Raw genomic sequence first — 55,644 nt, 5'->3', positions numbered from 1 at the left:
CTCGGGCGTGATCATTGGCGAGAAGTTCATCATGGTGAGCGACGCCACGGCCACGCCCGCCATGGCGCAGGACCTGATCAGGCAGATCCGCACCGTCTCCGACAAACCCATCAAGTACGTGCTGCTGACCCATTACCACGCGGTGCGCGTGCTGGGCGCGGCCGCCTACCAGGCCGAGGGCGCGACCGAGGTCATCGCCAGCCGCGGCACCTATGAACTCATCGTCGAGCGCGGCGCCGAAGACATGCAGAGCGAGATGGAGCGCTTTCCGCGCCTGTTCCGCGGCGCCGACACCGTGCCCGGCCTGACCTGGCCCACCCTGGTCATCGGTGACGGCCAGCCCGGCCGCCAGGGCAGCCTGGAGGTGGACCTGGGTGGCGTGAAGGTGCAGATCTGGCACCCGGGCCCGGGCCATACGCGCGGCGACACCATCGCCTGGGTGGAAGAAGAAAAGGTGTTGTTCAGCGGGGACCTGGTGGAGTACGAAGCCGGCGTGTACACCGGCGACGCACAACTGGAGGAGTGGCCCGCCACGCTGGAAGCGCTGCGCGCGCTCAAGGCCGAGTACATCGTGCCGGGTCGCGGCGAAGCCATGAAGGGCAACGCCGACGTGAACAAGGCGCTGGACTATACGAAGCGCTGGGTCACGACGCTGTTCCAGGCCGGCAAGGAAGCCGCCGCCAGCAACATGGACCTCAAGGCCGCCATGGCCCATACCCGCAAGAGCATGGACCCGGTCTTCGGCCACGTGTTCATCTACGAACACTGCCTGCCGTTCGACGTCAGCCGCGCCTACGACGAAGCCAAAGGCATCAAGAACCCGCGTATCTGGACCGCCGAGCGGGACAAGGAAATGTGGGCAGCCCTGCAGGGCTGAGCGGCCCCGCATCGACCAGCCGCCTTCGGGCGGCTTTTTCACGCGCGCGCTACGATCGCGCCCAACATGCCCACCGCTGCCGCCACCTTGCACCCCACCGCCACCGACTGGGGCATCGTCGCGGTCTTCGCCCTTGTCTACCTGGGCATGTTCCTCGGCGGCCTGCCGCGGCTGAAGCTGGACCGCTCGGGCGTGGCGCTGCTGGGCGCCATCGCGGTGATCGGCTTGAGCGGCCTGCCGGTGGAAGACGCCGCGCGATCGATCGACCTGCCCACCATCGTGCTGCTGTTCGCCTTCATGCTGGTATCGGCGCAGATGCGCCTGGGGGGCTTCTATGCCGCGGTGACGCGCCGCGTGGGCGCCATGCCTCTGCCGCGCAGCGGCTTGCTGGCCGCGCTGATCTTCGTGGCCGGCGCACTCTCGGCGGTGTTCTCCAACGACATCGTGTGTCTCGCCATGACACCGGTGGTCGCGCGGCTGTGCCTGCAGCGGGGCCTGAACCCGTTGCCCTTCCTGATCGGCCTGGCCTGTGCCGCCAACATCGGTTCGGCCGCGACGCTGATCGGCAACCCGCAGAACATGCTGATCGGCTCGGTGCTGCAGCTGCCGTTCGGTGGCTATGTGCGGCAAGCGCTGCCGCCGGTGCTGATCGGGCTGGTGTTGTTGTGGGGGTGGCTGGCGTTCGGGCCGGGGGCGAAGGCGGGGGCGGGGAGCCCTCACCCCCACCTTCTCCCGGAGGGAGAGGGTGTGAATGCAGAGCCCGCGTTCGATGCCTGGCAGACCACCAAGGGGCTGATGGTGGCCGGTGCGCTGCTGCTGATCTTCCTGTTCACCGACTGGCCGCGCGACGTGGCCGCGCTGGTGGGCGCGGGCGTGCTGCTGCTCAGTCGCCGCCTGCACTCGGCGCATGTCATCGGCCTGGTGGACTGGCCCTTGCTCATCCTCTTCATGGGCCTGTTCGTGGTGAACCACGCGTTCGAGACCACCGGGCTGGCCGCGCAGGCGGTGGTCTGGCTGGGCACGCAAGGTGTGCACCTCACCGATCCGGGGCCGCTGCTGGTGGCGGGTGCGGTGTTGTCCAATCTGGTGTCCAACGTGCCGGCCGTCATGCTGCTGCTGCCACACCTGGCGGGCAGCGGTGAACAGGCCGGCGTGATGCTCGCGCTGGCCACCACCTTCGCCGGCAACCTGCTGCTGGTGGGCTCGATCGCCAACCTGATCGTGGCCGACCTGGCGCGCCGGCAGGGCATCGAGATCGACTGGAAACGGCATGCGGTCACCGGTATTCCGGTGACCTTGCTCACGCTGGTGGTGGTCTGGGGCTGGATGCGCTTCGTGGCGTGACGCTCAGTGGATCGACGAGAGGAACTGCTGCAGTTCCGGTGTCTCGGGTGAACCGAACAGCTTCGCCGGCGGCCCCATCTCGTGCACGCGGCCCTGGTGCATGAAGATCACGCGGTCGCTGACCTTGCGCGCGAAGCCCATCTCGTGCGTGACCATCAGCAGCGTCATGCCCTCGTCGGCCAGCGACTCCACCACGCGCAACACCTCGCCCACCAGCTCGGGATCGAGCGCGGAGGTGATCTCGTCGCACAGCAGCACGCTGGGTTGCATGGCCAGCGCGCGCGCGATGGCCACGCGCTGCTGCTGGCCACCCGAGAGCTGATCCGGGAAGGCGTCGAACTTCTCGCCCAGGCCCACGCGCTGGAGCAACTGGCGAGCGCGCTCGGCGCCTTCGGCCGGCGCGGTCTTCTTCACCAGGCCGGGCGCGAGCATCACGTTGCGGCCCACGCTCAGGTGCGGAAAGAGGTTGAAGTTCTGGAAGATCATGCCCACGTGCTGGCGCAGCTCGCGCATGGCGGCGGCGTCCTTGTGCAGCAGCGGCTTGTCGTCCACGGTGAGCGAGCCGGCCTGGAATTCCTCCAGCCCGTTGATGCACCGCAGCAGCGTGCTCTTGCCCGAGCCGCTCTTGCCGATGATGGCGATCACCTCGCCGGCCTTCACCTGCAGGTCGATGCCCTTGAGCACCTCGTTGCTGCCATAGGACTTGCGCAGCTGCCGGATGTCGACGATGGTGCGCACGGCGGTGGTGGCGGGCGCGTCAGCGGTTTCCATTGAGTTTCCTCTCGAGTGTTCGGGCGTACAGGCTGACGGGGAAGCACAGCGCGAAGTACATCAGGGCCACGCAGCTGTAGACCAGGAAGGGCGCGAAGGTGGCGTTGGTGATCATGGTGCCGGCCTTGGTGAGTTCGACGAAGCCGATCACCGAAGCCAGCGCCGTGCCTTTGACCACCTGCACCAGGAATCCCACGGTCGGTGCGATGGCGATGCGCGTGGCCTGCGGCAGGATCACGTAGCGCAGCTGTTCGACGAAGCTCAGCGCCAGGCTCTGCGAGGCTTCCCACTGGCCCCTGGGCACCGCGGCCACGCAGCCGCGCCAGATCTCGACGAGGAAGGCGCTGGTGTAGAGCGTGAGCGCGACCGAGGCGGCCGTCCAGGCCGAGGTCTCGAAGCCGAACAGCGCCAGGCCGAAGTAGGCCAGGAAGAGTTGCATCAGCAGCGGTGTGCCCTGGAACAGCTGCACGTAGCCGCTCACGAAGGTTTCCGCGCCGGGCCACTTCGCGGTGCGCGCGACCAGCAGCGCCATGCCCACGATGCCGCCGCCGACGAAGGCGATCAGCGACAGCGCCACCGTCCAGCGCGCGGCCAGCAGCAGGTTGCGCACGATGTCCCAGAGACTGAAATCAACCACGGCGGCCTCCGAACAGGTAGCGCGGGCCGAGCCAGTTCAAAAGGCCGCGCACGCCGATGGACAGCAGCAGGTAGATGCCCGTGGCCACGATGAAGGCTTCGAAAGCGCGGAAGTTGCGGCTCTGGATCAGGTTGGCCGCGTAGCTCAGTTCCTGCGTGGAGATCTGCCCGCACACCGCCGAGCCGAGCATGACGATGATGATCTGGCTGGTGAGCGCGGGCCAGACCTTCCTGAACGCGGGTGGCAGCACCACGTGCAGGAAGGTCTGCATGCGCGAGAGCGCCAGGCTGGCCGCGGCCTCCAACTGCCCCCTGGGCGTGGCTTCGATGCCGGCGCGGATGATCTCGGCCGCATACGCGCCCAGGTTGATCACCATGGCGATGACGGACGCGATCTCGGGCGTGAGCTTCACGCCCGCGGCCGGCAGGCCGAAGAACACGAAGAACAGCTGCACGATGAAGGGTGTGTTGCGGATCAGCTCCACATAGGTCGCGGCCAGCCAGCGCAGCGCCAGCGGGCCGTTGCTGCGTGCCCACGCGCAGGCCGTGCCCAGCAGCAGGCCGATCACCGCCGAGATGGCGGTCAGGCCCAGCGTCCAGAGCACGCCCCGGGCCAGCAGCGGCCACTGCGCGAGCACGGCCGGGAAGTCGAGTTCGATGCCCATGGTGTGTTCCTCAGACTCGCGCAGCAGCCCAGCGTGGGAGCAATGGGCCAGCCGCCGGGCCGCTCCCAAGGCAGGCCCAGCCTCCTTGGGGGGCAGCGACCCGCGCAGCGGTGGAGCGTGGGGGCGCCATCATTCCGGCAGCGTGCCGGCCGGACGACCCAGCCATTTTTTGGCCATGGCATCGATGTCGCCCGACTTCTTGGCCGCCGCGATGATTTCGTTGACCTTCAGGCGCAGCGCATCCTCGCCCTTGGCCACGCCGATGAAGTTCGGGCTGTCTTTCAGCAGCAGCTTGTACTCGGCGCCCAGTGCGGGGTTGCGCTTGATCATGTTGTCGGCCACCGAGACGCCGGTGGCGATGAACTGCGTCTGCCCCGAGACGAAGGCCGAGACGGTGGCATTGTTGTCCTCGAAGCGCTTGATGTCGGTGCTGGCAGGCGCGACCTTGGTGAGCTCCTGGTCCTCGATGGCACCGCGCGTCACCGCCACCGACTTGCCGCCCAGGCCGCTGAAGTCGGCCAGTGCGCTGCCCTTGGGGCCGTAGACCGCCTGGAAGAACGGCGAGTACGCGGCGGTGAAGTCGATCACCTTCTCGCGCTCGGCGTTCTTGCCCAGCGTGGAAATCACCAGGTCGGCCTTCTTCGTCTGCAGGTAGGGAATGCGGTTGGCGCTGGTCACGGCCACCAGTTCGACCTTCACGCCAAGCTTGCTGGCAATGTAGTTGGCCGTGTCCACGTCCAGGCCCTGGGGCTTGAGGTCGATGCCGACGAAGCCGTAGGGCGGAAAGTCGGTGGGCACGGCGATCTTGATGAGCTTGTTCTTCATCACGTTATCCAGCGCCGACTGGGCGTGGGCATGGCCCAGGCCCAGTGCGGCCACGAGGGCCGCGGTGTAGGCGAGGAAGGCGCGTTTCGAGGGGGTCATAGCAGGGCTCCTAGGTAGGTTTCACGGGTGGGGGTGGACGGGGGCTTCTTGCCGCCGCGCTTTCTGGCGGACGCGGCAGCGGTGGAGGGGGCACTGGCCTCGCGCACCGGCGCGAGCGCCTCGCGCAGGTCGGCCAGCGGGTCGCTGGGCGTGCCCAGGCGAAGCGCGGCCTGCACCTGGCCGATGTGCGCGGCCATCAGGCGCTCTGCGGTGGCGGTGTCGCCCCGCTCCAGCGCGGCGACGATGTCGGCGTGGTCCTGGCAGGACTGCACCGCGTCGTGGTTGCTCTGGTACAGCATGGCGATGAGCGTGGTGCGGGCGGTGAAGTCGCGCAGGGTGTCGGCCAGCAGCTGGTTGCCCAGGCATTCGGCCAGGCAGACATGGAAGTCGCCCAGCAGGTAGCTCCGCTGGCCGACGTCATCACCCTTGAGCGCGGCCTGCTCCTGCCGCAGGTGCTGGCGCAGGCGCCTGATGGCCGTCTTGTCGATGTGCGGTGTGCCGCGGATGAGCCCGGTTTCGATCACGCGCCGGGCCTCGAAGGCCTCGCGCGCCTCGGCGTGCGAAGGCTGCACCACATACCAGCCGCGGCGCGAGCTCACGGTGACGATGCCGCGCGCGGCCAGGCGCACGAGCGCCTCGCGCACCAGCGTGCGGCTGCAGTCGAACAGCATCGACAGGCTTTGTTCACCCAGCCGCGTGCCCGGTGCCAGACGCTGGGCGAGCACGGCTTCGATGATGCGTCGGGCGATGTCGGTGGAACTGACCATGTGGGACCTTTGCCGACCCTTCATGCGAATTCCGTGCCATGTCCATACAAGTCTTGTATGCAAGACAGATGCACCAGGCTCGTGCGCGGCCGGTGTCCATCAGCCTTGCCCGCACCAAAGCGCGCCATGCGTGGCGCTGAGCGGGCGGTTTTGGTGCCAGCCGGCGGGCTGGCAGGGCTCAGCGCTGCGCGCTCAGCGTACGCAGGTCGTTCTCGTAGCCCTGGAGCGCGCCCACCACGCTGGCGCGCTGTTCGGCCGTGCTGCTGTTGTGCAGGGCGGCGAACTGGGTGCAGCCCTGCTGCACGAGCGCCTGGCTGTAGGCTTCGTAGCCGGGCGTGGGCGACTGGCGCAGCCGCGCCAGGTGTTCGCGCACGAACTGCTCGGCCTTCTGCGGCTCGGCCTGCGCGTTGCGCACGGTCTGCAGCAGGTCGGCCTGGCGCCGCAGCCGTTCGGCCTGCGTGCGTTGCGGGTCGAAGGGGGAGGCTTGCAGCTGTGCGCGCAACAGCGCGCGCTGTTCGGGGCTCAGGGGGCCGTAGAACGATTCGCTGCGGCTGACGGCCTTCTCCAGGCGTCTCTCGAGGCGTTGTGCGGGGCTCCCGCGCAGAAAGTCCCGTTCAAATTCTTCGTTGGTCCTGGCCTGCCGCTGCTGGAGGTTGTCGAGTTGCGTCGGGCTGAGTTGCAGGGCCAGACGGGCCAGGGGTTCCACCGCCTCGGCGGCGGCGCGGTCCAGGCGCGCGCGCACCTGCTCGAACTCGGCGCAGATCTGGGCCGGTGTGACCCTGTCGGGTGCCATGAACTGCCACTGGCGCAGCAGACCGGCGTAGGCGGGCAGTTCCTGGCTGCGGTGCCACTGGAAGAAGCTGTCCAGGTCCAGACGTGTCTGCACCGACTGCGCGTCGTTCAGACCCACGTGGCGATCGATCCACCAGTAGCTCAGCGTGGGCGCCTGGTTGTAGGCCAGGCGTGTGGCCGTGCAGGCCGCAAGCACGAAAGCCAGTACCAGCACCGCGCCCGCACGCCGCACCCGGGGCGCGATAATCCGCCGCTGGGGCTGGCCGGCAAGAACGCTGCGCAACCCGTCTCTGAAAGAGGTGTTCATGTCGTTCCCTGTGGATGTGGTGGTGATGGCGGCCGGCAAAGGCACGCGCATGAAGAGCCAACGGCCCAAAGTGTTGCACCGTTTGGGCGGTCGCGCACTGGCCCAGCACGTCATCGACTGCGCGGCGCGGTTATCGGCGCGTTCGGTGGTGGTGATCACGGGGCATGGCGCCGAACAGGTCGAGGCCGGCCTGAGCACACCAGTGGGAGCGGGCGACCACGTGGCCCCGCAGTTGCGCTTCGTGCGCCAGGAACCTCAACTGGGCACCGGCCATGCGGTACAGCAGGCGGTGCCGGTGCTGGCCGACGACGGCATCGTGCTGATTCTCAATGGCGACGTGCCCCTGATCGGACAGGCCACGCTGGAGGCCTTGCTGCAGGCCTGCGACGGGAAGCACCTCGCGCTGCTGAGCGTGGACACGGGCGGCGACGCCACCGGATATGGCCGGATCGTGCGCGCCATGGACGCCGACCGGTCGGTGCATGCCATCGTGGAGCACAAGGACGCCAACGAAGCGCAACGGCGCATCACCGAGTGGTACAGCGGCGTCATGGCGGCGCCGGCAGCGCTGCTCAAGCCTTTGCTCAAGAGCTTGACCAACGACAACAGCCAGCAAGAGTACTACCTGACGGATGTCGTCAGGCACGCGGTGGCGCAGGGGCTGGTGGTGCGGGCCATCACCACGCACGACGCGGTGGAGGTGGCTGGCGTGAACAGCCCGGTGCAACTGGCCGATCTGGAACGCGCCTACCAGCAGCGCCAGGCGGATGCGTTGATGGAGCAGGGCGTGCGCCTGGCCGACCCGGCACGGCTGGACGTGCGCGGAGAACTGCTCTGTGGCCAGGACGTGGAAATCGACGTGAACTGCATATTCGAAGGCCGCGTGAAGCTCGGCGACGGCGTGCGCATCGGTGCGAACTGTGTCATCGCCAACGCCGCGATCGACAACGGCGCGCAGATCCATCCCTTCACCCACATCGATGGCGAGGCACTGGGTGTGTCGATCGGTCGTGGTGCGCTGGTCGGGCCATTCGCTCGACTGCGCCCCGGCGCGCAGCTCGGCGAGCAGGTGCACATCGGCAACTTTGTCGAGGTGAAGAACAGCACACTGGCCGCGGGTGCCAAGGCCAACCACCTGGCCTATCTGGGCGATGCGACCGTGGGCGAACGGGTGAACTACGGCGCGGGCAGCATCACCGCCAACTACGACGGTGCCAACAAGCACCGCACCGTGATCGAGGCCGATGTGCACGTGGGCAGCAACTGCGTGCTGGTGGCGCCCGTGACCATTGGCGCGGGTGGTACCGTGGGCGCGGGCTCCACCATCACCAAGAACACCGCCCCAGGCGCCCTTGCAGTGGCACGCGGCAAGCAAGTGGCGCTGGACAACTGGCAGCGTCCCACGAAAAAGAAAACCTGAGAAGCCCGCATCTTCGGCGCGAGGATGCCTGTTCCAGAGTGTCCGCGGAACCGGCTCCGCCGGGCCGCAGGACACGCCCCCTTGAGGGGGTCACGCGAAGCGCGGCCGGGTGTGTCCTCTGTTACCCCCCGCGCACGTCGAGCGAACTGCCGTCGAAGCGGCTGTCTCCCGGGGCGCGACTGTTGCCGAAACTGCTGTCGCCGTTGAGGCGTCCATGGTTGTTGCGGCGACCATGGCCGTTGAGATCCATCAGGCCGCTCATGCCCATGACCTCCGACTCGCGGAAACCGGTGTTGTGGCTGCTGTGCTGCTGGTCGAAGCCGGAGAACTGGCTCTCCAGCTGTTGCAATGCGCTCTCGCGTCCTTCTTCCCGGGACTTGGGTTTGGGGAGCTCGGCCAGATTCAGCTGCGCCCGGAAATCGGCCGGCGATGGCATGCGGTGGATGCCGTTCTTCAGGAAGACGAAGCGCACGCCGGCCGTCTTGAGGATCCGGTTTTTCATCTTGACCTTGTGCGCCTTGGCCTTGGCGTCACTCAGGTGGTGTTGCTCGATGTCGAACGCGAAACTGGGCCGGCCATCCGGGCCGCACACCACGAAATCCACCTGCTGTTCCTGCAGCCGCTGTTCGGCGCGCTTGCGGTCGGCGGCCCGGCGCACCGTCAGCATGTCCTTGAGCGGCATGTTGGGCAGGACCACCTGCCCGGGGAATGTGTCCTGCAGATAGTCGAGCATGTGCGCCTGCTCCGGTGTGAGAATCCGGTGCGGCGAGTACCGGTCTTCCCGGCCCGACGATGCCCGCCCGGCCAGGCGCCGGACCACCCAGACGCCGAGCGCCAGCACCACCAGGGCGGCGACGGCGGCCAGGGTGATCGTCAAAACATCCATACAACCTCCTTGAACCAGACAGATACGGTTGTCTGGGAGCATTTTAGGAGCGTGTTACAAGAGGGAAGGCCCGTCAACCGTTCGTGGCCGACGCAAGGGCTGCTTTTGTGCGGTTTGCATCAATACCATCCCGCATGTGCACGCGAAGGTATTCATTTCCGCGCGGCGGCATGCGGTCGGCCCAGTGGCAGACGGGGGTCGAACTTGGCCCGTTTGAGGCTGAAAAAGGCCTTTATGTTGCGCACGTTCGCGTCGCTGGTGAACAGTTGCCGGGCGAGTTCCAGGTAGGCCGGCATGTCGTTGCAATGCACCACGAGCATGAAATCCGGCCCCGGGCTCACCCTGTAGCACTGTTGCACTTCGGGCGCGAGCACCACGCGCGCCTCGAACGCGTCAAGCTGTTCCGCGCCCTGGCGCTCCAGCGTCACCTCGACCAGCGCCGTCAGGCCGTACCCCTGCAGCGGTGCGAGCCGGTCCGCGCTCAATATCGCGACTTCGCGCTCGATCAGTCCCAGCTGGCGCAGGCGCTTGACGCGCCGCAGGCTGGTTGGCGGAGACAGGTGCGCCAGCTCGGCAAGCGCCTGATTGCTGCGCGAGGCGTCGGTCTGCAGCAGCTCCAGCAGCCGCAGGTCGGCCTCATCTATGTCGATTTGTTCCATGTTGATCATTGAAATGGAATATTTGATTATTGTGTTCGCTGAAAGAAATATTTGGCCAGTTTTTTCAGATGTTTGACCATTAATTTCGTTGCTGCCTGTTTAGCATCACGCCATCTCAACATTTCAGGAGCGGAGCATGTGCGGCATCGTGGCAGGAGTTTCCGGGCGTGACATCGTGCCCGTGCTGGTCCAGGGCCTGCAGCGGCTGGAGTACCGTGGCTACGATTCCTGTGGCGTGGCGGTGCACAGCGATGGCCTCAAGCGGGCGCGCAGCACGGCCCGGGTGGCCGAACTGATGCAACAGGTGCAGCAGGAGTCGATTGCCAGTGGCACGGGAATTGCCCACACCCGCTGGGCCACCCACGGCGCGCCCGTGGTGCACAACGCCCACCCCCATTTCAGCCATGGCCCGGGCACCGCATCGGGCGCGGCCGGCCGGGTTGCCCTGGTGCACAACGGCATCATCGAAAACCATGACGAACTGCGTGCCGCGCTGCAAGCCCGGGGCTATGTGTTCGAGAGTCAGACCGATACCGAGGTCATTGCCCACCTGGTCGACTCCCTGTACGAGGGCGACGTGTTTGCCGCACTGCAGGCGGCGGTGGCGCAACTGCACGGGGCTTTTGCCCTCGCAGTGTTCCACAAGGACGAGCCGCACCGCGTGGTCGGCGCGCGCGCGGGCTCGCCCCTTGTGCTGGGCGTGGGTGAGGGGGCGCGTGAACACTTTCTGGCCAGCGATGCGATGGCGCTGGCAGGGGTTACCGACCAGATCGTGTATCTGGAAGAGGGCGACCTGGTCGATCTGCAGCTCGGGCGCTACTGGGTGCTGGACGCCGGCGGCCGAGCGCTCGGTGTCGAACAGCGCCCCGTGCGCACCGTGCTCGCCCACAGCGGCGCGGCCGAACTCGGCCCCTACCGTCACTACATGCAGAAGGAAATCTTTGAGCAACCACGCGCGATCGGCGACACGCTCGAAGGCGTCAATGGCGTCACGCCCGAGCTGTTCGGCGACGGCGCCTACAGCGTGTTCAAGGAGATCGACAGCGTGCTCATCCTGGCCTGCGGCACCAGCTACTACAGCGGCTGCACGGCCAAGTACTGGCTCGAGAGCATCGCGAAGATGCCTACCCAGGTGGAGGTGGCCAGCGAATACCGTTACCGCACCAGCGTGCCCAACCCGCGCACGCTGGTGGTGACCATCACCCAGAGCGGCGAGACGGCCGACACGCTGGCCGCGCTGCGCCACGCGCAGAGCCTGGGCATGAAGCACACGCTCACCGTGTGCAACGTGGCGACGTCAGCCATGGTGCGCGAATGCGAGTTTGCGTACGTCACCCGCGCAGGTGTCGAGATCGGCGTGGCCTCCACCAAGGCCTTTACGACGCAACTGGCGGGCCTGTTTCTGCTCACACTGGCGCTGGCGCAGGTGCGTGGTCACCTCAGCGAGGAAGCCGAAGAAGGCCACCTCAAGGCCATGCGCCACCTGCCGGTAGCCCTGCAGGCCGTGCTGGCGCTGGAGCCACAGGTGATCAGCTGGGCGGAGGACTTCGCGCGCATGGACAACGCGCTCTTTCTCGGCCGCGGCCTGCACTACCCGATTGCGCTGGAAGGCGCGCTCAAGCTCAAGGAAATCAGCTACATCCACGCCGAGGCCTACCCGGCCGGCGAACTCAAGCACGGCCCGCTCGCCCTGGTGACGGCGGCCATGCCGGTGGTCACGGTGGCGCCCAACGACACGCTGCTGGAAAAGCTCAAGAGCAACATGCAGGAAGTACGCGCGCGGGGCGGCGTGCTGTACGTGCTCGCCGACGCAGACACCCGGATCACCAACAGCGAAGGCGTTCACGTCATCCGCATGCCCGAACACTACGGCGTGCTGAGCCCGCTGCTGCATGTGGTTCCGCTGCAGATGCTCGCGTACCACACGGCGCTGGCCAAGGGAACCGATGTCGACAAGCCGCGCAACCTGGCCAAGAGCGTCACGGTGGAGTGAGCGCGGGCTGGGCGAGAACAATCTCACGCAGTACCCGATACCTTCACGCAACTGCATTCCTGCGGTCAAACAGGTGTGGCAGCATGGACTCCAGTCTTGGGACGAAGGCCTTCGCGGATTGGTCGGATCGGAGCGCAATGCCCGGCACGGCCAGCAGCGGCAACTGTCTCGCAAGGCCCAACGCCAGTGGGGAGAAGTCCATGTTCACCTACATGATCTACGGAGTGCTTCGCGGTTCTCGCGAGGGCTTGTTGTTCCACAGTTGTGTGCCTGATCTGGGACGGCATCCCGAGTTGTGGGCGGACGAATGCCCGTTTCCCATCGCCAGCGTGGCGCATGTGCACATCGAACTTGCTGCCAGCCCGCCGCCATCCGAAGGTGTCAACGCGACGCGGCTTCCACACGCCGCCTGACCGTGTGGAGCGCCGCCGGGCGGCGGCCCCGGGGCGTCATTCAAGTCGTCCTTGCGTTCGTCGATAAGGTTGCAAGCGTCGGCAGCATGGGCAGGGCAATTCCCGAGCCCCGGATCGATGCGACCACCCTTGGAGGGGCCAGTGTCCATCAGCGTCAACACGAACACCATCTCGATCGCGGCGCAGCGCCACGCGTCGAAGGCGGCGGCTTCGCTGGAGACGACGATGCGGCGCCTGTCATCGGGCCTGCGGATCAACTCGGCCAGGGACGATGCCGCCGGCCTGGCCATTTCCGAGCGGATGACCAGCCTGGTTCGTGGCAGTCAGCAGGCCAGCCGCAACACCAACGACTCCATTTCCCTGTTGCAGACGGCGGAGGGTGCGCTGAGCAGCATCACTTCGAATCTGCAGCGCATCCGCGAACTGGCGGTGCAGGCCGTCAATGGCAGCTATTCCGCGACTGACCGGGCAGCCTTGCAGGGCGAGGTCTCGCAGCTGGCGCTGGAGATCGAACGTACGGCGGGCAGCGCGAGCTTCAACGGCAAGCAGTTGTTCAACCAGAGCCGCGACAGTGTCGTGGGTGATGCGGCCCAACTGGCTGTGCTCGATGGTCTGCAGGGCGCAGGTGGCTGGCTGGAGAACAGCGAGCGCATGATCCGCGACCTTTTCGGCATCAGTGGCGACGGCGCGGCCATCAGCATCGAACTGACCACGTTCACCGACGGCGCAGGCGGTACCGCAGCCAGGGTGGTGTCGTCTGTCGGTGGCTCGGGCTATGGCACCAATCTTCGGATGCAGATCGACATGGCCGACTTCACGCCAGCGAACCTGCCCAATGGTGGCTCAGGACCGTTCTTCAACGATCGCATCATCGCCCACGAAATGGTGCATGCGGTCATGGCGCGTTCGACCAACTTCGGCAACCTCGCGAACAACCCCAACGCCACCTGGCTTCTGGAAGGCGCTGCGGAATTCATTCACGGCGCGGACGAGCGCCTGGCGAGTGACATCGCTGCCGCAGGAGGTGGCGCCGCGGGGCGCGCCGCCGTGGTTGCCGCGGTGGGCGATGGCTTTTCCGGGTCGAGCCTGGACTACTCGGGCGGTTACGCGGCCACGCGTTACCTGCACGAACAACTCAAGCAGGCCGGTGGAACGGGGCTCAAGGATTTGATGCAGTACATGAGCCAGAACCCTGCGGCCACACTGGACGACGCGTTTGCCAACGCCACCAACGGGCTCTATGCCAGCAACGCCGACTTCCTCTCGGACTTCGCGGTCAACGGTGCCGCTTACGTTGCGACCCTGGATCTTGGCAACGCCGACACGGGCGCCATTGGTGGCCTGGACGCGGATGGCGGCGCCATCAGGACCGCCACAAGCGTGGTGTCCAACGGCGCGACCGCTGGCAGCACCGACGTGCTCTCGGGGTTCGCCGAGAGTTTCGAGCAGGTGGCAGTCGCCGCGTCGGCCCAGAACTCGCTGATTTTCCAGGTGGGCGCCAACATGGGCGACACGGTTGCCGTCGGTCTGGGTGCGGTCAATCTCTCGGCCCTCGGGCTGGACGATCACGACGTGGTCAACGAAGCCGCCCGTGTCATCCGCCAGGTCGACCGCGCGCTCGATCACATCACAGCCGAACGCGGCAACGCGGCGGCCCAACTCAACCGGTTCGAACGCATCGTCGATGGTCTGCAGGAGCAGACACAGAGTGCGTCCGCCGCGCGCGGCCGCTTGCAGGACGCCAACTTCGCTATCGAGACCACCGAGATGACGAGGGCACAAATCATCCAGCAATCCAGCACGGCCATCGTGGCACAGGCCAATGGGTTGCCGTCGATGGTGCTGGCCCTGCTCAGACTCTGAACGCGCGCAACGGGCATGCCGATTCGAGGCATGCGCATGGGTCCAATACGGTATTCACGACGCGCCGCCATCCAGTGCGCGCGCTGCCTCATATCCCGGATTCTGAAACATCGGGTTGCAATGAACGGCATATCGGGTTAACCTAAAAAAGGACGAGGCACTGAGCTCTCGTTCCGTTGGCTTCCCGATGTGGCGCGTGCGCTTCATCCCTTCAGCGAAGCCGATGATCGTTCAACGGCCAGATGGTCGCTTGAGTTTTTTTGTAGGCCCGTGCTTGCACGGGCCGGCCAGCCGCGGTGCCCGCCCTTGTGGCGTTGACGCGGTGTGGCACGTTCAAGTGCGAAGTGCGCACGGAGCGTGTCACCAAGACAACCCAGTGCATGACCAGTACGTCCGTCGAGAACCCGACAGCATCCGCCATCGCCCTTCACTTTCGCGCAGCGCAGCCTCACGACGGTGCCCACCTGTGGCGCCTGGCGCGCGCTACCGGCACGCTGGAGGTCAACTCCGCGTACTTCTACCTGCTGTTCGCCTCGGACTTCGCCGACACCTGTCTGGTGGCCGAGCACGAAGGGCAGGTGGTCGGCATGGTGATCGGTTACCGGCCACCCACCGATCCGCGTGCGGCCTTTGTGTGGCAAATCGGGCTGCTGCCCGAGTACCAGGGCCTGGGCCTGGGGCCGCAACTGCTGGATCACTGGTTTGAACTGCCCGCCTTTTCGGCCTGCGCGTTCGTGACCGCCACCGTGGCGGATGACAACCCCGCGTCGCAATCGCTGTTCCGGCGGTTCGCGCGCGCGCACGGTGTCGCCTGTGAAGAGACATCCCGATTCACGGTCGACATGTTCCCGCATGAGCACCCTTCCGAGCCGCAGTTCCGGATTGGTCCCATCCGGCGCGGTGTTTCGCCGCGTGCATGACTCAGGGCGTCCGCTGGCGCTCATTCTTGCGTGAATCGGCGAGCGATCTCTCGTCCAACCTCGCGCAATCCAACCCCGAAGGAAAACACATGAACACGTTTGAACAATTTGAATCCGAAGTGCGAGGCTATTGCCGCAGCTTCCCGGCCGTTTTCAGCAGTGCCAAAGGTGCATGGATGACCGACATTGCCGGGGAGCGGTACCTGGACTTCTTTGCCGGCGCAGGCGTTCTCAACTACGGCCACAACCCGGACAAGATCAAGCAGGCGTTGCTGGGCTATCTGATGCGCGACGGCATCACCCACACGCTGGACATGTACAGCCAGGCCAAGCAGCGTTTCATCGAGCGCTTCAACGAGGTGATCCTGCAGCCACGGGGCCTGCACTACAAGTTCCAGTTCCCGGGACCCACCGGCACCAACGCGGTGGAAGCGGCGCTGAAGCTGGCCCGCAAGGTGACGGGCCGCGAACAGGTGGTGGGCTTCACCAATGCGTTCCACGGCATGACGCTGGGGGCGCTGGCCGTGACCGGCAACAGTTTCAAGCGCGCGGGTGCCGGCGTGCCGCTGGGCCACAGCGCCTCGGTGCCGTTTGACGGCTATCTGGGCCAGGACGTCGACACGCTGACCTATTTCGAGGCGATGCTGCACGACAGCGGCAGTGGCATGGACAAGCCGGCCGCAGTGATCGTGGAGACGGTGCAGGCCGAAGGCGGTGTCAATGTGGCGAGCGTCGAGTGGTTGCAGCGCCTGCGCCGCATCACGTCCGAGCACGGCATCGTGCTCATCGTGGACGACATCCAGGTCGGGTGCGGTCGAACCGGCGCGTTCTTCAGTTTCGAGGAGGCCGGCATCGTGCCCGACATCGTCACGCTGTCCAAGTCGCTCTCGGGGTACGGTCTGCCGCTGGCGCTGGTGCTGATCAAACCCGAACTCGATCAATGGGCGCCAGGTGAACACAACGGCACCTTCCGTGGCCATTGCCCGGCGTTCGTGACCGCCACGGCGGCATTGACGTTCTGGGAAGACGAGCGCCTGCAGCAGGCCGTGGTCAGGAAAGGCCAGACAGTGCAGCGCCGGCTGGAGAAGATGGCGAAAAAGCTCGTACCCGATGCCCGCGTGCGCGGACGCGGCCTGATCTGGGGCATTGAATTCAATGACACAGCGCTGGCCACGCGCGTCTCGCAGGCCTGCTTCGCGCGTGGCCTGATTATCGAAACCGCCGGCATCGACGACCAGGTGCTCAAGATCCTGCCAAGCCTGACCATCAGCGAAGACGAACTGAAGCACGGACTCGACGTGATCGAGGCCAGCCTGTCGGCTGTGCTCGACGGAACCGATGGCGCTACCGACGAAGAGGCGCGCACCCTGGCCGAGGTTGCCTGATTTCCGCCCGCGTCTCTCGACAACCATCCGCTTACTGAAAACAAGGAGCCATTTCATGATCGTGAAACACCTCGACGATGTCCTCAATACCTCCGCCGACGTGGACACCGAGGGCTGGACCAGCCGCCGTCTGATCTACAAGGACGCGGGCATGGGCTACTCGGTCAACGACACCATCATCAAGCCGGGCGCTGTGCTGGAAATGCAATACCGGAACCACCTGGAGACCGTGTACTGCATCGAAGGCGCCGGCGAGATCACCGATCTGGCCACGGGCGAGACGCACCCGATCCGGGTGGGCACGCTCTATGCGCTCAACAAGCACGACCACCATGTACTGCGCGCGAACAAGGGCACGCACATGCGCATGGTGTGCGTTTTCAACCCACCGCTGACGGGCCGCGAGGTGCACGACGCCACCGGCGCGTACGCGCTGGCCGACTGACAGGAGGTCCCGACATGATGAGCATGACCGCCATGGGCGCGGCACAACCGGTTCTTTCGAAGCCGCGCGACGACGACCGTTACCCCTCGCGCTTCGGCACGCAGGGACAGATGAAGGACCGGCTCGACCCGGTGGTGTGGGGCACGCCCGAGCAGGGCTCGCTCAGCAACAGCCAGTTGCTGTTCTACGAGGACAACGGCTACCTGAACTTCGACCAGTTGCTCGCGCCCGACGAAGTGCAGGCCTGCCTGGCCGAGTTGCAGCGACTGCGCGGCGACGAGGCCCTCAAGAAGACTGACGAGGCTGTGGTCGAACCCGGCAGCCGCGAACTGCGCTCGCTGTTCGCGGTGCACCGCAGCAGCGAGGTGTTGAAGGCCTTGTGCGAGCACCCCAAGCTGGTGGCCATTGCCCGGCAGCTGCTGGGCAGCGACGTCTACATCCACCAGTCGCGCATCAACTACAAGGGCGGATTTCGCGGCAAGGAGTTCTACTGGCATTCGGACTTCGAGACCTGGCACGTCGAGGACGGTGTGCCCGCGATGCGCTTGCTGAGTTGCTCCATCGCGCTGACCGCCAACACGCCGTACAACGGGCCGCTGATGATCGTTCCCGGTTCGCACCAGCGCTACGTGACTTGCGTGGGCGCCACGCCCGAGGACCACTACAGGCACTCGCTCAAACAGCAGGAGGTCGGTGTTCCCGACGACGGCTGCCTCACGCGCCTAGTGCAGGACTTCGGCATCACTGCGCCCACCGGTCTGGCCGGATCGGTCACCTTCTTTGACTGCAACGTGATGCATGGTTCGAGTTCCAACATCACGCCGCTGCCGCGCAGCAACGTGTTCGTGGTCTACAACAGCGTGCACAACACGCCGGTCGATCCCTTCTGCGGCCTGGCGCCGCGCCCCAACTTCATCGCGGAGCGGCGGGACTTCACGCCCGTTGCACCACGCTGAATCTTCGATTCAAGGAGAGCCCATCATGCAACCACAGCCCCCACTTCGTCGAACCCTCCTGGGTCTGCTCGGCGCTGCCGTGCTGGCCACCAGCGGCCTCGCCAGCGCGCAGACCACGCTGGAGAAGATCCGCGAGCAGGGTTTCATCCGCGTCGGCTTCGCCAACGAAGCTCCCTACTCGTACGCCAATGCCTCGGGCCAGCTCACGGGCGAATCGCCCACAGTGTTCAAGCACGTCATGCAGAAGCTGGGTGTCAAGGAAGTCGACGGCGTGCTGACGGAGTGGGGCGCGCTGATCCCGGGCCTGAAGGCCGGGCGCTTCGACGCCATCGTGGCCTCCATGTACATCACGCCCAAGCGCTGCGAACAGATCGTGTTCGCCGAGCCCACCTACGGCGTGGGCGAGGCGCTGGTCGTCAAGGCCGGCAATCCGGATGGCGTGAGCAACTACGCCGATGCGGTCTCCAAGGGAAAGAACATTGCCTTCGTGGCCGGCACGGCGGAAATCGAACATGGCAAGCTGGCCGGCATGAAGCGCGAGCAGCAGATGGTGGTGCCCGATTTCGCTGCCGCAGTGGCCGCCGTCAAGGCGGGCCGGGCGTCGGCCGCTGCCTTCACCTCGCTCACGGCGAAAGACCTCGCCGGCAAGGACGATGGTCTGGAGCGTGCCCAGCCCTTCACCTTCACCCACGGCGGCAAGATCTACAAGGGCGAAGGCTCTTTTGGTTTCCGCCCGGAGGACACCAGCCTGCGCGACGCGGTCAATGCCGAGCTGGCGAAGTTCATCGGTACCCCGGAACACCTGGCCATGACCGCCGAATTCGGCTTCGACAAGTCGAACCTGCCCGAGAAGACCGCCGCCCAGCATTGCGCGGGTGAGTGAATGAGCGCGCCCGGCAAGGTCGCGCCGTGACTTCCATTCCGCGTGCCTCGCCCGTGTGGGTGGCCACCGTGCTCGTCAGCTTCGTGGCGGGTCTGGTGGTTGCGAGTTTCGCGGGGTTTCGCGAGTTCCTGCCCGAGCTGCTGCGAGGCGCCCAGGTCACCGTGACGGTGGCGCTGGGCGGTGCTCTGCTGGCCACCGTCATGGCCGTGCTGGCCGGCCTGGCCAAGCTGTTCGGGCCGGCACCGCTGCGCTGGCTCGCGGTGGCCTACATCGAGACCTTTCGTGGCACCTCGGCGCTGGTGCAGCTTTTCTGGCTGTTTTTCGTGTTGCCGCATTTCGGCATCACGCTGGGGCCGATGACGGTGGGCATCGTCGCGCTCGGGCTCAACGTCGGAGCCTACGGGGCCGAGGTGGTGCGTGGCGCCATCCAGGCCATGCCGCGTGGCCAGTGGGAGGCCTGCACCGCGCTGAACTTCAGCCGCGGCGAGGCCTTGCGGCATGTCATCCTGCCCCAGGCCTTCGTGGCCATGATCCCGCCCTGGGGCAACCTGCTGATTGAGCTGCTCAAGGCCACGTCGCTGGTCTCGCTCATCACCTTGTCGGACCTGACCTTCAAGGCGCAGCAGATCAACCAGAACACCTTGCGCACCTTCGAGGTGTTCTCGCTCGTGCTGCTGATGTACCTGGTGCTCTCGGTGCTGATCACGCTGGGCGTGCGCGCGCTGGAGAAGCGCGCCACGCGTGGCCTGCGGCGCGGGAGGGTGGCCTGATGGACGCCATCTGGGACTGGGGCTACGCCTGGGAGGTGATGCCGATCCTGGCTGAGGCCTCGCTGGTCACCATCAAGGCCACCGTGATGGGCTTCGGGCTGGCCCTGGTGGTGGGCATGGCACTGGCCATCGGCCGCATGGCGGGGCCTGCGTGGTTGCGGCTGGCGGTGGGCGGCGTGGTCGAATTCATCCGCTCGACGCCCTTGCTGATCCAGATCTTCTTCCTGTACTACGTGATGCCGGAATTCGGCCTTGCGATGGACGCGATGCTTACCGGCGTGCTGGCCCTGGGCCTGCACTACGGCGCCTACTGCTCCGAGGTCTACCGCGCTGGGCTGGAGAACGTGCCCAAGGGTCAGTGGGAGGCGTCTGTCGCGCTGAACCTGTCGCCCTGGACCACCTTCAAGGACGTCATCCTGCCCCAGGCGATTCCACCCGTGGTGCCCGCGCTGGGCAACTACCTGGTCGCGCTGTTCAAGGAGACGCCGCTGCTGTCGGTCATCGCGGTGCTGGAGCTGATGCAGACCGCCAAGATCCTGGGCTCCGAGAGCTTCCAGTACACGGAGCCCATCACCCTGGTGGGGTTGTTCTTCCTGGTCTTCAGCCTGGTCTCCGCGGCCCTGATCCGGCAGCTCGAACAACACCTCAACCGACGCAGGAAGACGCGCACATGAACTCCCCACCAGACCTTGCCCACGGGCCCACCGACAGCCCGTGCGCCGATGGCACGCCCATGGTGCGGTTTGCTGAAGTCACCAAGCGCTACGGACCGTTGACCGTGCTTGATCGGCTCGACCTGGACATTGCCGCCAACGAGAAGGTCGCGATCATCGGCCCCTCGGGTTCGGGCAAGACCACAGTGCTGCGCATGCTGATGACGCTGGAGACCATTGACGGTGGCGTGATCGAGGTCAACGGCGAGCCGCTGACGCACATGCGGCGCGGGCAGGTGCTCGTGCCCGCTGACGCGGCCCACCTGCGGCGCATGCGCGCCCAGGTCGGCATGGTGTTCCAGCAGTTCAACCTGTTTCCGCACATGTCGGCGCTGAAGAACTGCATGCAGGCCCCCATGACGGTGCTCGGCCTGGGCGCGGACGAAGCCCGCGAGCGCGCCGGCGAGTTGCTGCGCATGGTCGGCCTGGGCGACAAGCTCGACCACTACCCGGCGCAGCTCTCGGGCGGACAGCAGCAGCGCGTGGCGATTGCGCGCGCGCTGGCCATGCGGCCCCGGGTGATGCTGTTCGACGAGGTCACTTCCGCGCTGGACCCCGAACTGTGCGGCGAGGTGCTCAACGTCATTCGGGAGCTCGGTCAGGCGCACGACCTGACCATGCTGATGGTCACCCACCAGATGGGCTTCGCGCGGGAGTTCGCCGACCGCGTCTGCTTCTTCGACCAGGGCCGCATCGCCGAGCAGGGTCCGGCACAGGCCTTCTTCGAGAACCCGCAGAGCGAGCGCACGCGGCAGTTCCTTCGGGCGGTGATGGACGCGGTCTGAGGTCGGCCCGGCCGCACCCGATGCAGGCCGGCATCGGGCAAAGGTCTGCGCCCCGGGTTTTCACCGGCTTGCGCCTGCGCAGATTTGCGCCTACATTGTTGACAATCGATCATCAGCACTCAAAGTGTCAACCGTCCCAACCACTTCATCCGAGCCTGCCGCCGACGCGTTCCGGGTGGGCAGGCTGCCCAAGCACACCTTCAGGCAACACATCGCGGAGAGCCTGCGTTCTGCAATCCTGGGCGGGCGCATCGCGCCGGGCACGCCGCTGGTGGAAACCGCGCTCGCGGCCCAGTTCGATGTGAGCCGGGGCCCACTGCGCGAGGCTATGCGCCAGCTCATCGAGGAGGGCCTGATCGTCTCCATCCCCTACACCGGCACGCATGTCATTTCGCTGTCCGTGGAGGATGTGCGCGAGATCTATTCCATGCGCGTGACGCTGGAGCGTTTCGCCTTCGAGCAGGCCTGGAACCGGCGGGACGACTACTTCCGCTCGGAACTGCGCAGGCGCCATGCCGTGCTCACCGAGAAGATCGACCAGGGCGACGACGAAGCAAGCATCCTGGCCGAGCTCGACTTTCATGGCCTGGTCTACGAAATCTCCGGTCACCGGTTGCTGCAGATCAGCTGGCGCAGCCTGCGCGGCCGCCTGCAGCTGTACTGGGCGGCACACCACCGGGCCAATGCCATGCGCGGCCCCCGCCGGGACGGCCACGACAGCTACATGGTCGCCGCCCTGGGCAACGACCTGTCGGCCATGCTGGCCGAGATCGCGGACCACATGAAACGTGGTGCGACCCAGACCGAAAACTTTCTTTCGCCTCCCCAACCGCTCTCGAAGGAGAACTGACATGACGATGAACCGCCGCCACACACTTGCGGGCATGGCCGCCGCTGGTCTTGGTCTGATGTGGGCGCCCCACGCGCTGGCCCAGGGCGCCAGCGCCCTGGGTGCCATCAAACAGCGCGGCGTGCTGCGCGTTGGCGTGACCCAGGCGCCGCCCTGGTACTCGAAAGATCCCCGAACGGGCGAGTGGTCGAGCGGCCTGGGTGTGTCCATGGGCAAGTCCATGGCCAGCGCGCTGGGGGTGAAATTCGAAGCCGTCGAAGTCACATGGGGCACCGCCATTGCCGCTCTGCAAAGCAACAAGATCGACATCATGTACATGCTGGACGCGACCCCGGAGCGCGCACAGGCGGTGGACTTTCCCAAGGCGCCATTGCTCTTCTATTCCATGGCCGTTCTCGCCCGCGATGATCTCGCTGTCACCCGGTGGGAAGACCTGAACCAGGCCAGCGTGCGCATCGCCGTGCCGCAGGCCAGCAGCATGGACCGCTTTCTCACGGAAAACGTGGGCAAGGCGACGATTCAGCGCTTTCCCGGCAACTCCGAAGCCATTGCCGCGTTCCAGGCGGGCCGGGCCGACGCGGTCTGCCTGTTCCATCCGCCCCTGCTGGCCGCGCGCCAGCGCCTGGGTCGCGGCAAGATCGTGGTGCCCACGCCGGCGCAGTCGCAACCTTCCAGCGCAGCCGTGCGCCGCGAGGACAACAAGGACTTCCTGAACTTCGTGGACGAGGCCCTCGCCGCTCACTACAAGAGCGGCCAGACGCAGAAGTGGTACGAGGAGTTCCTGGTCGGCTTTGGCCTGGACCCGAAGGCATCGCCGCCGGTCATGAAGGAAATGCTCTGAGGCTCTGAGCCTGCGGGCACCCGGGCGCTCCGTCTTCACCCCCCCGCGCAAGGCACGGCATGTACGAATGGGACTTCTCCCCCGTGTTCCTCAACGCGGGCATGCTGGCGCAGGGCCTGGCCAACACGCTGAAGGTGACGGGCAGCGCGTTGGCCTTCGGCATCCCGCTGGGTTTGGCGCTGGCCCTGTTGCGGCTGTCCAGCCGCCGGCTGCTGGCATGGCCCGCGGGTTTCGTGATCGAGTTCTTCCGCACGACGCCCCCGCTGGTGCAGCTGTTCTGGTTCTTCTTCGCGCTGCCCATCCTCATCCAGGTCGAGATGACACCCTACCTGGCGGCCACGCTGACCTTCTCCATCCAGTCCGCCGCGTTCTTCGCCGAAGTGTTTCGCGGCGGCATCGTTTCCATCGAGCGCGGGCAATGGGAGGGAGCGCGAGCGATCGGCATGTCCGAATCACAGGTCATGCGCCGGGTCATCCTGCCCCAGGCCGTCAAGCGAATGATCCCTGCGTTCATGGAGCGCGCCATCGAGCTCATGAAGACCACCACCCTGGTGGCCACGGTCTCGTACGCCGATCTGCTGTTCCAGGCCAATGAACTGGCTCAGAAGACGTTCCGCCCGCTGGAGGTGTTCACCGTCACGGCGCTGATCTACTTCATCTTCATCTTCTGCGTCAGTGTGCTGGCCCATCGGCTTGAACGCCGGCTGGCAGTCAGTGGCGAAACCACCGTGCATTGAGGCCTGCCATGGACTACGCCTGGGATTTCGCTTCGGTTTTCGCCAACACGGATGCGTTGCTGGTCGGGGCGGTGGGCACGTTGCGAATCTTCGTGATCTGCCTTGTGTGTGGTCTGAGCCTGGGTCTGGTGGTCGGCCTGGCCCGATACTCCACGCGCAAACTGTTCTATCTGCCCGCCAGCCTGTTCGTGGAGTTCTTTCGCAACACGCCGGTGCTGGTGCAGATCCTCTGGTTCTACTTCGCCCTGCCGATGCTGGTGCCGTTCGAGGTCTCGTCGCTGATGGCCGCCGCGCTGGGCATTTCGCTGAACTCCGCCGCCTTTTCGGCGGAAATCTACCGCGGCGGCATCCAGTCCATCGAACGCGGTCAGTGGGAGGGTGCGCGCGCACTGGGCATGAGCACGGCGCAGGCCATGCGCCGGGTGATTCTGCCGCAGGCGCTCAAGCGCATGCTGCCGGCCATGACCAACCGCGGCATCGAGATCTTCAAGATGTCGACGCTGGCCTCGGCCGTGTCCTATGCCGAGATGTTGCAGCAGGGCAAGCTGATCGCCTCTCTGAATTACAACCCGATCGAGGTCTATACCGTGATCGCGCTGGCCTTCTTCGCCTTCCTGTTCCCGCTGGTGCAGGCCACCTACGCGCTGGAGCGCAGGTTGCGGCGATCAGACTGAAAACCCACGGGCCTGCCCATGACTTCCACATCCCCCCCAACGTTGCTTCGCATCCGCGGCTTGCGCAAGCAGTTCGGCACCAACGAGGTGCTCAAAGGCATCGATCTCGACGTGCATCCCGGCGACCGCATCGCGGTGCTGGGCGCGTCGGGATCGGGCAAGAGCACGCTGCTGCGCTGCATCAACTTCATGGAAATGCCCAGTGCCGGCACGATCGAGCTGGCCGGGCAGGCCATAGGGTCGGCCCTGCCGCAGCGCCACGATGGGACGCAGCGCCGCTACACCGAGGCCGAACTCACCCGTGTGCGCCAGCGTGCGGGCATGGTGTTCCAGCAGTTCAACCTGTTTCCTCACATGACGGTGCTGGGCAACGTGGCCGAAGGCCTGCGCACGGTGCAGCGCATGCCACGCGAGGCAGCGCTGGAGAAGGCGCGCAGCCAGCTGGCGCGCGTCGGCCTGGCGGAGAAAGCCGACGAATACCCGGCGCGCCTCTCTGGTGGGCAGAAGCAGCGCGTGGCCATTGCACGCGCCCTGGCCATGGAGCCCGAGCTGCTGCTGTTCGATGAGCCCACGTCCGCGCTGGATCCGGAACTGGTCGGCGAGGTGCTGCGGGTGATCCGGGCCCTTGCGCAGGAGGGGCGCACCATGTTGCTGGTGACCCACGAGATTGGCTTCGCATACCACTTCGCCAACCGCGTCCTGTTCATCGCCGATGGCGTCATCCACGAATCGGGCACGCCCGACGAAGTGCTCAAACACCCGCGCGAGAAACGCACCCAGGATTTCCTCGCGCGCCACAACGAATTCAGCTTCTGAAGACTTGAAAGAAACCCGCATGTCTGCCACTCCCCACTCCACCACCGAAAGCGCGCAGGGCTATTTGCCGGATCCTCGCAACGAGAACGTGCTGATCTACGTCAACGGCGCGTTCGTCCCCCGGCACGAAGCCCGGGTGTCCGTGTTCGACAGCGGCTTCGTCCTCGGTGACGGCATCTGGGAGGGCCTGCGGCTGGTCAAGGGCAAGCTCATCAGCCTGGAGGCGCACCTGGACCGCCTGTTCGAAGGGGCCGCGTCCATTGCGCTGAACATCGGCATGACGCGCGAGCAGGTGGCCGAGGCCATGTACGCCACGCTCGAGCGCAACGACATGCACGATGGCGCGCACCTGCGCCTGATGATCACGCGCGGCGTCAAGAAAACGCCCAACCAGGATCCGCGCTTTGTCGTGGGCGGAGCGACAGTGGTCATCGTGGCCGAATTCAAGACACCCAAACCCGAGGTGCAGGCCAGGGGCCTTTCCCTGCTGACATCCACGTTCCGCACCAGCAGCCCGGACGTGTTTGACCTGCGCCTCAATTCACACAGCCGCCTGAACCTGATCCAGGCCCTGATGCAGGCCATCCACATGGGGGCCGACGAGGCGCTCATGCTCGACCCGCGAGGCTTCGTGGCCAGCTGCAATTCCACCAACTTCTTCATCGTGCGCAAAGGGGAGCTGTGGACATCCACCGGGGCCTACAGCTTCAAAGGCATCACGCAGAAGAAGGTGCTCGATGTCTGGCGCGCCGATGGACGTCCCGCAAGCGAATGCGACTACACGCTGGCCCAGGTGTACTCGGCCGACGAGGCGTTCGTCACCGGCACCCTGGGCGGTGTCACCCCCGTCACCCGGATCGATGGCCGCGCTATCGGGGACGGCAAGCCCGGGCCCATGACGCGACTGGCCAGCGAGCTGTATCTGAGCGCTGTACTGACGCAGTGACGGTGGCGCTCGGGCGCGGGTGGCGCGGCCCTGCTCGGCTCAGGCCATCAGCGGCTCGCCCTGCATCTCCTCGATCTGCTCGACCAGCATGTCCACCTGGCCCTGCCAGTAGTCGCGGCTGCCGAACCAGGGAAAGTTGATCGGGAAGGCCGGGTCGTCCCAGCGGCGCGCGATCCAGGCGCTGTAGTGGATCAGGCGCAACGTGCGCAACGGCTCGATCAGCGCGAGCTCGCGCCGGTCGAACGGTCGGAACTGCTCGTAGCCGTCAATCAGCGCGCCGAGTTGCTGCGTCTGCTGGCGGCGGTCTCCACTGAGCAGCATCCACAGGTCCTGCACGGCCGGCCCGGTGCGCGCGTCGTCCAGGTCCACGAAGTGCGGGCCGGCGCCGGGCTGGCCTTCGGGTGTCCAGAGGATGTTGCCCGGGTGGCAGTCGCCGTGCAGGCGGATGCGCCGGATGCCGTCCTCGTCCACTGCCGCATCCGGCTTGAGCACCGCGTGCACCTCGATCAGCGCCAGCGCTTCTTCGAGCGCGGCGGCCCAGGCGGTGCGCACCTCCTTGGCGATCGCGCCATGTTCCATCAGCCAGTCGCGCGGCTCGTGCGCGAAGCTCGCGGCGTCCAGCGCGGGGCGTTCGACAAACGGCCGCGCCGCGCCCACGCTGTGGATGCGGGCCAGGAAACGACCCGTCCATTCAAGCACCTCGAAGTCCTCGAGCTCGGGCCGGCGGCCACCGCGGCGCGGGCTTACGGAAAAGGCGAAGCCATTGAAGTGGTGCAGCGTCTGGCCCTGCACGCGCAGTGGCGGCACCGCGGGGATTTCGGCCGCCACCAGCTCCTCGGCGAAGGCATGCTCTTCCCCGATCTGCGCATCGCTCCAGCGCCCGGGCCGGTAGAACTTCGCCACCACCTGGTCCACCCCGTCGAGCGGCGACTCCAGGTGGATCTGGTAGACACGGTTCTCGAAGCTGTTGAGCGCGCTCATGCGCCCGTCGCCCCACAGGCCGATGTGGGCCAGCGCGTCCTGCACCACGTCGGGGGTGAGTGCGCTGTAGGGGTGGCTGCTGTCGTGCTCTGAGGTCATGCACGATTGTCGCCGCTGGGCGACCCGCACCTCTCTATGATCGGCGCATGTCGAAACACAAGGCCTCCGCACGAGCCGCGCCCACGCTGCAGCAGCAACTGCCCGAACTGCGGCCGGGCCAGTCCATCGCCCTGCTGCAGGAGCTGCACATCCTCACGCGCGAGGGCAAGCTCAACCAGGACACGCGGCGCAAGCTCAAGCAGGTCTACCACCTGGTGCAGTTCATCGAGCCGCTGCTGGCCGAGGTACTGGCCGCGCGCGGAGACGTCACACTGGCCGACCACGGCGCGGGCAAGTCCTACCTGGGCTTCATCCTGTACGACCTGTTCTTCAAGGACAAGACCGCCGGGCGAGTGACCGGCGTGGAAACGCGCACCGAGCTGGTCGACAAGTCGCGCGCGCTGGCCGAAAAGCTCGGTTTCGCGCGCATGGATTTTCTCGCGGCGACCGTGCAGGAATCGCTTTCCCACCCCGATCTGCCCGAGCGCATCGACGTGGTGACCGCGCTGCACGCCTGCGACACCGCCACCGACGACGCCATTCGCTTTGGCCTGGCGAAACAAGCCAGCCACATGGTGCTGGTGCCCTGCTGCCAGGCGGAGGTGGCCGGTGTGATGCGCCAGCACAAGGCGCTAAGCCTCTCACGCACGCCACTGGCCGAGCTGTGGCGTCACCCGCTGCATACGCGCGAATTCGGCAGCCAGATCACCAACGTGCTGCGCTGCCTGCAACTCGAAGCACATGGTTACACCGTCACGGTGACCGAACTGGTGGGCTGGGAACATTCGATGAAAAACGAGTTGATCCTGGCCCGTAGAATGCACCCGGACCGCGCAGGTGCTCGTGAACGGGCCCGACTCCGCCTGGAGCAGGTGCTCGAAGAGCTGCACCTGCGAGAACTCGCGCAGCGCTTCGCGGTCTGACCATCCCCCGCGGCCGGTACGCCGAGCCGCGGTTTCCGATTCGAGTCCCGGTCTTCGATGCAGCGCTTCGCTGACGCCGGGTTGCCAGCAGGGTCGCCGGTGCGCCACGCACCACCGTGGCACCGCCCCCAGGCCACCAACCAGGAGTCCCGCCCATGGTCACTGATTACAACTTCCTGCTGCAGTCGATCGCCTGGCCTCTGATGCTGCTGCTGGCCTGGTTTGTCGGCGAGCGCGTCTATGAAGCCTGGCATCTGCCGCGCGTCTCGAGTTACGTTGCCGTGGGCCTCCTGGGTGGCCTCGTCAACCTGCCGGGTCTGACCAACGACGTGCCGGGCCTGCCGTTTCTGGCCAATGTCGCGCTCTCGCTGGTGCTGTTTGAACTCGGCTACCGCATCAACCTGCGCTGGTTCCGCCACAACCCCTGGGTGCTGCTGCTCGGCGTGGTGGAGTCGGCCGTCACCTTCGGCGCGATCTACTGGGCCAGCGCCTGGTTCGATCTCACCGTGGACCTGCGCCTCATCATCGCGGCGCTGTCCGTTTCCGCCTCGCCGGCCGGCATCGTGCGTGTGGCCAACGAGCTGCGCAGCGCCGGGCAGGTGACCGAGCGCGTGCTGCACCTGTGCGCCATCAACTGCCTGATGTCGGTGATCGCGCTCAAGGTGGTCGTGGGCTACTGGTACCTCAGCACCTCGGGGGACCTGGTGCTGGCCTCCTTCGGCAGCATGTACGTGGTGGCGATCTCGCTCGCGGTGGGCTGCCTGCTCGGCGTGGCCGTGCCCTGGCTGCTGCGCCGACGCAGCACGCACGAGCGGGGCGTCACCGTGGTGTTCGCCCTGTCGGTGCTGCTGCTCACCACCGCGGCATATGGCCTCAAGCTCTCGCCCCTGCTGGCCGCGCTCACCTTCGGCATCGTGGCGCGCGAGCGGCGTGTGCACCTGACCAACGCGCAGCGCGACTTCGGTACCGGTGGCGATCTGCTCTCGGTGTTCCTGTTCGTGTACATCGCCTCGCTGCTCGACTGGGCCGATGTCGGCACCGGCATGCTGCTGGGATGCTGGTTGATCCTGGTGCGCACGGCCTCCAAGGTGGGCTGCAACCTGCTGGCGGCGCGCCTGTCCGGCATCACCGAACGCAAGGGCCTGCTCACCGGCCTGGCGCTCACGCCCATGTCGGCGTTCGCGATCCTGCTGCTGGAACAGAGCCGCCTGTATGGCTTTGCGCCGGCGGTGCAGGTGCTTTCGGTCATGGCCGGCATGATGCTGCTGCAGGAGCTGCTGGGCCCGGTGGTCACGCAGCGCACGCTGATGGTGGCGCACGAAACCCACGTGACCAAGGAGTAGCCATGCCATTGGAAGAATTCAAGTCCTCCGACTCGCTCACCATGGGTGTGGAGCTCGAGCTGCAGCTCGTCAATTCCTACGACTTCGACCTCTCCAGCAGCGCCAACGACCTGCTCGAACTGCTGCGGCGCAAGCCCTTCCCGGGCGTGGTCACGCCCGAGATGACGCAGAGCATGATCGAGATCGCCACCGACGTGCAGCGCGAGCACGGCCCGCTGCTGGCGCAGCTGCAGCAGATCCGCAACACGCTGGTGGTGGCGGGCGACCGGCTCAACATCGAGATCGCCGGTGGCGGCACGCACCCGTTCCAGCGCTGGTTCGAGCAGCGCATCTTTTCCAAGCCGCGCTTCCAGCAGCTCTCCGGGCTCTATGGCTATCTGGCCAAGCAGTTCACCGTGTTCGGCCAGCACGTGCACATCGGCTGCTCGAATGCCGACGAGGCGCTGTTCCTGCTGCACTCCCTCAACCGCTACGTGCCGCACTTCATCGCGCTGTCGGCCTCCTCCCCGTTCTCCCAGGGCGTGGACACGCTGTTCGATTCGGCGCGCCTCAATTCGGTGTTCGCGTTCCCGCTCAGCGGCCGTGCGCCCTTCATGCTGAGCTGGGAAGAGTTCGCCAACGTCTACTTCACCAAGATGGAGAGCACCGGCGTGGTCAAGTCCATGAAGGACTTCTACTGGGACATCCGGCCCAAGCCCGAGTACGGCACGATCGAGCTGCGCGTGTGCGACACGCCGCTGACGGTGGAGCGCGCCGCCGGCCTGGCCTGCTACCTGCAGGCGCTGTGCCGCCACCTGCTGGAACGCAACGAGCCGCCGCCCGAAGAGGACGACTACCTGGTCTACACCTACAACCGTTTCCAGGCCTGCCGCTTCGGGCTGGACGGCATGATGGTCAACCCCCGAACGCGCGAGCAGATCAGCATCCGTGAAGACATCCTGGCCACGCTGCGTCTCCTCGCGCCACACGGCGTGGCCTTGAACTCGCTGGCCGCGCTCGACGAGATCGAGCGCACGGCCGGCCGCTCGGGCAACCACGCCACGTTCCTGCGCAACCAGTTCCAGGAGACAGGCAGTGTGCAATCGGTGGTGCGGGCCAGCGTGGAGGCCTTGCGCCGCGGGCCGTGACGGATGTCACGGGTGGGGCGTAGGCGCATCGCACCCCGTGTCAGGCAAGTTCCTACAGCGCGAATGGGTGTGCACCGACTTAACGGTCCGGAAGGCGATCGATACAGTTTGTTTCATCGACAGCCCGTTTGTGACACCCCTCTTCACCGTTAGGAATCCGCCATGTCCACCACCGCCACCCGCCTCAATCCCTTCGTCCTGATGCTCGATCCGGAGGCCGTGATCAGCGCCATGGAGAGCAGCGCCAACCTGCGCGGCCTGCGCCAGCGCATCTGCCGCCCGCTGGACAAGCCCCTGATCCCGAAGATCTACGACACCGCTGCGCGCGAATACGACGCCGTGATCGAAGCCGAAGACTTCATGGATTCCGGCAGCGAGCTGTACTGCGAAGCCCAGCCTGCGCTGCACGCCGTGCATTGAGTGCTACCTGGCGAATCTCTTGCGCGTGAGCGCGAGCGCCAGCCAGAAAGCGGCCACGGTATAGGCCAGCAGCACCAACGCATGGAGCCACGGCTGGGAAGGCCACTGGTCCATGAAGAGCGGTCGCACCAGCTCGATCGCGTTGGTCAGCGGCAGCCAGTCCGACACCACCCGCACCGCGTGCGGCAACTGCTCCCGCGGAAAGAACACCCCCGAGAGGAACATCATGGGTGTCAGGAACAGGGTGAAGTAGTAGGTGAAGAAGTCGTAGCCCTGCGCCAGGGCGTTGAACACCAGGGCAATGCACGAGAACGTGATGCCCACGCCCAGCAGCACCGGCCAGGCCAGCAGCAGCTTGGGTGAATGGCTGATGCCCAGCGCGAGCATCACGCCCATGATGGCCGTCACCGAGAACAGGGCCTTGAATCCGGCCCACAGCATTTCGGCCAGCACCACATCGTCCAGGCTCACCGGCGCGTTCATGATGCCGTCCCAGGTTTTCTGCACGTGCATGCGCGAGAACGCCGAGTACAGCGCCTCGAAGCTGGCCGCGTTCATCGCGCTCATGCAGATGCTGCCACTGGCGAGGAACAGGATGTAGGGCACGGCCACGCTACCTTGTGGCGTGCTCATGTTCACCTGCCCCACCAGCGCACCCATGCCATAGCCAAAGGCCACCAGCCACATCAGCGGCTCGGCGATGTTGCCCACCAGGCTGGGAATGGCGAGCTTCTTCCAGACCAGCAGGTTGCGCAGGAACACGGGCCACCATCTCATGGAGATTCGAGGCGGGGACCAATGGGAAGGCGTTGCAGTCAGTGTCTGTGTGTTCATGGTCTACCCATCTTCCCGAATCTGCCGGCCTGTGAGTTTCAGGAACAGATCCTCCAGATTCGCTGGCCGGTGCAGCGTGCGCAGGTGGTGGTGCGCACCCAGCGCCGCCAGCAGCGGCATGGCCTGAGCGGTGTAGAAGAAGACCGTCTCGCCGCTCACTTCCACGCGAGCGGCCAGTGCGCGAATGGCGGCATGTTCTTCGGCCTGGGCCAGCGCCAGCGCACCGTTGCCGTACACCTCCACCACGTCGGGCTCCAGGTGCTGCGCGATCAGTTCGCGCGGGCGGCCTTCGGCGATCTTGCGGCCATGGTCCAGCACCAGCAGGCGCGAGCACAGGCGCTCGGCCTCGTCCATGAAGTGCGTGGTCAGCAGGATGCTCTTGCCTTGCTGCAGCAGCATCTGCAGGCGTTCCCACATCAGGTGGCGCGCCTGGGGGTCCAGGCCAGTGGTGGCCTCGTCGAGCATCAGCAGTTTCGGGTCGTTCACCAGCGCACGCGCCAGCGACAGGCGCCGCTTCATGCCGCCCGAGAGTTCACCGGGCCTGGCATCGGCCTTGTGCGCGAGCGCGGCGAAATCGAGCAGTTGCGGGATGCGCGCACGTACCTGGTGGGCCGGCAGGCCGAAGTAGCGGCCGTAGACCAGCAGGTTTTCCTCGCACGAGAAGTCCGGATCCAGCGTGTCCATCTGGCTCACCACGCCGAGCTGCGCCTTGATGGCCAGCGCGTCGCGCGGCATGTCCAGGCCGAAGGCGGTGATGCTGCCCGCGTCTGGCGCGGTCAGGCCCAGGCACATGCGGATGGTGGTGGTCTTGCCCGCGCCGTTGGGTCCGATCACGCCCAGGCATTCGCCGGGATGGATGGCAAAACCCAGGTCGCTCACCACGGTGTTGTCGCCATAGTGTTTGACCAGGTGGCGGCATTCGAACAGCGTGTCTGTCATGTGCCGGCATTGTGCCTGCTCACCCGGGACGCCGCAGGCACGAGCCCTACAATGCGGGGCTGCCCGAGAGGGTCTTGTCGCACCGGATTCCCCACCCATGTCTTTCGCCGTTTCCCTGCAATACCTGTTCCCGAAGCGCGCGCTCACCGAGTTTGGTGGCTGGGTGGCCAATGGCCGGTGGGGCGCCATCACGCAGTGGATCATTCGGCGCTTCATCCGCAAGTACGGCGTGAACATGGCCGAGGCCGCGAACCCGGACCCGACGGCCTACGCGAGCTTCAATCAGTTCTTCACCCGCGCGCTGCGGCCTGACGCCCGGCCGCTGGCCGCCGCCGCCTTCGTCTGTCCGGTGGACGGCGCGATCAGCCAGTTCGGCGCCATCGCGCGCGACCAGATCTACCAGGCCAAGGGCCACACCTACAGCACGCGCGCGCTGGTCGGTGGTGACGCCGCGCTGGCCGCGCTGTTCGACGACGGCGCCTTCGCCACGATCTACCTCAGCCCGAAGGACTACCACCGCATCCACATGCCGGCGACGGCCACGCTGCGCCGCATGGTGCATGTGCCCGGCGAGCTGTTTTCAGTGAACCCGGCCACGGCGCAGGGCGTGCCGGGGCTGTTCGCGCGCAACGAGCGCGTCGTCTGCGTGTTCGACCTGCAGGTGGGCGAGGCCACCGTGCCCTTCGTGCAGGTACTGGTGGGTGCGACCATCGTTGGCAGCATGGCCACCACCTGGCACGGCGTGGTGAACCCGCCGCGCCCGGGCACGGTGCGCGAGTGGATCTACGACGACAGCCCGGTGCACCTGCAGCGAGGCGAGGAGATGGGCCGCTTTCTGCTCGGTTCGACCGTGGTGCTGCTCTGGCCGCGCGACACCATCGCCTTCCATTCCGACTGGGCGCCCGGCAACACCGTGCGCCTGGGCGAGGCCATGGGCGACGCCCTCTGAGTTCTTCTCTTTTCCTCCTGGAGGTTTCATGACCACGCTCGGCACCCCCCTGTCTCCTTCGGCCACCCGGGTCATGCTGCTCGGCTCGGGCGAGCTCGGCAAGGAGGTGCTGATTGCGTTGCAGCGCCTGGGGGTGGAGACCATCGCGGTGGACCGCTACGACAATGCGCCCGGCCAGCAGGTGGCGCACCACGCGCGCACCATCACCATGAGCGACCCGGCGCAACTCAAGGCGCTGATCGAGGCCGAGCGCCCGCACCTGGTGGTGCCCGAGATCGAGGCGATTGCCACGCCCATGCTGCAGGAACTCGAAGCCGCCGGCGTGGTGCGCGTTATCCCCACCGCGCGCGCCGCGCGCCTGACCATGGACCGCGAAGGCATCCGCCGCCTGGTCGCCGAGACGCTGGGCCTGCCGACCAGTCCCTACGCGTTCTGCGACTCGCTGCAAGAACTGCAGGCCGCGATCGAAGGAACGGACAACGGTGGTCAAGGCGGCAGTGGCATCGGCTACCCCTGCATCGTCAAGCCGGTGATGAGCAGCAGCGGCAAGGGGCAGAGCAAGATCGACGGACCGGCCGATGTGCAGAAGGCCTGGGACTACGCCATGTCGGGCGGCCGGGTCGGACCGGGCCGCGTCATCGTCGAGGGCTTCATCGCCTTCGACTACGAAATCACCCAGCTCACCGTGCGAGCGCTCGGGCCCGACGGTCAGGTTGAAACCCACTTCTGCGACCCGATCGGCCACCTGCAGGTCAGTGGCGACTACGTGGAGAGCTGGCAGCCGCACCCCATGACGCCCGCTGCGCTGGCCGAATCGCGCCGCATTGCCCAAGCCGTGACCGACGACCTCGGCGGCCTGGGCCTGTATGGCGTCGAACTGTTCGTCAAGGGCGACCACGTGTGGTTCAGCGAAGTGAGCCCGCGCCCGCACGACACCGGCATGGTGACCATGATCACGCAGTGGCAGAACGAATTCGAACTGCATGCGCGCGCCATCCTCGGTCTGCCGGTGTCCACCGAATTGCGCAGCCCGGGCGCCAGCGCGGTCATCTACGGTGGCGTGGACGCGACCGGCATTGCCTTCGACGGTGTGGACGAGGCCTTGCGCGTACCGCAGACCGAGCTGCGCCTGTTCGGCAAGCCCGAGAGCTTCACGAAGCGCCGCATGGGCGTGGCACTGGCGTTTGATGCCGATGTGGACAGGGCCCGCGAACAGGCCAGGTTGGCGGCCTCGAAGGTCCGGCCGCATCAGGCCTGAGACCGGTTCGGCCATTTTCTGAACGGCAGTACGCCCATCTTCCATCTTGATGGGTGGCACCTCGTGGGCGCCAGGGCTGGACCGCAGCTCCCGGCCAAGGTCAGGCCCGGGCCGCCGAAGTCGGACTTGTCCCGAGCTTGTCGCGGGACCACCGGGACCCGTCGCTGGAAAAGCCGGTCGTGACCCGCATCACGACGTGCGGAAGCCACGCTGTACTCAGCTCAGCCGAGCCTGGTCTTCACAAAATCGACAAAAGTACGTACTCGCCGGGGCAAGTGTTGGCGAGAGGCGTAGAGCAGTGTCAGCGCACTGTCGAAGTTGGTCGCGGTCGCCTCGTACTTGGGAAACAGATCGACCAGGCGACCCGCCGCGATGTCGGTGTCGATCAGCCAGTCTCCCAGCAGCGCGGGACCCCAGCCATCCAGTGCGGCGCGGTGCAGCGCCAACGCGGTTGACATCACCAGCCACCCACTGACCGGCACGATTTCGATCTGACCGGCGCGGTCCCGGAACGTCCACTGTGTGCGATAGCCTGGTAAAGGAAAGCGCAGGCATTCGCATTGGGTGAGGTCCGAAGGGACGCGCGGCCTGCCATTTTTTTGCAGATATGCAGGACTGGCACAGACCCGGAAGCGAATGGGTCGCAGCTGCATGCCGATCAGCGACGAGTCGTTTGCAGGTCCAAGGCGCAGCGCCACATCAATGCGCTGCGACACCACATCCACCACGGCATCGCTGAGAAGCAGATCGACTTCCAGTGCCGGGTGCTCGGCGTGCAGTGCCGGTAAAAGTGGTACCAGCATCGCCTGACCATAGGCCACCGATGCGGTCACGCGCACGGTACCGCGCACCTGTTCCGTACTGGTCTGCAGCTCTTCGTTCGCGACCTCGAGTTCCTCCAGGATTGGGCGCACTCGTTCAAGGTAGATCGCTCCAGCCTCGGTCAGTGCCACCTTGCGTGTCGTTCGCTGCAGCAGGCGCGCGCCCAGTGTGGCCTCAAGCGTTGCGACCGCGCGCGTCACCGCTGACGGATCGAGGGCGAGCCGTCGCGCCGCATGGGCGAAGCTGCCTTGCTCCGCGACTTCCACGAAGGCTCTCAGGTGCTGGATGTCCATGCGCGATTATTGCAATAGCTACAAGAAAGCAGTGTGTGCCGTCGGCTGTTCGTTGTGGTTGCAATCACCGAACCTTCGGTCATCGCAACCCCGAAGCACCACAGGAGAACGTCATGACTGCAAGAAAGCCCATCACCCTGGTACGCATAGACGCCAGCGCCCGCAGCGAAGGATCCTTCAGCCGCCACCTCGCCGACGCCACGGAGATGGCCTGGCAAGAGGCCCATCCGGAGGGCGTCGTCGTTCACCGCGATCTGGCACTCGAACCCATACCTCACATCCACAAACTGACGATCCAGGGTTACTACACGCCAGCGGCCGCGATGACGCCAGAACTGCGCGCAGCCACGGCACTATCGGACTCGCTGATTGCCGAGATCAAGGGCGCGCACACCATCCTGATCAGCAGCCCGATTTACAACTTCTCGCTGCCCTCGTCGCTGAAGGCGTGGATCGACCAGATCGTGCGAATCGGCCACACCTTCGCCTACGAAGACGGTGAATTCAGCGGCCTGGTGGTGGGCCCGCGCGCGGTGCTCGCGCTGTCCTACGGTGCTGACGGATACCAGGGTCCACTGGCTCGGATGGATCACCTGCGGCCCTACTTGTCAGCACTGCTGAGCTTTGTCGGCATTGTCGACGTTCAGGTGCTCAGCGTCGAAGCGACCACCGGCGATTCAGCCACCGCACAAGCTGCGCTCGACGCCGCTACCGCGCAGGCGCGCACGCTGTTCAATGCTGCACCGACCACACATGCTGCGCAAATCCGTATCGCAGGAGAACTCGCATGAGCCGCATCACCGTTCTTGGCCTGGGCGCGATGGGCTCGCGCATGGCAATCCGCCTTCTGGGAGCTGGCCATGCCGTGACGGTTTGGAACCGTTCCCCGCAGGCAACCGTGCCTTTGCGCACGCTGGGGGCATTGATCGCCGAGACCCCGATCCAGGCCGTTGAAAGCGCGGAGCTTGTCATCTCGATGGTGTTCGACGACACCGCCTCCCGATCCGTCTGGCTGGACGAGCAGACCGGCGCGCTCGCGGGACTCGCTCCCACCGCGCTGGCCATTGAATCGAGCACTCTGACACCCGGTTGGCTGCAAGAGCTCGGCGCTGCGATGAAAGTTCGCAACATCGCATTTGTCGACGCACCCGTGGCCGGTTCGAGACCGCAGGCCGACGCAGGCCAGCTCATTTTCATGGCCGGTGGAGAAACCGCTGCCGTCGAGCGGGTCCGTTCGATCCTGCTTCAGCTGGGAGGTGCGCTGCACCATGTCGGCCCGCTCGGAAGCGGCGCATGGTTGAAACTGGTGGTCAATGCCTTGTTTGCCACACAGGTGGCGGCGATGGCCGAGCAACTGGCGTTGCTGCGCGCTGCGGGTGTTGATGCAGAACGCGCACTCGGCGCGTTGAAGGCAATGCCAGTCCTGAGTGCTGCTGCAGGCGGAGCTGCCACGCTGATGCTGGCACGGAACTACACACCGCAGGCCCCCGTCGATCTGATCACGAAGGATCTCACCTACGCATTGAATTCAGCCGAACATGTGGGAACGGCACTTCCTGTGACGGAAGCGGTTGCCCAACGGTTCATGGCAGCGGCTGTCGCGGGCTTTGGACCGGAGAACCTTGTGGCGGTCATGAAGTTGCATGGTTGAGCTCTCGATCTTTTGGCCGCCATTTCATCCAATTTGCCCGCGGCTGCATCCAAAACCCGCATTGGCGAGTAGTGGAAGCAGTGGCGCTGTCCTGCGCCGCTGTCCACAACCCACCACTGAGGAGTTTTCCCATGATCGTCAAGACCACCCTGGCCGCCACCGCGGCCCTCGCCCTGTCTGCCTGCGCGTCCGGCATGGGCGCGTCCCCCATGATGTTTTCGCAGGACAGACTGCCCGATGCCGTGAAGGTCCCCGCTGGCCACACGGTGGCCATGGAAACCGTGGGCGTGGGCCAGATCACCTACGAATGCCGCGCGAAGAAGGACATGGCCGGTCAGTTCGAGTGGGTCTTCGCTGGCCCGGATGCCCGGCTGCTCGACCGCAGCGGCAAGCAGGTCGGCAAGTACTACGGCCCGCCCGCCACCTGGGAAGCCATGGACGGGTCGAAGTTCACCGGCACGCAGCTCGCCGTGGCACCGGGTGGCGCGGGCAACATCCCGTTCCAGCTGGTCAAGTCCAACCCGGTCATGGGCAGTGGCGCCATGACCGGCGTGACCTATGTGCAGCGCGCGGCCACCCAGGGTGGCGTGGCACCGGCCGCGCCCTGCGGTGCGTCCAACATGGGTGCCCGGCAGATCGTGCAGTACCAGGCCGACTACATCTTCTACAAGGCCTCCTGATGCCACGCTGGCGGCGCGGGCAAGGTGTGCGCACCGCCGGCCCGCGGGGATCGGCTAGTATGGCCGGCAGTCCCGCGACCCCGTGCCCGACCGCATCGGGTCGCGGCATCGATGCACTGCCGGTTCACTGACCCTTGCGCCTTCCCGACCCCGACGCCTTCGACCACGATGCCGCCCTGGCCGCCTGCGCGCGGGGCGAGCGTGCGGCCCTGCGCCGCCTGTACGAACGAGAAGGGCGTTTTTTGCTCGGCGTGGCACTGCGCATCGTGCGCGACCGCGCCACCGCCGAGGACGTGTTGCACGACGCTTTCATGAACATCTGGACCAAGGCCGCGACCTTCGACGCCCGTCGCGGCGCAGGCCGGGGCTGGATGGTCGGCATCGTGCGCCACCGCGCGCTGGATGCCGTGCGCGCCGGCGCGCGCACCGTTTCTGCTGACGAGGAGACGATGGATGCCCTGCGGGATGACGAGGATGCTGCCCCCGACATGGCCGACGCCTTCGCCACGCGTGCCGACCTTGGCCGGCTCGACGACTGCCTGGCACGGCTGGATGCCGCCAAGCGCAACTGCGTGCTCTACGCCTACCTCGACGGCTGCACGCACACCGAGATCGCCGAGCGCCTGGGCGCGCCACTGGGTTCCGTCAAGGCCTGGATTCGCCGCGGCCTCACCTCGTTGCGGGAGTGCCTCGCGTGAACAGGCCAGACCACGATCCCGTCGACGAGCTGGCCTCGGCCTACGTGCTGGGCACGCTCTCGACCGCGCACCGGCGCGAGGTGCAGCAGCGCCTGGGGGCGCATGACACCGCGCTGCGCGCCGCCGTGGACCGCTGGGAAGAACGTCTGCTGCCGCTGACCGCGCTGGCCGAGCCGGTGGAGCCTTCGCCGGCCCTGTGGTCGCGCATCGAAGGCGCGATTGCCGATCAGGCCGCGCCCGCCGCTGCGGTGCCGGTGCGACCCCGTCCATCCGTGCGGACCAGCGCCTGGCAACGCTGGTGGAACAGCCTGACCTTCTGGCGCGCGGTCGCGGCCACGGGTTTCGTGGCGGCCTCGGTGGTGGCGCTGCTGCCGGCCAGCGGCCTGTTCGCGCCTGCCGCGCCGCAGTACATGGTGGTGCTGGTGGCGCCCGACAGCACGGCACCGGGCTGGATCGTGAAGACCAGCGGCAGGGACCGCCTGCAGCTGGTGCCGCTGGGCACGACGGCCGTGCCCGCGCAACGCTCACTGCAGTTCTGGACCAAGGCCGACACCTGGAGCGCACCGGTTTCGCTCGGCCTGGTGCAGCCCGGCCAGGCGCTGGAAGTGAAGATCGACCAACTGCCGCCGCTGGTGCCCAACCAGCTGTTCGAGATCACGCTGGAGCCCTACAACGGCTCGCCCACCGGCCGCCCGACCGGCCCCATCCTCTACATCGGGCGTTCGGTCAAGCTGACCTGAACGTTCAGGTGGCGGGCAAGGCCTTGGCGGCCTGGTGGATGGCGACGCGGATGCGCGGGTAGGTGCCGCAGCGGCACAGGTTGCCGCTCATGGCCGCGTCGATCGCCGCGTCGTCGGGCCGGGGGTTGTCCTTGAGCAGCGCGCAGGCGCTCATGAGCTGCCCGCTCTGGCAGTAGCCGCACTGCACCACATCCACCTCGGTCCAGGCCGCGCGCAGCGCCTCGGCCTGCGGGCCTTGCAGGCCTTCGATGGTGGTGATGTCCTGGCCCGCGACCGCCGAGACCGGCGTGACGCAGGACCGGATGGCGCTGCCGTTGGCGTGTACCGTGCAGGCGCCGCACAGCGCCATGCCGCAACCAAACTTGGTACCGGTGAGCCGCAGGTCGGCGCGCAGCACCCACAGCAGCGGGGTGTCGGGTTCGGCCTCGACGGTGACGGCCTGGCCGTTGACGGTGAGCGTGGTGGACATGTCGTGGGGTCCTCAAGCCAGTTTCAGGGGAAGGCTGCGCAGGCGCTGGCCGGTGAGCGCGAACAGCGCGTTGGCCACGGCGGGCGCAATCGGCGGCACCCCGGGCTCGCCCACGCCCTCGGGGTGGCCGGCGCCCGGCAGGATCACGCATTCCACGTCGGGCGCCTCGTTCAGGCGCAGGATGGGCTGGTCGTGGAAGTTGCCCTGCTGCACCTGGCCCTCGACGATGTCCACCTCGCCGTGCAGCGCGGCCGACAGGCCGAAGATGACCGCACCCTCCAGCTGCTGGCGCACGCCGGCAGGGTTGACCGCCAGACCGCAATCGATGGCGCACCAGACGCGGTGCACACGGATGGTCTTGTCGGAAGCCATCGAGACCTCGGCCACCTGTGCCACCGTGGAGCCGAAGGAGTCGTGCAGCGCGATGCCGCGTGCGGTCTTCGCGCCATCGGGCGCGGGCTTTGAGGCCGTGCCCCAGCCGGCGGCCCGGGCCACGGCCTGCAGCACCGCGAGCTGCCTGGGATGGTTTTGCAGCAGGGCTTCGCGAAACGCCAGCGGGTCCTTGCCTGCCGCATGCGCCACCTCGTCCAGAAAGCCCTCCTTGAAGAAGGCCTGGTGCGAATGCCCTACCGAGCGCCAGAAGCCCACCTGCAGCGGCAGGTCGACGTTGATGTGCGCGATGCGCGCGGCTGGCCACTCGTAGGCCTGGTCGAACGCGCCTTCGCTGGCGGTCTTGTCCGGGCCGCCGCCTGGCAGTCCGAAGGTGCGCCTCAGCACCTGCGGCACGATGGCCTGGCCGGCGCTGATGTTCTTCCATGCCACCAACACGCCCTGGGCATCGAGGCCCGCCTCGAAGCGCGCCGCGCAGGCGGGGCGGTACAGGTCGTGGCGCGTGTCCTGCTCGCGGCTCCAGATCGTCTGCACCGGCTGACCCGGCATGGCCCTGGCAATCGCCGCGGCCTGGGCAATGAAGTCGACCTCGAGCCGGCGGCCGAAACCGCCGCCGAGCAGCAGCACATGCACCGTGACGGCCTCGTCCGGCAAGCCCAGCGCCTCGGCGGCGGCCGCGCGGGCCAGCCCGGGGACCTGCGTCGACACCCAGACCGTCGCCTTGTTGCCCTCGAACAGCACGGTGCAGTTGATGGGTTCCAGCGCCATGTGCGCGAGGTAGGGCGCGCGGTACTCGGCCTCGATGCGCCGGGCGGCGCCGGCCAGCGCGGCATCGGTTTCGCCACGCTCGAAGAACGCATAGCCCTCTTCGGCGCGCGCGGTGCGCTCGAGCTGCTCCATCACGTCCTTGCTGTTGAAGCTGGCGAGTTCGCCGTGGTCCCACTGGACGTCGATCGCCTGCGCGGCTTTGCGTGCGCGCCAGGGGTGGTCGGCGATCACGGCCACGCCACCGGTACCGCCGCGCAGCGGCGCCACTTCGGTCACGGCCTTCACGCCCGGTACCGCGCGTGCTGCGGCATCGTCGAAGCGCAGCGGCTTCCCACGCAGCGTGGGGCACATCTTCACGCTGGCGTGGAGCAGCCCGTCGGGCAGCGCGTCGATGCCGAAGCGCGCGCTGCCGTCGATCTTGCCGGGCGTGTCGATGCGCCGCGTGGCCTGGCCGATGAGGCGGAAGCGCTCGGGCGTCTTGAGTGCCGGCTTGCGCGGCAGCGGTTGTTGCGCCGCGGCGGCCGCCAGTGCGCCATAGCCCAGGCGGCGGCCATCGGGCGCGATCACCTCGCCGCGCTCGGCGCTGCAGTCTTCCGGCGCGATGCCCCACTGGGTGGCCGCGGCGGCCACCAGCATCGCGCGCGCGGACGCACCGGCCTGGCGCATCGGCAGCCACAGGTCCTTCACACTGGACGAGCCGCCGGTCATCATCACGCCAACCTCTCGCATGGTCTTGGCGACGAGCCAGCGGGTGGCGTCCAGCACCACGCTGTCGGTGTCCGGGTGCACTGGCAGGCCGTCGACCACGGAAGCCACGTTGTTGTAGATCTTGTCGATCGGCGAGGCCTGCCAGGTCACGCGCGACCAGTCGGCATCCAGCTCCTCGGCCAGCAGCATGCACAGCGAGGTGACCACGCCCTGGCCCATCTCGCTTCTGGCCAGCATCACCGTGACCGTGCCATCGCGCGCGATCCGGACCCAGCCGTTGAAAGCGATCTCCCCCTCTCCGGTGGGTAGCGGTTGCGAGGTGGTGAGCCGCTGGCGCGGTGGCAGCACACTCCAGCCGATCACCAGCGCGCCGGTGACGGACAGGGTGCCGAGGATGAACTTGCGTCGGGTGGAGGCCATGACGTGTCTCGAAGCTGTTTGGGCACAGCATAAACCCGTTGGCCTGGGTTGGAAGGCAGACGCCTGTCCCACATCAACGACACGATGTGTCAGTCTGCCACGCGGTTGTCCCTGCTGGAGTTGGCGATGCCGCCTGCCGGGAGGCCCGGGTGTTTGCCTGGGTCAGGTCTGGGCAGGAAGGCCATCCCGTTGCGTCGTTTCCGGTGCGGAAGCCATATGCAGCGTCTGCGTGGGAAAGGCCACTTGCGCGCCGTGCGCGGCGACGATGCGACCGATCCGCAGCAGCACGTCCTGCTTGACTGCGTGGTATTCGACCCAGGCGCGCGTCTTGGTGAAGCCGTAGATCATGATGTCGAGCGAGCTGGCGCCGAACGCGTTGAAGTTGACGATCAGCGTCTCTCTGGTGTCGATGCCTTCGTGGCCGAGCAGCATGGCCTTGATGTCCGCCACCACGCGATCGACCTGGTCGAAGTCGTCGTAGCGCAGACCCAGGGTTTCCTTCAGGCGCCGGTGGCTCATGCGCGAAGGGTTTTCCACCACGATGCTGGTGAACACCGCGTTGGGCACGTAGATGGGGTTCTTGTTGAAGGCCCGGATGCGGGTGTGGCGCCAGCTGATGTATTCCACCGTTCCTTCAATGCTCTTGTCGGGTGAGCGGATCCAGTCGCCCACGCTGAAGGGCCGGTCGAGGTAGATGGTGAGGCCTCCGAAGAAGTTGGCCAGCAGGTCCTTCGCAGCCAGACCCACCGCCAGCCCACCCACGCCGCCCAGCGCCAGCAGTCCACCGATCTTGAAACCCAGCGTCTGGGCGATGGTGATCACGGCGGCCACGAACACCAGCAAGCGCGCCAGCTTGCTCAGGGCATCGAAGGTGGTTGCGTCGAAGGCTTCGCCTCTGGCGTGGCTGCGCGATTCGGCGGTCTGCGTCACCTGCACCACGAACTTCCAGAGAAACCATGCAACACACAGGACGATGCCGACGTCGTGCAACTGTCGGACGGCGGTGAGAAGGTCGGCGTCGTCGGTCCAGTGGGGCTGCAGCAGGCGCGCCATCCAGCCCAGGCTCACCAGCCAGATGACGGCTTGCACCGGCAGACGCGCGGCATTCACCAGGGCCTCGTCCCAATGCGTGGCCGAACGTTGCGCCAGGCGAGTGGCATGCTTGAACAGCATGCGCACGATCTGGCTGGCCAGCAGGGTCAGCAGCACGAGTGACAGCGCGGTGGCCAGCCACAGCTCGGTTTCCAGGAATCGGTTGAGAAACTCTGCAAGAACATTCATGGCGATGGTATTGCCGGAGATTACTGAAACGCCACCTCGGCAAAGCTGCGCAGCTTGCGGCTGTGCAACTGGTCGGTGCCGCCTTCGCGCAGCAGGTGGATGGCGCGGATGCCGATGCGCAGGTGCTGGTCCACGCGCTCCCGGTAGAAGTGGTTGGCCATGCCGGGCAGCTTGATCTCGCCATGCAGGGGCTTGTCGCTCACGCACAGCAGGGTGCCGTAAGGCACACGGAAGCGGAAGCCGTTGGCGGCGATGGTGGCGCTTTCCATGTCGAGCGCGACCGCACGCGATTGCGAAAAGCGGCGTTGTGGCCGGTTGTCGGGCAGCAGCTCCCAGTTGCGGTTGTCGGTGCTGGCCACGGTGCCGGTGCGCATGATGCGCTTGAGCTCGGCCGGCGGCACGCCGGTCACGTCGGCCACGGCGGCTTCCAGCGCGAGCTGGATCTCGGCCAGCGCGGGGATCGGCACCCACAGCGGCAGTTCCTCGTCGAGCACGTGGTCCTCGCGCACGTAGGCGTGGGCCAGCACGTAGTCGCCCAGCTGCTGGCTGGTGCGCAGGCCGGCGCAGTGCCCGAGCATGAGCCAGGCGTGCGGGCGCAGCACGGCGATGTGGTCGGTGATGGTCTTGGCATTGGCCGGGCCGACGCCGATGTTGACCATGGTGATGCCGCTGCGGTCCGCGCGCATCAGGTGGTAGCCCGGCATCTGGGGCAGGCGCGGTGGCGCGTGGCCCAGATCGTCGCCCGGCTCCGCCGCCAGGCCGGTGCGGCGCATCACCACATTGCCTGGTTCGACGAAGGCGACGTACTCGCTGTCGGGGTTGGCCATCTCGGCGTGGCCGAGCTGGATGAACTCGTCGATGTAGAACTGGTAGTTGGTGAACAGCACGAAGTTCTGGAACCACTCGGGCGCGGTGCCGGTGTAATGGCGCAGGCGCTGCAGCGAGTAGTCCACCCGCGGCGCGGTGAACAGCGACAGCGGGTGCGCTTCGCCGGGCCTGGGTTCGTGCGTGCCGTTGGCGATGCCGTCGTCCATGGCCGTGAGATCGGGCAGGTCGAACACGTCGCGCATGAGCGCGCGGCGCAGGAGATCCATGCTGCCTTCCACATGGTCGTGTTCGGCGAACGAGAAGTGGATCGGGATGGGCTGCGTGCTGGTGCCCACCTCGATCTCGCCGCCGTGGTTGGCCAGCAGCAGGTTGAACTGCTCCCGGTAGTAGTCGCCGTAGAGGTCGGGGCGGGTGAGTGTGGTCTCGAAACGGCCCGGGCCCGCCACGAAGCCGTAGCTCAGGCGTTTGACTGGCGGGCTGTCGGGCTTGGCTCCCTGGCGCAGCACGCTGTGCGTGTGCAGGCGCACATATGGGTAGCAGGCGCGAACATGGGTGTGGGTGAAGTCCTCGCCCGCCACGAAGTCGCGCATGGCCTGGCGCAGGAATTCCACGTTGTCCTGGTAGATGCGCTGCACCTGCGCCAGGGCCTGGGCGGCGTCCGTGAAGAAGAGCGGGGCGGTGAAGGTGGGCGTTTTCTGCATGGTGCTATTGTGGCGTGGTGGTGTGTCCGCGCCGCACGCACCGACGAGGAAACCGCATGCCCGATGCCGCCACACCCGCCCTGACCGGCGCGGCAGCCACCCTGGCCGCCGCGTTGGGCTGTGGCCTGCTGATCGGCCTGGAGCGTGAGCGCCGCAAGGGCGAAGGCCCGGGCCGTGCCCTGGCCGGCCTGCGCAGCTTCGCGCTGGTGTGCGTCACGGGCGCGGCCGCGGCGCTCACGCAGATCACGGGCGTCGTGGTGGCCGGTGCGGCTTTCGTCGCCGCACTCACGGTGGTGGCGTACTGGCGCGACCGCTCGGACGATCCGGGGGTGACCACCGAGGTGGCACTGGTGCTGACCTACCTGATCGGCGTGCTGTGCGCCTGGCAGTTGCCGCTGGCCGCCGCGATGGCCGCGGGCCTGACCGTGGTGCTGGCGGGACGCGAGCACATGCACAGGTTTGTGCGGCACTGGTTGACGCCGGCCGAGGTGCGCGACGGCATCGTGCTGGCCGCGCTGGTGCTCGTGGCTTTGCCGCTGGTGCCCGATCGCCCGTTGTGGGGTCCGGTACTCAACCCGCACATCGTGGTGCAGTTGCTCGCGCTGCTGCTGGCCGTGCAGTCGCTCGCCCATCTGGGGCGCCGGCTGCTGCGCGCGCGCCACGCGGTGGCCCTGTCCTCGCTGGCCTCGGGCTTCGTGTCCAGTACCGCCACCATTGCCAGCCTGGGGCTGCTGGTGCGGGAAGGCCCATCGGGCGCGCGGATGATGGCAGGTGGCGCACTGTTGTCCTGCGTGTCGACCCAGCTGCAACTGTTGCTGGTGGCCGTCGCCGTGCAGCCCTCGTGGCTGCCGGTGCTCTGGTTGCCTGCGCTGGCGGCGGCCGCGCTGGCCGCGGCCTGGGGTGCCTGGCTGGTGCGCGGCACGGCGACCGGGGTGGAGCCCGCGCAGACGCCCACCCCCCGTGCGCAAGGCGATGACGAACGCATGTTCAGTCTGAAGGGCGCGGCGGTGGTGGCCGTGCTGCTCACCGGCGTGCAGGCGCTGGTGCACGGGCTGGAGCTGTGGCTGGGCACGGCCGGCCTGTATACCGGTACCCTGCTGGGCGCGCTGGCCGACCTGCATTCGGCGCTCGCGGCGGTATTCATCGCGTCGCAGCCCACCGCCCAGGCCGGCCTGGCGGTGATGCTGGCGCTGGCGGTGCATGCGCTGAGCAAGAGCGTCACCGCGGGAGTGGCGGGCGGTGCGCGCTACCTGGCCTGGTTCGCTCCCGGGCTGTGGGTACACACCCTGCTGGGTGTGGCCCTGCTGTGGTTCCTCAGGCCCTGACCGGCTCGCGCATGGTCACGAACTCCTCGGCCATCGTCGGGTGGATGCCGATGGTGCTGTCGAACACCGCCTTGGTGGCGCCCGCCTTCATGGCCACGGCGAAGCCCTGCACGATTTCGCCGGCGTCGGCGCCGACCATGTGCAGGCCCACCACGCGGTCGCTGGCGCTGTCCACAACGAGCTTCATCAGCGTGCGCTCGCCGCTCCCGGAGAGCGTGTGCTTGAGCGCTTTGAATTCGCTTCGGTAGACGGTCACGGCGCCGAACTTTTCGCGCGCCGCCTGTTCGCTGTAGCCCACGGTGCCGATGCTCGGGTGCGTGAACACGGCCGTGGGGATGAACTCGTAGCCCATGCTGCGCGCGGCCTTGCCGGCGGCCGGGCCGAAGAGCTGGTCAACCACCACCATGGCTTCGCCCAGCGCCACCGGCGTGAGCTGCACCCGGTTCGTGACGTCGCCAATGGCAAAGATACTCGGCACGTTGCTCTGGTAGCGTTCGTTGACGATCACCTCGCCCTGCGCTCCCTGGGCCACGCCCACCGCCTCCAGGCCCATGTCCTTCACGTTGGGCACGCGCCCGGTGGCGTACAGCACCGCGTCGGCGGTCAGCACGGCGCCACCATCACATTCCACGCGCAGGCCGTCCGCGGTCTTGCGGACATCGACCACATCCGCGTTCAGCCGCAGGTCCACCCCGGCCTTGACCATTTCACCGGCCACGAAATGACGGACCTCGTCGTCAAAACCCCGCAACACCTGCTGGCCGCGGTAGAGCTGCACCACCTTTGATCCAAGGCCGTTGAAGATGGACGCGAACTCGCAGGCGATGTACCCGCCGCCCACCACCACCAGGCGCTTCGGAAAGGGTTCGATGTCGAAGATGTCGTTGGAGGTGATCACGTGTTCTCGACCGACAAAGTGCGGCACGTGCGGCGTACCGCCGGTGGCGATCAGGATGTGCTTCGCGGTGAATTCCTGGTGGCCGGGTGAACCGTCGGCGTTGAGCGTGGCCAGCGCGATGCCGTGCGCGCCGGTGACACGCGCGAAGGCGTCGAACACCGTCACGCCCGAACCGCGCAGCAGGTTGCCATAGACCCCGTTGAGGCGGGTGATTTCCTGCGCGCGGTTCTTTTTGAGCGTGGACCAGTTGAAGACGGGGGGCGTGCTCTCCCAACCGAAGCCGTGCGACTCCCCGAAGGCCTCGCCATAGTGCGCGGCATAGCTGTACAGCTTCTTCGGGATGCAGCCCAGGTTCACACAGGTGCCCCCGAGGCCGTCGGTTCCCAGCACCTCGGCGAGTGCCACGCGCGCACCGCGCTGTGCGGCCATGCGCGCGGCGCGCACGCCGCCACTGCCACCGCCGATGACGAAGAGATCGAAGTCGAATGCTGGAGAGGTCATGGTGGTTTGTTTCCGGGCACAAAATCCCGAAGTTCCTGGCGGATGAAATCGATGAAGGCGCGTGTGCGCGCGGGCAGCAAGCGGGCGTGGGGGTACACCACATGGATGGGCCGGGGCGCGTCTTCAAAGCCCTCCAGCACGACTTGCAGTTCCCCGGTGTTCAACAGCGGAGCGACCTGGTACCAGAGGAACCGGCCGAAACCCGCGCCCGCCGCACAGGCCTGCACGGCGGGCGCAATGTGATTGAACTCGAGGTTGCCATGGACACTGAGCCTGAGGGTCTTTCCCCCGTCGCGGAAGGTGCCCCAGGTCGGTGTGTGATCGATCACGCGCACGCAATTGGCTTTGAGCAGGTCGTTCGGGTGCGATGGCCGTCCGTGTTCGCGCAGGAACGCGGGGCTGGCCACCACCACGTGTCGCATCTCGCCCAGCGGCAGTGCGACGAGGCTGGAGTCCTGCAGTTGTCCGATGCGGATGCCGACGTCGATGCCCTCCTCGAGCAGGTTCACGACGCGGTCCAGCAGCGTCACGCGGCAGCGCATCTGGCGGTTTTGCTGCGCAAAGCGCGTGACGATGGGTGCCACGTGCATCTGGCCGAACAGCACCGGTGCCGTGACGGTGAGCAGGCCGGTGGGCTCGGCAGCGTCGTTTTTCAGGTCGGCTTCGGCATCGTTGACGGCGGCCAGCAGCTGACGGCAACTCTCGAGGTGGCGGCGGCCCTCTTCGGTGAGCGAAATGCGGCGCGTGGTGCGGTTGAACAGACGCACGCCGAGATCGGCCTCGTAGGCGGCGAGCAGCCGCACGACCGCCGGCAGCGAGGCGCCCATGGACCACGCCGCGGCGGTGAGACTGCCGGCGTCGGCGATCTGCACGAAAGTGGCCATGGCGCGGAACTTGTCCATGCGCCATTAAACCGATTTCAGGAGCAGTGATGTGCGTGAAGGGGTATTTGTGAATGTGTGTGCAGCAAAGAAGATCGCATCTTCCCCACCCTGGAGTCACCCATGAAGCCTTCCATCCAGCTGCACCGCAGCGCCATTTCCGGCCATTGCCACCGCGTCGAGCTGTTCCTCTCGCTGCTGGGCCTGCCGTTCGAGAACATCGAGGTCGACCTGGCGCTGAAGCAGCACAAGTCGCCTGGATTCCTCGCCATGAACCCGCTGGGCCAGGTGCCGGTGCTGCGCGATGGCGAGCTGACGCTGAGCGATTCGAACGCGATCCTGGTCTATCTCGAAGCGCGCTACGCGCCCGGCCAGTGGTTGCCGCGCGACCCGGTCGGCGCCGCGCGTGTGCAGCGCTGGCTCTCGCTGGCCGCCGGTCCGCTGGCTTTCGGGCCCTCTGCCGCACGCGTGGTGCAGCTCCTCAAGCTGCCCACCGACCCGCAGGAGGCGATCGCGCGCGCCGAGGCCTTGTTCGGGTTCATGGAGGAAGAACTGGGCCGCGCGCCATTTCTGGTCGGGGACCGCGCCACGCTGGCCGACGTGGCGCACTACGCCTATGTGGCGCGTGCCCCTGAGGGCCTGGTGTCCTTGCAGCCTTACCCGGCCATCAGGGCCTGGCTGGCACGCGTCGAGGCTTTGCCGGGCTTTGTGCCCATGGTCCGGTCCCCGGTGGGCCTGGCGGCATGAGCGCGGCAGCTGCTTTCCACGCGGGCGAGCAGGCGATGCAGGCGCGCGCCGGTGTGCAGGCGCAGATGGCGCAGATCGGACCGCGCGTGCTGCGCGACCACATGCCCGAGCAGCACCGCGCGTTCTTCGGTCTGCTGCCCTTCGTGGTGGTGGGCAGCATGGATGCGCAGGGCCAGCCCTGGGCGGGGGTGCTGGCGGGTGCGCCCGGTTTCATGTCCTCGCCCGATCCGACGCACTTGCACGTGCGCGCCCGACCCTTGCCGAACGACCCACTCGTTGCCACGCTGCACGACGGTGCGCCACTGGGCCTGCTCGGCATCCAGCCGCACACGCGCCGGCGCAACCGCATGAACGGCACGGCGAGGCTTGAAGACGGTGGCTTCGTGGTCGAGGTCGGCCAGAGCTTTGGCAACTGCCCGAAGTACATCCAGGCGCGCGAACCCGTGTGGATGCCCCAGGCGCCCGCCGGGCAGCTGGCTTATGAAGGGCCTGTGCTCGACGAAGCCTCGCGCCAGCTGGTCCGCGCGGCCGACACCTTCTACATCGCCACCGCCCATCCCGAGGCGGCATCGGGCGGCGAAGCGCGCCATGGCGTGGACGTGTCGCACCGGGGCGGCGCACCGGGTTTCGTGAAGCTGGAAGGTGATGTGCTGACCGTGCCCGACTTCATGGGCAACCATTTCTTCAACACCCTGGGCAACATTGCCGTGCACCCTGCGGCGGGTCTGCTGTTCATGGATTTCGAGCGCGGCGACCTGCTGTACCTCGCGGTGCAGGCACGGGTGCTGTGGGACGGTGCCGAACTCGCGTCCTTCGACGGCGCGCTGCGCCTGTTGCGCATGCGGGTGACGCATGTGCGGCGGGTGCAGGGGACCTTGCCGCTGCGCTGGGGTGTGGCCGAGCGGTCGCCCCACCTCGATGGCCTGGGCGCCTGGCCGCGCACCGCAGCCGGTCAGTAGCTGTAGACGCCGCGCCCGGTCTTGCGGCCCAGGTAGCCTGCGGCCACCATTTCCTTGAGCAGCGGGGCAGGGCGGTACTTGCTGTCGTTGAACTCGGCCATGTAGACGTTCATCACCGCCAGGCACACGTCCAGGCCGATCATGTCGGCCAGCGCCAGCGGGCCGATGGGCTGGTTGGTACCGAGCTTCATGCCGGCGTCGATGTCCTCGGGCGTGGCCAGGCCTTCGGCGAGCACGAAGAAGGCTTCGTTGATCATGGGCACCAGGATGCGGTTGACCACGAAGCCGGGCGCGTTCTTCACCGTGATCGGCGACTTGCCCAGGGCCTGGGCCAGTGCTTTCACCGCGTCGTGCGTTGCGTCACTGGTCTGCAGGCCACGGATGATTTCCACCAGCGCCATCATGGGAACCGGGTTGAAGAAGTGCATGCCGATGAAGCGGTCGGGGCGCTGCGTGGCCGCGGCCAACTTGGTGATGCTGATCGAGCTGGTGTTGGTGGCGACAATCACATCGGGCGCGAGCAGGCCGTCGAGCTGCTGCAGGATCTTGAGCTTCAGACCCTCGTTCTCGGTGGCGGCCTCGATCACCAGTTGCGCGCTCTTGAGGTCGTCGTAGTTCGTCGAACCGGTGATGAGCGCGAGCGCCTTGTCCTTGTCGGCCGTGGTGATTTTCTCCTTCTTGATCAGGCGGTCCAGGCTGCCAGCCACGGTGGCCAGGCCCTTGTCCACCGCGGTCTGGGCGATGTCGACCATGACCACGCGGATGCCGCTGGTGGCACAGGCCTGCGCAATGCCGTTGCCCATGGTGCCCGAGCCGATGATGCCGACGGTGTTGATGCTGTTCATGAAGTCGCTGCTCCTGTTCAAAAAATCGGTGTAAACCCGGCGTCGCCGGTGTGTCTTTCCTAGGCGGTGATGCCTAAACCGGCAGCGGGGGGCGTGCTACCTTGCCCGATGATTGTCGCGCACCCTTGCGGACGCGCGACCCCATGGAGACAGACATGTTCGACTACATCATCGTGGGCGGCGGTTCGGCCGGCTGCGTGCTCGCGTCCCGCCTCAGTGAAGACCCCGCCATCCGTGTGGCCCTCATCGAGGCCGGCCCGCCCGACAGCAGCGTGCTCATCCATTGCCCGGCCGGCCTGGCGGCCATGGCGAAGTTCGAGCTCAACGGCTGGGGCTATGGCACCGTGCCGCAACCCGGCCTGAACGGCCGACGGGGTTACCAGCCGCGCGGCAAGGTGCTGGGCGGCTCCAGCTCGATCAACGCCATGATCTATGCGCGCGGCCATGCCAGCGATTACGACAACTGGGCCGCGCAGGGCAACCCCGGCTGGTCGTTCGCCGACGTGCTGCCGTACTTCAAGCGCGCAGAGCACAACGAGCGCGGTGCCGACGCCTGGCATGGCCAGGGTGGACCGCTCAACGTGATGGACCTGCGCAGTCCGAACCCGTTCCTGCCCGCCTTCATCGAGGCCGGTGTGCAGGCCGGATACCCGCACAACCGCGACTTCAACGGTCCCGCGCAGGAGGGCGTGGGTGCCTACCAGGTCACGCACCGCAACGGTGAGCGCTGCAGCGCCGCCAAGGCCTATCTCTCGCCACACCTGGACCGGCCCAACCTGCAACTGATCACCAACGCGCTGACGACCCGCATCGTGACCGATATCGAGGACGGTGGCACGGCGCGTGCCGTGGCCGTCGAATACCGGGGCAATGCCGGGCGCGGGCCACTGCAGATCCTGCGGCTGAAGGAGGGCGGGGAAGTGGTTTCGAGCGCGGGCGCCTTCGGTTCACCGCAACTTCTCATGCTCTCGGGCATCGGTCCGGCACGGCATCTGGATGAACTCGGCGTGCGTGTCGTGCACGACCTGCCGGGTGTGGGCGAGAACCTGCACGACCACGTGGATGTGGTGATCGTGGTCAACGCGCCGAAGGTCAGGGACCTGTTCGGGATATCGCTCACCGGCATGGCACGCACCGTGCGCGGCATCTTCGAGTGGCGGCGCCAGCGCAGTGGCATGCTCACGACCAACTTCGCCGAGGCCGGTGGCTTCATCAGGAGCACACCTGAGGAAGCGATCCCGGACCTGCAGCTGCACTTTGTCGTCGGCAAACTGGTCGACCATGGTCGCAAGACGGTATTCGGCCACGGCTATTCGTGCCACGTCTGCCTGTTGCGCCCGAAGAGCCGGGGCACGCTGCGCCTGGCCAGCACCGACCCTCAGGTGGCGCCACTGATCGACCCCGCGTTTCTGCAGGATGCCGACGACATGGTGCGTCTGGTGCGCGGCTTCAAGGTCATGCGGCGGCTGTTGCAGCAGCCGGCACTGGCGCGCCATGGAGGCACTGAATCGGCGTCGTCGGCGCAAGCGCAGAGCGATGCGCAGATCGAGCAGTTCATCCGCAACCATGCGGACACCATCTACCACCCCGTGGGCACCTGCAGGATGGGACCCGGCCCCATGGACGTGGTGGATGCGCGGCTGCGTGTGCACGGCGTGGCCGGCCTGCGGGTGGTCGACGCCTCGGTCATGCCCAGCGTGGTGGGTGGCAACACCAACGCCCCGGTGATCATGATGGCGGAAAAGGCGGTCGATATGATGCGCGAGGACCGCCTTGCCACACGCCAGCCGAACCAGGAGCAGCACCATGATTCTCGAACACGCGGACATCCGCATCGACCCCACGAAGAGCTCAGCCTTTGAAGAGGCCATCTTGCGCGGTGTGACCACGGTGGTCGCGAAGTCGAAGGGCTTCAAGGGCTTCAAGGTGAACCGCAGCATCGAAAGCCCGGGGCGCTACCTGCTGATGATCTACTGGGAAACGCTGGAGGACCACACAGTGGGCTTTCGTGGTTCGGATGCCTTTGCCCAGTGGCGTGCCATCGTCGGCCCGTTCTTCGCCCAGCCGCCGGTGGTGGAGCACCTCGAGCTGGTGGGCAAGAGCTGACTGTCACTGCCTCGACAAAGTCGCACTAAGGTTGTAATAAGGTTACAACCTTAGTTCTTCCGCATCAGCGTCGACTTGCCAAACAGGCTCTCGATCAGGTCCACCGCCAGCACGGCGGTGCGGTTGCGCACATCCAGCGCCGGGTTGAGTTCCATCACGTCGAGTGACGCGAGCCGGCCGGTGTCGGCAATCATTTCCATGCACAGCTGCGCCTCGCGGTAGGTCGGGCCACCGGGCACGGTGGTGCCCACGCCGGGCGCGATTTCGGGGTCCAGGAAATCGACGTCGAAGCTCACGTGCAGGTGGGAGTTGTCGTCCAGGCCCTGCAGCGCCTGCTCCATCGTGTGGCGCATGCCCATCTCGTCGATGTAGCGCATGTCGAACACTTCCAGCCCGGCCTGATGCACCAGGCGCTTCTCGCCCGCGTCCACGCTGCGGATGCCGATCTGCCGCACCACGCTGGCATTGATGGCGGGCGTCGTGCCGCCGATCCCCGTGAGTGCCGGCGGCCCCATGCCGCACAGCAGCGCCACCGGCATGCCGTGGATATTGCCGCTGGGCGTGAGCGCGGCGGTGTTGAAGTCGGCGTGCGCATCCAGCCACAGTACGCGCAGTTGTTTGCCCCTCTCGCGGCAGTGGCGCGCCACGGCACTGATGGAGCCCAGTCCCAGGCAGTGGTCGCCACCGAGCACGATGGGCATGCGGCCCAGCGCAAGTTCGGCGTGCACGGCTTCATGCAGGGTCTGGTTCCAGGCCACGACTTCATTCAGGTGGCGATAGCCCTCGGTGGGTGGTAGCCAGGGATTGGTCGGGCCACTGAGGTTGCCCCGGTCGACCACCTGCAGTCCATGGATCTCCAGCACGGCGGCCAGCCCGGCCACCCGCAGGGCTTCGGGGCCCATGGAGGCGCCGCGCGCGCCTGCGCCGATGTCGGTGGGTGCGCCGATGAGGCTGAGGACTTTCTGCATGGCGGTATTGTGAGCGAGATGGGCCGTGGCGGATCAACGGGCCCCGGCGGTGTGTCAAAAGGTATGCCCTGTTACCAGACACCCTGCCGATGGGTTCGACGGTGGCCGCGCGCTCACCTGGGGGTGGTATTTGCGATTGGAATTTAGTTACCAATCCACACCGTCTGTACCGACTCCGATGTCGTTCGGCGGGCAATACTCCTTCCACGCTTCGCGCACATCCGTCCATCCGTGTGAGAGTTATCACGCTCTCTCTGCTGGCCGAAACTACTTACGAGTGGAGCGTGATCTTCCACCCCGACCTTCCTTCTTGTTCGTCCCGCGGCGTGCATGAAGGTGCTCTTTGTGACCCCTGCAACGCCCTGCTCCGGACCCATGGGCTGCGCTGCAAAACCAGTGCAGCTCCGTCAGCGTCTTGATGTTGCCCCCTGCTTTTCTTCCTTGTTCATGAATCACTTACAGACTCCTTCCCGCAAGTTCTCCCGCCCACCGCAGGGCAGCCTGATGGCCGCCTGCGCGGTGCTGCTTTCTATGGCCGCCAGTCCTGTGAATGCCCAGACGGCCACGGCCTCATGGACCAAAGTGGCCGACGAACACCAGATATTCAAGTTCTCCGGAACGAAAAGCGTGCGCTATGGCGCAGGCGACCGCTGGCTGTACAAGACCGTGAGCAGTGGCGGTTTGTGCACCAATGGCTATTTCGGTCGGGACCCGGCTCCCAACGTCGTCAAGTCGTGCCAGACTCAGGCCGCCGCTGCACCAGCACCAGCACCTGCACCTGCACCTGCACCTGACACTGCCACCTGGACCAAAGTGGCTAACGAGCACGAGACTTTCAATTTCTCGGGAATGAAAAACGTGCGCTATGGCGCAGGAGATCGCTGGCTGTTCAAGACCGTGAACAGTGCTGGTCTGTGCACGAGCGGCTATTTCGGCAGGGATCCCGTCCCGAACGTGTACAAGTCGTGCCAGATTCAGACCGCAGCGGCACCGGCACCGGCACCAGCACCAGCACCAGCACCAGCACCGGCACCGGCACCGGCACCGGCACCGG

The 55,644-nt window shown here is 66.6% G+C and carries 56 protein-coding genes and 1 pseudogene (1 of these 57 only partly in view); 37 read left to right on the top strand and 20 right to left on the bottom strand.

Features of this window, described 5'->3' with window-relative positions; genetic code table 11:
- Together K5880_RS20415 and K5880_RS20410 are read left to right on the top strand one after the other, a co-directional pair.
- Positions 1–877, top strand: partial view of an MBL fold metallo-hydrolase gene (locus K5880_RS20415; protein WP_297656831.1) — the 3' portion only. It extends 104 nt beyond the left edge of the window; only the last 877 of its 981 coding nucleotides appear in the window; its start codon lies beyond the left edge, outside the window; its stop codon occupies positions 875–877.
- A gap of 66 nt (positions 878–943) precedes the next feature.
- Entirely contained in the window at positions 944–2,221 is a 1,278-nt protein-coding gene (locus K5880_RS20410) for an anion transporter (protein WP_297656828.1), read from the top strand.
- Between the two features lie 3 nt (positions 2,222–2,224).
- Here the strand turns inward: K5880_RS20410 and K5880_RS20405 are convergent, their stop codons facing one another.
- The 6 genes from K5880_RS20405 to K5880_RS20380 all read right to left on the bottom strand — a co-directional run bounded on the left by K5880_RS20405 (position 2,225) and on the right by K5880_RS20380 (position 7,083).
- Positions 2,225–2,992, bottom strand: coding sequence for an amino acid ABC transporter ATP-binding protein (locus tag K5880_RS20405; protein WP_297656825.1), 768 nt, complete (start codon positions 2,990–2,992; stop codon positions 2,225–2,227).
- Positions 2,979–3,629, bottom strand: coding sequence for an amino acid ABC transporter permease (locus tag K5880_RS20400; protein WP_297656822.1), 651 nt, complete (start codon positions 3,627–3,629; stop codon positions 2,979–2,981). The genes K5880_RS20405 and K5880_RS20400 overlap by 14 nt, the downstream gene beginning before the upstream one ends.
- Entirely contained in the window at positions 3,622–4,293 is a 672-nt protein-coding gene (locus K5880_RS20395) for an amino acid ABC transporter permease (protein WP_297656819.1), read from the bottom strand. Before K5880_RS20395 ends, K5880_RS20400 begins: the two co-directional genes overlap by 8 nt.
- Before the next feature lie 129 nt (positions 4,294–4,422).
- The gene (locus K5880_RS20390; protein ID WP_297656815.1) at positions 4,423–5,217 is read right to left on the bottom strand and encodes a transporter substrate-binding domain-containing protein; all 795 of its coding nucleotides are present in this window, start codon (positions 5,215–5,217) and stop codon (positions 4,423–4,425) included.
- On the bottom strand, positions 5,214–5,984 hold the full coding sequence (locus tag K5880_RS20385) for a GntR family transcriptional regulator (RefSeq protein WP_297656812.1): 771 nt from the start codon (positions 5,982–5,984) through the stop codon (positions 5,214–5,216). Before K5880_RS20385 ends, K5880_RS20390 begins: the two co-directional genes overlap by 4 nt.
- 178 nt (positions 5,985–6,162) lie before the next feature.
- Complete coding sequence (locus K5880_RS20380; RefSeq protein ID WP_297656809.1) at positions 6,163–7,083, bottom strand: DUF6279 family lipoprotein; 921 nt, start codon at positions 7,081–7,083, stop codon at positions 6,163–6,165.
- On the opposite strand from K5880_RS20380, the gene glmU reads away from it, so the two are divergent.
- Complete coding sequence (glmU, locus tag K5880_RS20375) at positions 7,082–8,503, top strand: bifunctional UDP-N-acetylglucosamine diphosphorylase/glucosamine-1-phosphate N-acetyltransferase GlmU (RefSeq protein WP_297656806.1); 1,422 nt, start codon at positions 7,082–7,084, stop codon at positions 8,501–8,503. The two genes, K5880_RS20380 and glmU, sit on opposite strands and share 2 nt — an antisense overlap.
- 121 nt (positions 8,504–8,624) lie before the next feature.
- Here the strand turns inward: glmU and K5880_RS20370 are convergent, their stop codons facing one another.
- Complete coding sequence (locus K5880_RS20370) at positions 8,625–9,389, bottom strand: DUF2726 domain-containing protein (protein ID WP_297656803.1); 765 nt, start codon at positions 9,387–9,389, stop codon at positions 8,625–8,627.
- Positions 9,390–9,541: 152 nt separating this feature from the next.
- The gene (locus K5880_RS20365; RefSeq protein ID WP_297656801.1) at positions 9,542–10,048 is read right to left on the bottom strand and encodes an Lrp/AsnC family transcriptional regulator; all 507 of its coding nucleotides are present in this window, start codon (positions 10,046–10,048) and stop codon (positions 9,542–9,544) included.
- A gap of 136 nt (positions 10,049–10,184) precedes the next feature.
- Here K5880_RS20365 and glmS point away from each other — a divergent pair, with 136 nt between their 5' ends.
- From glmS to K5880_RS20280, 17 genes are all read left to right on the top strand, one after another.
- Entirely contained in the window at positions 10,185–12,041 is a 1,857-nt protein-coding gene (gene glmS / locus K5880_RS20360; protein ID WP_297656799.1) for a glutamine--fructose-6-phosphate transaminase (isomerizing), read from the top strand.
- Positions 12,042–12,241: 200 nt separating this feature from the next.
- The gene (locus tag K5880_RS20355; protein WP_297656797.1) at positions 12,242–12,454 is read left to right on the top strand and encodes a hypothetical protein; all 213 of its coding nucleotides are present in this window, start codon (positions 12,242–12,244) and stop codon (positions 12,452–12,454) included.
- Positions 12,455–12,595: 141 nt separating this feature from the next.
- Complete coding sequence (locus tag K5880_RS20350) at positions 12,596–14,317, top strand: flagellinolysin (RefSeq protein ID WP_297656795.1); 1,722 nt, start codon at positions 12,596–12,598, stop codon at positions 14,315–14,317.
- A 380-nt stretch (positions 14,318–14,697) separates the two neighbouring features.
- Positions 14,698–15,237, top strand: coding sequence for a diaminobutyrate acetyltransferase (ectA, locus tag K5880_RS20345; protein ID WP_297656793.1), 540 nt, complete (start codon positions 14,698–14,700; stop codon positions 15,235–15,237).
- Positions 15,238–15,326: 89 nt separating this feature from the next.
- Positions 15,327–16,622, top strand: a complete 1,296-nt coding sequence (gene ectB, locus K5880_RS20340) for a diaminobutyrate--2-oxoglutarate transaminase (protein WP_297656790.1) — start codon at positions 15,327–15,329, stop codon at positions 16,620–16,622.
- Positions 16,623–16,677: 55 nt separating this feature from the next.
- Positions 16,678–17,067, top strand: coding sequence for an ectoine synthase (locus K5880_RS20335; RefSeq protein ID WP_297656787.1), 390 nt, complete (start codon positions 16,678–16,680; stop codon positions 17,065–17,067).
- A 14-nt stretch (positions 17,068–17,081) separates the two neighbouring features.
- Entirely contained in the window at positions 17,082–18,023 is a 942-nt protein-coding gene (thpD, locus tag K5880_RS20330; protein ID WP_297656784.1) for an ectoine hydroxylase, read from the top strand.
- Between the two features lie 25 nt (positions 18,024–18,048).
- Positions 18,049–18,906: an ectoine/hydroxyectoine ABC transporter substrate-binding protein EhuB gene (gene ehuB, locus K5880_RS20325; RefSeq protein ID WP_297656781.1), complete on the top strand. Its 858-nt coding sequence runs from the start codon at positions 18,049–18,051 to the stop codon at positions 18,904–18,906.
- Between the two features lie 95 nt (positions 18,907–19,001).
- Positions 19,002–19,676 carry an ectoine/hydroxyectoine ABC transporter permease subunit EhuC gene (gene ehuC, locus K5880_RS20320; protein ID WP_297656884.1) on the top strand — a complete coding sequence of 225 codons (675 nt, stop codon included), beginning with the start codon at positions 19,002–19,004 and terminating at the stop codon, positions 19,674–19,676.
- On the top strand, positions 19,676–20,350 hold the full coding sequence (ehuD, locus tag K5880_RS20315; protein ID WP_297656778.1) for an ectoine/hydroxyectoine ABC transporter permease subunit EhuD: 675 nt from the start codon (positions 19,676–19,678) through the stop codon (positions 20,348–20,350). The genes ehuC and ehuD overlap by 1 nt, the downstream gene beginning before the upstream one ends.
- Positions 20,347–21,174, top strand: coding sequence for an ectoine/hydroxyectoine ABC transporter ATP-binding protein EhuA (ehuA, locus tag K5880_RS20310; RefSeq protein ID WP_297656775.1), 828 nt, complete (start codon positions 20,347–20,349; stop codon positions 21,172–21,174). The genes ehuD and ehuA overlap by 4 nt, the downstream gene beginning before the upstream one ends.
- A gap of 124 nt (positions 21,175–21,298) precedes the next feature.
- On the top strand, positions 21,299–22,024 hold the full coding sequence (locus K5880_RS20305; protein WP_297656772.1) for a GntR family transcriptional regulator: 726 nt from the start codon (positions 21,299–21,301) through the stop codon (positions 22,022–22,024).
- A gap of 1 nt (position 22,025) precedes the next feature.
- On the top strand, positions 22,026–22,865 hold the full coding sequence (locus K5880_RS20300; protein WP_297656769.1) for a transporter substrate-binding domain-containing protein: 840 nt from the start codon (positions 22,026–22,028) through the stop codon (positions 22,863–22,865).
- Between the two features lie 59 nt (positions 22,866–22,924).
- Positions 22,925–23,602, top strand: a complete 678-nt coding sequence (locus K5880_RS20295) for an amino acid ABC transporter permease (protein ID WP_297656766.1) — start codon at positions 22,925–22,927, stop codon at positions 23,600–23,602.
- An 8-nt stretch (positions 23,603–23,610) separates the two neighbouring features.
- Positions 23,611–24,276 carry an amino acid ABC transporter permease gene (locus tag K5880_RS20290; RefSeq protein ID WP_297656763.1) on the top strand — a complete coding sequence of 222 codons (666 nt, stop codon included), beginning with the start codon at positions 23,611–23,613 and terminating at the stop codon, positions 24,274–24,276.
- Positions 24,277–24,294: 18 nt separating this feature from the next.
- Positions 24,295–25,092, top strand: a complete 798-nt coding sequence (locus tag K5880_RS20285) for an amino acid ABC transporter ATP-binding protein (RefSeq protein ID WP_297656760.1) — start codon at positions 24,295–24,297, stop codon at positions 25,090–25,092.
- A 19-nt stretch (positions 25,093–25,111) separates the two neighbouring features.
- Entirely contained in the window at positions 25,112–26,038 is a 927-nt protein-coding gene (locus K5880_RS20280; RefSeq protein WP_297656757.1) for an aminotransferase class IV, read from the top strand.
- A gap of 39 nt (positions 26,039–26,077) precedes the next feature.
- On the opposite strand, the gene K5880_RS20275 is transcribed toward K5880_RS20280, so the two are convergent.
- Complete coding sequence (locus K5880_RS20275; RefSeq protein WP_297656754.1) at positions 26,078–27,118, bottom strand: serine/threonine protein kinase; 1,041 nt, start codon at positions 27,116–27,118, stop codon at positions 26,078–26,080.
- Between the two features lie 47 nt (positions 27,119–27,165).
- Between K5880_RS20275 and K5880_RS20270 the strand changes: the two genes are divergently transcribed.
- The 4 genes from K5880_RS20270 to K5880_RS20255 all read left to right on the top strand — a co-directional run bounded on the left by K5880_RS20270 (position 27,166) and on the right by K5880_RS20255 (position 30,931).
- Positions 27,166–28,041, top strand: a complete 876-nt coding sequence (locus K5880_RS20270; RefSeq protein WP_297656751.1) for an SAM-dependent methyltransferase — start codon at positions 27,166–27,168, stop codon at positions 28,039–28,041.
- 155 nt (positions 28,042–28,196) lie between these two features.
- On the top strand, positions 28,197–29,384 hold the full coding sequence (locus K5880_RS20265; protein ID WP_297656748.1) for a cation:proton antiporter: 1,188 nt from the start codon (positions 28,197–28,199) through the stop codon (positions 29,382–29,384).
- A 2-nt stretch (positions 29,385–29,386) separates the two neighbouring features.
- Positions 29,387–30,511: a YbdK family carboxylate-amine ligase gene (locus tag K5880_RS20260; RefSeq protein ID WP_297656746.1), complete on the top strand. Its 1,125-nt coding sequence runs from the start codon at positions 29,387–29,389 to the stop codon at positions 30,509–30,511.
- Between the two features lie 162 nt (positions 30,512–30,673).
- Complete coding sequence (locus K5880_RS20255; protein ID WP_297656743.1) at positions 30,674–30,931, top strand: hypothetical protein; 258 nt, start codon at positions 30,674–30,676, stop codon at positions 30,929–30,931.
- A 3-nt stretch (positions 30,932–30,934) separates the two neighbouring features.
- Here K5880_RS20255 and K5880_RS20250 read toward each other — a convergent pair whose 3' ends face one another.
- The gene (locus K5880_RS20250; protein WP_297656740.1) at positions 30,935–31,765 is read right to left on the bottom strand and encodes an ABC transporter permease; all 831 of its coding nucleotides are present in this window, start codon (positions 31,763–31,765) and stop codon (positions 30,935–30,937) included.
- Between the two features lie 3 nt (positions 31,766–31,768).
- On the bottom strand, positions 31,769–32,704 hold the full coding sequence (locus tag K5880_RS20245) for an ATP-binding cassette domain-containing protein (RefSeq protein WP_297656737.1): 936 nt from the start codon (positions 32,702–32,704) through the stop codon (positions 31,769–31,771).
- Positions 32,705–32,801: 97 nt separating this feature from the next.
- Between K5880_RS20245 and asd the strand changes: the two genes are divergently transcribed.
- Positions 32,802–33,653: an archaetidylserine decarboxylase gene (gene asd, locus K5880_RS20240; protein ID WP_297656734.1), complete on the top strand. Its 852-nt coding sequence runs from the start codon at positions 32,802–32,804 to the stop codon at positions 33,651–33,653.
- 28 nt (positions 33,654–33,681) lie between these two features.
- Complete coding sequence (gene purT, locus K5880_RS20235; protein ID WP_297656732.1) at positions 33,682–34,911, top strand: formate-dependent phosphoribosylglycinamide formyltransferase; 1,230 nt, start codon at positions 33,682–33,684, stop codon at positions 34,909–34,911.
- 221 nt (positions 34,912–35,132) lie between these two features.
- Here purT and K5880_RS20230 read toward each other — a convergent pair whose 3' ends face one another.
- Positions 35,133–36,026, bottom strand: a complete 894-nt coding sequence (locus tag K5880_RS20230) for a LysR family transcriptional regulator (protein WP_297656729.1) — start codon at positions 36,024–36,026, stop codon at positions 35,133–35,135.
- Positions 36,027–36,139: 113 nt separating this feature from the next.
- On the opposite strand from K5880_RS20230, the gene K5880_RS20225 reads away from it, so the two are divergent.
- The 5 genes from K5880_RS20225 to K5880_RS20205 all read left to right on the top strand — a co-directional run bounded on the left by K5880_RS20225 (position 36,140) and on the right by K5880_RS20205 (position 39,795).
- A complete protein-coding gene (locus K5880_RS20225; RefSeq protein ID WP_297656725.1) occupies positions 36,140–36,817 on the top strand; it encodes an NAD(P)H-dependent oxidoreductase in 678 nt (225 codons plus the stop codon).
- Positions 36,814–37,677 carry an NAD(P)-dependent oxidoreductase gene (locus K5880_RS20220; protein WP_297656720.1) on the top strand — a complete coding sequence of 288 codons (864 nt, stop codon included), beginning with the start codon at positions 36,814–36,816 and terminating at the stop codon, positions 37,675–37,677. Before K5880_RS20225 ends, K5880_RS20220 begins: the two co-directional genes overlap by 4 nt.
- 131 nt (positions 37,678–37,808) lie before the next feature.
- The gene (locus K5880_RS20215) at positions 37,809–38,357 is read left to right on the top strand and encodes a DUF3455 domain-containing protein (RefSeq protein WP_297656718.1); all 549 of its coding nucleotides are present in this window, start codon (positions 37,809–37,811) and stop codon (positions 38,355–38,357) included.
- A 134-nt stretch (positions 38,358–38,491) separates the two neighbouring features.
- On the top strand, positions 38,492–39,055 hold the full coding sequence (locus K5880_RS20210) for a sigma-70 family RNA polymerase sigma factor (protein WP_297656716.1): 564 nt from the start codon (positions 38,492–38,494) through the stop codon (positions 39,053–39,055).
- The gene (locus K5880_RS20205) at positions 39,052–39,795 is read left to right on the top strand and encodes an anti-sigma factor (RefSeq protein ID WP_297656714.1); all 744 of its coding nucleotides are present in this window, start codon (positions 39,052–39,054) and stop codon (positions 39,793–39,795) included. The genes K5880_RS20210 and K5880_RS20205 overlap by 4 nt, the downstream gene beginning before the upstream one ends.
- Before the next feature lie 4 nt (positions 39,796–39,799).
- On the opposite strand, the gene K5880_RS20200 is transcribed toward K5880_RS20205, so the two are convergent.
- The 4 genes from K5880_RS20200 to K5880_RS20185 all read right to left on the bottom strand — a co-directional run bounded on the left by K5880_RS20200 (position 39,800) and on the right by K5880_RS20185 (position 45,360).
- Positions 39,800–40,264: a (2Fe-2S)-binding protein gene (locus K5880_RS20200; RefSeq protein WP_297656711.1), complete on the bottom strand. Its 465-nt coding sequence runs from the start codon at positions 40,262–40,264 to the stop codon at positions 39,800–39,802.
- 12 nt (positions 40,265–40,276) lie between these two features.
- The gene (locus K5880_RS20195; RefSeq protein ID WP_297656710.1) at positions 40,277–42,550 is read right to left on the bottom strand and encodes a molybdopterin cofactor-binding domain-containing protein; all 2,274 of its coding nucleotides are present in this window, start codon (positions 42,548–42,550) and stop codon (positions 40,277–40,279) included.
- Positions 42,551–42,712: 162 nt separating this feature from the next.
- The gene (locus K5880_RS20190; RefSeq protein ID WP_297656708.1) at positions 42,713–43,831 is read right to left on the bottom strand and encodes a mechanosensitive ion channel family protein; all 1,119 of its coding nucleotides are present in this window, start codon (positions 43,829–43,831) and stop codon (positions 42,713–42,715) included.
- Positions 43,832–43,851: 20 nt separating this feature from the next.
- Positions 43,852–45,360 (bottom strand): AMP nucleosidase, encoded by a 1,509-nt coding sequence (locus tag K5880_RS20185; protein ID WP_297656706.1) that lies wholly within the window; start codon positions 45,358–45,360, stop codon positions 43,852–43,854.
- A gap of 56 nt (positions 45,361–45,416) precedes the next feature.
- Here K5880_RS20185 and K5880_RS20180 point away from each other — a divergent pair, with 56 nt between their 5' ends.
- Positions 45,417–46,685, top strand: coding sequence for a DUF4010 domain-containing protein (locus tag K5880_RS20180; RefSeq protein WP_297656703.1), 1,269 nt, complete (start codon positions 45,417–45,419; stop codon positions 46,683–46,685).
- On the opposite strand, the gene gorA is transcribed toward K5880_RS20180, so the two are convergent.
- A complete protein-coding gene (gene gorA / locus K5880_RS20175; protein WP_297656701.1) occupies positions 46,675–48,084 on the bottom strand; it encodes a glutathione-disulfide reductase in 1,410 nt (469 codons plus the stop codon). The two genes, K5880_RS20180 and gorA, sit on opposite strands and share 11 nt — an antisense overlap.
- Positions 48,081–48,986: a LysR family transcriptional regulator gene (locus tag K5880_RS20170; protein ID WP_297656698.1), complete on the bottom strand. Its 906-nt coding sequence runs from the start codon at positions 48,984–48,986 to the stop codon at positions 48,081–48,083. The genes gorA and K5880_RS20170 overlap by 4 nt, the downstream gene beginning before the upstream one ends.
- A 102-nt stretch (positions 48,987–49,088) precedes the next feature.
- On the opposite strand from K5880_RS20170, the gene K5880_RS20165 reads away from it, so the two are divergent.
- A complete protein-coding gene (locus K5880_RS20165; protein ID WP_297656695.1) occupies positions 49,089–49,712 on the top strand; it encodes a glutathione S-transferase family protein in 624 nt (207 codons plus the stop codon).
- Entirely contained in the window at positions 49,709–50,671 is a 963-nt protein-coding gene (locus K5880_RS20160) for a pyridoxamine 5'-phosphate oxidase family protein (RefSeq protein WP_297656692.1), read from the top strand. Before K5880_RS20165 ends, K5880_RS20160 begins: the two co-directional genes overlap by 4 nt.
- On the opposite strand, the gene K5880_RS20155 is transcribed toward K5880_RS20160, so the two are convergent.
- On the bottom strand, positions 50,665–51,516 hold the full coding sequence (locus K5880_RS20155) for a 3-hydroxybutyryl-CoA dehydrogenase (RefSeq protein ID WP_297656689.1): 852 nt from the start codon (positions 51,514–51,516) through the stop codon (positions 50,665–50,667). The two genes, K5880_RS20160 and K5880_RS20155, sit on opposite strands and share 7 nt — an antisense overlap.
- A 155-nt stretch (positions 51,517–51,671) precedes the next feature.
- On the opposite strand from K5880_RS20155, the gene K5880_RS20150 reads away from it, so the two are divergent.
- Entirely contained in the window at positions 51,672–53,378 is a 1,707-nt protein-coding gene (locus K5880_RS20150; RefSeq protein WP_297656686.1) for a choline dehydrogenase, read from the top strand.
- Positions 53,323–53,622: an antibiotic biosynthesis monooxygenase family protein gene (locus K5880_RS20145; RefSeq protein ID WP_297656683.1), complete on the top strand. Its 300-nt coding sequence runs from the start codon at positions 53,323–53,325 to the stop codon at positions 53,620–53,622. Before K5880_RS20150 ends, K5880_RS20145 begins: the two co-directional genes overlap by 56 nt.
- A 50-nt stretch (positions 53,623–53,672) precedes the next feature.
- Here the strand turns inward: K5880_RS20145 and rocF are convergent, their stop codons facing one another.
- Complete coding sequence (gene rocF, locus K5880_RS20140) at positions 53,673–54,590, bottom strand: arginase (protein WP_297656680.1); 918 nt, start codon at positions 54,588–54,590, stop codon at positions 53,673–53,675.
- A 330-nt stretch (positions 54,591–54,920) separates the two neighbouring features.
- On the opposite strand from rocF, the pseudogene K5880_RS20135 reads away from it, so the two are divergent.
- Positions 54,921–55,644 (top strand): annotated as a pseudogene (locus K5880_RS20135) (hypothetical protein); the annotation flags it as partial.

This window comes from Hydrogenophaga sp., assembly GCF_025699295.1.
Lineage (GTDB): Bacteria > Pseudomonadota > Gammaproteobacteria > Burkholderiales > Burkholderiaceae_C > Hydrogenophaga.
Note: the sequence above shows the minus strand (reverse complement) of the source record. Positions and strands in the feature narration are given on the sequence as shown.

Coding starts and splice junctions, on each gene's coding strand:
- K5880_RS20230 (WP_297656729.1), bottom strand. CDS start 36,026: ATGGACATCCAGCACCTGAGAGCCTTCGTGGAAGTCGCGGAGCAAGGC.
- K5880_RS20285 (WP_297656760.1), top strand. CDS start 24,295: ATGACTTCCACATCCCCCCCAACGTTGCTTCGCATCCGCGGCTTGCGC.
- ehuD (WP_297656778.1), top strand. CDS start 19,676: ATGGACGCCATCTGGGACTGGGGCTACGCCTGGGAGGTGATGCCGATC.
- K5880_RS20215 (WP_297656718.1), top strand. CDS start 37,809: ATGATCGTCAAGACCACCCTGGCCGCCACCGCGGCCCTCGCCCTGTCT.
- K5880_RS20335 (WP_297656787.1), top strand. CDS start 16,678: ATGATCGTGAAACACCTCGACGATGTCCTCAATACCTCCGCCGACGTG.
- K5880_RS20380 (WP_297656809.1), bottom strand. CDS start 7,083: ATGAACACCTCTTTCAGAGACGGGTTGCGCAGCGTTCTTGCCGGCCAG.
- K5880_RS20250 (WP_297656740.1), bottom strand. CDS start 31,765: ATGAACACACAGACACTGACTGCAACGCCTTCCCATTGGTCCCCGCCT.
- K5880_RS20200 (WP_297656711.1), bottom strand. CDS start 40,264: ATGTCCACCACGCTCACCGTCAACGGCCAGGCCGTCACCGTCGAGGCC.
- K5880_RS20260 (WP_297656746.1), top strand. CDS start 29,387: ATGCCATTGGAAGAATTCAAGTCCTCCGACTCGCTCACCATGGGTGTG.
- K5880_RS20245 (WP_297656737.1), bottom strand. CDS start 32,704: ATGACAGACACGCTGTTCGAATGCCGCCACCTGGTCAAACACTATGGC.
- K5880_RS20290 (WP_297656763.1), top strand. CDS start 23,611: ATGGACTACGCCTGGGATTTCGCTTCGGTTTTCGCCAACACGGATGCG.
- K5880_RS20170 (WP_297656698.1), bottom strand. CDS start 48,986: ATGGACAAGTTCCGCGCCATGGCCACTTTCGTGCAGATCGCCGACGCC.
- K5880_RS20295 (WP_297656766.1), top strand. CDS start 22,925: ATGTACGAATGGGACTTCTCCCCCGTGTTCCTCAACGCGGGCATGCTG.
- K5880_RS20190 (WP_297656708.1), bottom strand. CDS start 43,831: ATGAATGTTCTTGCAGAGTTTCTCAACCGATTCCTGGAAACCGAGCTG.
- asd (WP_297656734.1), top strand. CDS start 32,802: ATGTCTTTCGCCGTTTCCCTGCAATACCTGTTCCCGAAGCGCGCGCTC.
- K5880_RS20185 (WP_297656706.1), bottom strand. CDS start 45,360: ATGCAGAAAACGCCCACCTTCACCGCCCCGCTCTTCTTCACGGACGCC.
- K5880_RS20220 (WP_297656720.1), top strand. CDS start 36,814: ATGAGCCGCATCACCGTTCTTGGCCTGGGCGCGATGGGCTCGCGCATG.
- K5880_RS20300 (WP_297656769.1), top strand. CDS start 22,026: ATGACGATGAACCGCCGCCACACACTTGCGGGCATGGCCGCCGCTGGT.
- K5880_RS20155 (WP_297656689.1), bottom strand. CDS start 51,516: ATGAACAGCATCAACACCGTCGGCATCATCGGCTCGGGCACCATGGGC.
- ectA (WP_297656793.1), top strand. CDS start 14,698: ATGACCAGTACGTCCGTCGAGAACCCGACAGCATCCGCCATCGCCCTT.
- K5880_RS20410 (WP_297656828.1), top strand. CDS start 944: ATGCCCACCGCTGCCGCCACCTTGCACCCCACCGCCACCGACTGGGGC.
- K5880_RS20160 (WP_297656692.1), top strand. CDS start 49,709: ATGAGCGCGGCAGCTGCTTTCCACGCGGGCGAGCAGGCGATGCAGGCG.
- glmS (WP_297656799.1), top strand. CDS start 10,185: ATGTGCGGCATCGTGGCAGGAGTTTCCGGGCGTGACATCGTGCCCGTG.
- thpD (WP_297656784.1), top strand. CDS start 17,082: ATGATGAGCATGACCGCCATGGGCGCGGCACAACCGGTTCTTTCGAAG.
- rocF (WP_297656680.1), bottom strand. CDS start 54,590: ATGCAGAAAGTCCTCAGCCTCATCGGCGCACCCACCGACATCGGCGCA.
- K5880_RS20165 (WP_297656695.1), top strand. CDS start 49,089: ATGAAGCCTTCCATCCAGCTGCACCGCAGCGCCATTTCCGGCCATTGC.
- gorA (WP_297656701.1), bottom strand. CDS start 48,084: ATGACCTCTCCAGCATTCGACTTCGATCTCTTCGTCATCGGCGGTGGC.
- ehuA (WP_297656775.1), top strand. CDS start 20,347: ATGAACTCCCCACCAGACCTTGCCCACGGGCCCACCGACAGCCCGTGC.
- K5880_RS20395 (WP_297656819.1), bottom strand. CDS start 4,293: ATGGGCATCGAACTCGACTTCCCGGCCGTGCTCGCGCAGTGGCCGCTG.
- K5880_RS20355 (WP_297656797.1), top strand. CDS start 12,242: ATGTTCACCTACATGATCTACGGAGTGCTTCGCGGTTCTCGCGAGGGC.
- K5880_RS20255 (WP_297656743.1), top strand. CDS start 30,674: ATGTCCACCACCGCCACCCGCCTCAATCCCTTCGTCCTGATGCTCGAT.
- ehuB (WP_297656781.1), top strand. CDS start 18,049: ATGCAACCACAGCCCCCACTTCGTCGAACCCTCCTGGGTCTGCTCGGC.
- K5880_RS20275 (WP_297656754.1), bottom strand. CDS start 27,118: ATGACCTCAGAGCACGACAGCAGCCACCCCTACAGCGCACTCACCCCC.
- K5880_RS20145 (WP_297656683.1), top strand. CDS start 53,323: ATGATTCTCGAACACGCGGACATCCGCATCGACCCCACGAAGAGCTCA.
- K5880_RS20180 (WP_297656703.1), top strand. CDS start 45,417: ATGCCCGATGCCGCCACACCCGCCCTGACCGGCGCGGCAGCCACCCTG.
- K5880_RS20390 (WP_297656815.1), bottom strand. CDS start 5,217: ATGACCCCCTCGAAACGCGCCTTCCTCGCCTACACCGCGGCCCTCGTG.
- K5880_RS20385 (WP_297656812.1), bottom strand. CDS start 5,984: ATGGTCAGTTCCACCGACATCGCCCGACGCATCATCGAAGCCGTGCTC.
- K5880_RS20370 (WP_297656803.1), bottom strand. CDS start 9,389: ATGGATGTTTTGACGATCACCCTGGCCGCCGTCGCCGCCCTGGTGGTG.
- K5880_RS20405 (WP_297656825.1), bottom strand. CDS start 2,992: ATGGAAACCGCTGACGCGCCCGCCACCACCGCCGTGCGCACCATCGTC.
- ectB (WP_297656790.1), top strand. CDS start 15,327: ATGAACACGTTTGAACAATTTGAATCCGAAGTGCGAGGCTATTGCCGC.
- K5880_RS20150 (WP_297656686.1), top strand. CDS start 51,672: ATGTTCGACTACATCATCGTGGGCGGCGGTTCGGCCGGCTGCGTGCTC.
- K5880_RS20195 (WP_297656710.1), bottom strand. CDS start 42,550: ATGGCCTCCACCCGACGCAAGTTCATCCTCGGCACCCTGTCCGTCACC.
- glmU (WP_297656806.1), top strand. CDS start 7,082: ATGTCGTTCCCTGTGGATGTGGTGGTGATGGCGGCCGGCAAAGGCACG.
- K5880_RS20280 (WP_297656757.1), top strand. CDS start 25,112: ATGTCTGCCACTCCCCACTCCACCACCGAAAGCGCGCAGGGCTATTTG.
- K5880_RS20270 (WP_297656751.1), top strand. CDS start 27,166: ATGTCGAAACACAAGGCCTCCGCACGAGCCGCGCCCACGCTGCAGCAG.
- K5880_RS20265 (WP_297656748.1), top strand. CDS start 28,197: ATGGTCACTGATTACAACTTCCTGCTGCAGTCGATCGCCTGGCCTCTG.
- K5880_RS20225 (WP_297656725.1), top strand. CDS start 36,140: ATGACTGCAAGAAAGCCCATCACCCTGGTACGCATAGACGCCAGCGCC.
- K5880_RS20365 (WP_297656801.1), bottom strand. CDS start 10,048: ATGGAACAAATCGACATAGATGAGGCCGACCTGCGGCTGCTGGAGCTG.
- purT (WP_297656732.1), top strand. CDS start 33,682: ATGACCACGCTCGGCACCCCCCTGTCTCCTTCGGCCACCCGGGTCATG.